The sequence below is a fragment of the Veronia pacifica genome (assembly GCF_001707825.1).
Classification (GTDB): Bacteria; Pseudomonadota; Gammaproteobacteria; order Enterobacterales; family Vibrionaceae; genus Veronia; species Veronia pacifica.
This window is the reverse complement of sequence record NZ_LYBM01000011.1, coordinates 56,636-112,866: the sequence shown is the minus strand read 5'-3', so window position 1 is coordinate 112,866 and position 56,231 is coordinate 56,636. Positions and strand designations below refer to the sequence as shown.

At 45.4% G+C, this 56,231-nt stretch carries 62 protein-coding genes and 2 pseudogenes (2 of these 64 running past the window's edge); 14 read left to right on the top strand and 50 right to left on the bottom strand.

Features of this window, described 5'->3' with window-relative positions; all coding sequences use genetic code 11:
* From A8L45_RS08370 to A8L45_RS08355, 4 genes are all read right to left on the bottom strand, one after another.
* A protein-coding gene (locus A8L45_RS08370) for an outer membrane beta-barrel protein (RefSeq protein WP_083228253.1) crosses the window boundary here: on the bottom strand, positions 1 to 580 show its 5' portion. 71 nt of this gene lie to the left of the window's left edge; only the first 580 of its 651 coding nucleotides appear in the window; the start codon lies at positions 578 to 580; its stop codon lies off the left edge, out of view.
* 397 nt (positions 581 to 977) lie between these two features.
* Positions 978 to 4,697, bottom strand: coding sequence for a hypothetical protein (locus A8L45_RS08365; protein WP_068901147.1), 3,720 nt, complete (start codon positions 4,695 to 4,697; stop codon positions 978 to 980).
* A gap of 857 nt (positions 4,698 to 5,554) precedes the next feature.
* Positions 5,555 to 5,986: a hypothetical protein gene (locus tag A8L45_RS08360; RefSeq protein ID WP_068901145.1), complete on the bottom strand. Its 432-nt coding sequence runs from the start codon at positions 5,984 to 5,986 to the stop codon at positions 5,555 to 5,557.
* On the bottom strand, positions 5,983 to 9,138 hold the full coding sequence (locus tag A8L45_RS08355; RefSeq protein WP_068901141.1) for a S8 family serine peptidase: 3,156 nt from the start codon (positions 9,136 to 9,138) through the stop codon (positions 5,983 to 5,985). Before A8L45_RS08355 ends, A8L45_RS08360 begins: the two co-directional genes overlap by 4 nt.
* Positions 9,139 to 9,729: 591 nt before the next feature.
* Here A8L45_RS08355 and A8L45_RS08350 point away from each other — a divergent pair.
* Complete coding sequence (locus A8L45_RS08350; protein ID WP_068901138.1) at positions 9,730 to 10,314, top strand: beta-class carbonic anhydrase; 585 nt, start codon at positions 9,730 to 9,732, stop codon at positions 10,312 to 10,314.
* Between the two features lie 91 nt (positions 10,315 to 10,405).
* On the opposite strand, the gene A8L45_RS08345 is transcribed toward A8L45_RS08350, so the two are convergent.
* Complete coding sequence (locus A8L45_RS08345) at positions 10,406 to 11,299, bottom strand: carboxylate/amino acid/amine transporter (RefSeq protein WP_068901135.1); 894 nt, start codon at positions 11,297 to 11,299, stop codon at positions 10,406 to 10,408.
* Between the two features lie 576 nt (positions 11,300 to 11,875).
* On the opposite strand from A8L45_RS08345, the gene A8L45_RS08340 reads away from it, so the two are divergent.
* Together A8L45_RS08340 and A8L45_RS08335 are read left to right on the top strand one after the other, a co-directional pair.
* Entirely contained in the window at positions 11,876 to 13,561 is a 1,686-nt protein-coding gene (locus tag A8L45_RS08340; protein ID WP_068901133.1) for an alpha/beta fold hydrolase, read from the top strand.
* Positions 13,562 to 13,982: 421 nt separating this feature from the next.
* Complete coding sequence (locus A8L45_RS08335) at positions 13,983 to 14,960, top strand: Gfo/Idh/MocA family protein (RefSeq protein WP_068901130.1); 978 nt, start codon at positions 13,983 to 13,985, stop codon at positions 14,958 to 14,960.
* Between the two features lie 65 nt (positions 14,961 to 15,025).
* Here A8L45_RS08335 and A8L45_RS08330 read toward each other — a convergent pair whose 3' ends face one another.
* The 39 genes and pseudogenes from A8L45_RS08330 to A8L45_RS08160 all read right to left on the bottom strand — a co-directional run bounded on the left by A8L45_RS08330 (position 15,026) and on the right by A8L45_RS08160 (position 43,901).
* Complete coding sequence (locus tag A8L45_RS08330) at positions 15,026 to 16,282, bottom strand: DNA/RNA non-specific endonuclease (protein ID WP_068901128.1); 1,257 nt, start codon at positions 16,280 to 16,282, stop codon at positions 15,026 to 15,028.
* A 294-nt stretch (positions 16,283 to 16,576) separates the two neighbouring features.
* The gene (locus tag A8L45_RS08325; RefSeq protein WP_139122334.1) at positions 16,577 to 17,227 is read right to left on the bottom strand and encodes a hypothetical protein; all 651 of its coding nucleotides are present in this window, start codon (positions 17,225 to 17,227) and stop codon (positions 16,577 to 16,579) included.
* Positions 17,228 to 17,339: 112 nt separating this feature from the next.
* A complete protein-coding gene (locus A8L45_RS08320) occupies positions 17,340 to 17,978 on the bottom strand; it encodes a hypothetical protein (protein WP_068901123.1) in 639 nt (212 codons plus the stop codon).
* A gap of 59 nt (positions 17,979 to 18,037) precedes the next feature.
* A complete protein-coding gene (locus tag A8L45_RS08315) occupies positions 18,038 to 18,355 on the bottom strand; it encodes a hypothetical protein (protein ID WP_068901121.1) in 318 nt (105 codons plus the stop codon).
* Positions 18,356 to 18,368: 13 nt separating this feature from the next.
* The gene (locus A8L45_RS08310; RefSeq protein ID WP_068901119.1) at positions 18,369 to 18,608 is read right to left on the bottom strand and encodes a hypothetical protein; all 240 of its coding nucleotides are present in this window, start codon (positions 18,606 to 18,608) and stop codon (positions 18,369 to 18,371) included.
* Between the two features lie 15 nt (positions 18,609 to 18,623).
* Complete coding sequence (locus A8L45_RS08305) at positions 18,624 to 18,890, bottom strand: hypothetical protein (RefSeq protein ID WP_068901117.1); 267 nt, start codon at positions 18,888 to 18,890, stop codon at positions 18,624 to 18,626.
* An 89-nt stretch (positions 18,891 to 18,979) separates the two neighbouring features.
* A complete protein-coding gene (locus A8L45_RS08300) occupies positions 18,980 to 19,225 on the bottom strand; it encodes a hypothetical protein (RefSeq protein WP_068901113.1) in 246 nt (81 codons plus the stop codon).
* A gap of 30 nt (positions 19,226 to 19,255) precedes the next feature.
* Positions 19,256 to 19,396: a hypothetical protein gene (locus A8L45_RS24520; RefSeq protein ID WP_175401945.1), complete on the bottom strand. Its 141-nt coding sequence runs from the start codon at positions 19,394 to 19,396 to the stop codon at positions 19,256 to 19,258.
* Positions 19,397 to 20,177: 781 nt separating this feature from the next.
* The gene (locus A8L45_RS08295) at positions 20,178 to 20,444 is read right to left on the bottom strand and encodes a hypothetical protein (RefSeq protein ID WP_068901111.1); all 267 of its coding nucleotides are present in this window, start codon (positions 20,442 to 20,444) and stop codon (positions 20,178 to 20,180) included.
* Positions 20,445 to 20,734: 290 nt separating this feature from the next.
* Positions 20,735 to 21,742, bottom strand: coding sequence for a Solitary outer membrane autotransporter beta-barrel domain (locus tag A8L45_RS08290; protein WP_068901109.1), 1,008 nt, complete (start codon positions 21,740 to 21,742; stop codon positions 20,735 to 20,737).
* 132 nt (positions 21,743 to 21,874) lie between these two features.
* Positions 21,875 to 23,278: an amidohydrolase gene (locus A8L45_RS08285; RefSeq protein ID WP_068901108.1), complete on the bottom strand. Its 1,404-nt coding sequence runs from the start codon at positions 23,276 to 23,278 to the stop codon at positions 21,875 to 21,877.
* 541 nt (positions 23,279 to 23,819) lie between these two features.
* Complete coding sequence (locus A8L45_RS08275) at positions 23,820 to 24,797, bottom strand: acyltransferase family protein (protein WP_068901105.1); 978 nt, start codon at positions 24,795 to 24,797, stop codon at positions 23,820 to 23,822.
* Between the two features lie 182 nt (positions 24,798 to 24,979).
* Complete coding sequence (locus A8L45_RS08270; protein WP_083228251.1) at positions 24,980 to 25,990, bottom strand: phage late control D family protein; 1,011 nt, start codon at positions 25,988 to 25,990, stop codon at positions 24,980 to 24,982.
* Entirely contained in the window at positions 25,981 to 26,184 is a 204-nt protein-coding gene (locus tag A8L45_RS08265) for a tail protein X (RefSeq protein WP_068901103.1), read from the bottom strand. The genes A8L45_RS08270 and A8L45_RS08265 overlap by 10 nt, the downstream gene beginning before the upstream one ends.
* Entirely contained in the window at positions 26,181 to 26,609 is a 429-nt protein-coding gene (locus tag A8L45_RS08260) for a phage tail protein (protein WP_068901101.1), read from the bottom strand. The genes A8L45_RS08265 and A8L45_RS08260 overlap by 4 nt, the downstream gene beginning before the upstream one ends.
* Entirely contained in the window at positions 26,606 to 29,035 is a 2,430-nt protein-coding gene (locus tag A8L45_RS08255) for a tape measure protein (protein WP_068901099.1), read from the bottom strand. The genes A8L45_RS08260 and A8L45_RS08255 overlap by 4 nt, the downstream gene beginning before the upstream one ends.
* Positions 29,028 to 29,129 carry a GpE family phage tail protein gene (locus tag A8L45_RS23775; protein ID WP_245680680.1) on the bottom strand — a complete coding sequence of 34 codons (102 nt, stop codon included), beginning with the start codon at positions 29,127 to 29,129 and terminating at the stop codon, positions 29,028 to 29,030. Before A8L45_RS23775 ends, A8L45_RS08255 begins: the two co-directional genes overlap by 8 nt.
* A 14-nt stretch (positions 29,130 to 29,143) precedes the next feature.
* Positions 29,144 to 29,407: a phage tail assembly protein gene (locus tag A8L45_RS08250; protein WP_175401943.1), complete on the bottom strand. Its 264-nt coding sequence runs from the start codon at positions 29,405 to 29,407 to the stop codon at positions 29,144 to 29,146.
* A gap of 12 nt (positions 29,408 to 29,419) precedes the next feature.
* Entirely contained in the window at positions 29,420 to 29,926 is a 507-nt protein-coding gene (locus tag A8L45_RS08245) for a phage major tail tube protein (protein ID WP_068901095.1), read from the bottom strand.
* Positions 29,926 to 31,086 carry a phage tail sheath subtilisin-like domain-containing protein gene (locus A8L45_RS08240; protein ID WP_068901093.1) on the bottom strand — a complete coding sequence of 387 codons (1,161 nt, stop codon included), beginning with the start codon at positions 31,084 to 31,086 and terminating at the stop codon, positions 29,926 to 29,928. The genes A8L45_RS08245 and A8L45_RS08240 overlap by 1 nt, the downstream gene beginning before the upstream one ends.
* Before the next feature lie 100 nt (positions 31,087 to 31,186).
* A complete protein-coding gene (locus A8L45_RS08235; protein ID WP_068901089.1) occupies positions 31,187 to 32,110 on the bottom strand; it encodes a hypothetical protein in 924 nt (307 codons plus the stop codon).
* 94 nt (positions 32,111 to 32,204) lie between these two features.
* Entirely contained in the window at positions 32,205 to 32,675 is a 471-nt protein-coding gene (locus A8L45_RS08230) for a hypothetical protein (RefSeq protein ID WP_068901087.1), read from the bottom strand.
* A gap of 3 nt (positions 32,676 to 32,678) precedes the next feature.
* Positions 32,679 to 33,497, bottom strand: a complete 819-nt coding sequence (locus tag A8L45_RS08225) for a hypothetical protein (protein ID WP_068901086.1) — start codon at positions 33,495 to 33,497, stop codon at positions 32,679 to 32,681.
* An 8-nt stretch (positions 33,498 to 33,505) separates the two neighbouring features.
* Positions 33,506 to 34,105 carry a phage tail-collar fiber domain-containing protein gene (locus A8L45_RS08220; RefSeq protein WP_068901084.1) on the bottom strand — a complete coding sequence of 200 codons (600 nt, stop codon included), beginning with the start codon at positions 34,103 to 34,105 and terminating at the stop codon, positions 33,506 to 33,508.
* Positions 34,102 to 34,797 carry a phage tail protein I gene (locus A8L45_RS08215; protein WP_068901082.1) on the bottom strand — a complete coding sequence of 232 codons (696 nt, stop codon included), beginning with the start codon at positions 34,795 to 34,797 and terminating at the stop codon, positions 34,102 to 34,104. Before A8L45_RS08215 ends, A8L45_RS08220 begins: the two co-directional genes overlap by 4 nt.
* Entirely contained in the window at positions 34,790 to 35,092 is a 303-nt protein-coding gene (locus A8L45_RS25005) for a hypothetical protein (RefSeq protein ID WP_489886349.1), read from the bottom strand. The genes A8L45_RS08215 and A8L45_RS25005 overlap by 8 nt, the downstream gene beginning before the upstream one ends.
* 33 nt (positions 35,093 to 35,125) lie before the next feature.
* Positions 35,126 to 35,215 (bottom strand): annotated as a pseudogene (locus tag A8L45_RS25815) (hypothetical protein); the annotation flags it as partial.
* Positions 35,212 to 35,547, bottom strand: coding sequence for a hypothetical protein (locus A8L45_RS25000; protein WP_489886348.1), 336 nt, complete (start codon positions 35,545 to 35,547; stop codon positions 35,212 to 35,214). The pseudogene A8L45_RS25815 and the gene A8L45_RS25000, both read right to left, overlap by 4 nt.
* Positions 35,548 to 35,624: 77 nt before the next feature.
* Entirely contained in the window at positions 35,625 to 35,954 is a 330-nt protein-coding gene (locus A8L45_RS08205; protein ID WP_068901080.1) for a GPW/gp25 family protein, read from the bottom strand.
* Positions 35,951 to 36,529, bottom strand: coding sequence for a phage baseplate assembly protein V (locus A8L45_RS08200; RefSeq protein ID WP_068901077.1), 579 nt, complete (start codon positions 36,527 to 36,529; stop codon positions 35,951 to 35,953). The genes A8L45_RS08205 and A8L45_RS08200 overlap by 4 nt, the downstream gene beginning before the upstream one ends.
* Positions 36,498 to 37,058: a phage protein Gp37 gene (locus tag A8L45_RS08195; protein WP_068901075.1), complete on the bottom strand. Its 561-nt coding sequence runs from the start codon at positions 37,056 to 37,058 to the stop codon at positions 36,498 to 36,500. Before A8L45_RS08195 ends, A8L45_RS08200 begins: the two co-directional genes overlap by 32 nt.
* A complete protein-coding gene (locus A8L45_RS08190) occupies positions 37,055 to 37,501 on the bottom strand; it encodes a phage virion morphogenesis protein (RefSeq protein ID WP_068901074.1) in 447 nt (148 codons plus the stop codon). Before A8L45_RS08190 ends, A8L45_RS08195 begins: the two co-directional genes overlap by 4 nt.
* Positions 37,501 to 37,941, bottom strand: a complete 441-nt coding sequence (locus A8L45_RS08185) for a gp436 family protein (protein ID WP_068901072.1) — start codon at positions 37,939 to 37,941, stop codon at positions 37,501 to 37,503. Before A8L45_RS08185 ends, A8L45_RS08190 begins: the two co-directional genes overlap by 1 nt.
* Positions 37,923 to 38,072, bottom strand: coding sequence for a hypothetical protein (locus A8L45_RS24995; protein ID WP_217492136.1), 150 nt, complete (start codon positions 38,070 to 38,072; stop codon positions 37,923 to 37,925). Before A8L45_RS24995 ends, A8L45_RS08185 begins: the two co-directional genes overlap by 19 nt.
* On the bottom strand, positions 38,072 to 38,410 hold the full coding sequence (locus tag A8L45_RS08180; RefSeq protein ID WP_068901071.1) for a hypothetical protein: 339 nt from the start codon (positions 38,408 to 38,410) through the stop codon (positions 38,072 to 38,074). The genes A8L45_RS24995 and A8L45_RS08180 overlap by 1 nt, the downstream gene beginning before the upstream one ends.
* A 54-nt stretch (positions 38,411 to 38,464) precedes the next feature.
* Complete coding sequence (locus A8L45_RS08175) at positions 38,465 to 39,385, bottom strand: Mu-like prophage major head subunit gpT family protein (RefSeq protein WP_068901069.1); 921 nt, start codon at positions 39,383 to 39,385, stop codon at positions 38,465 to 38,467.
* Entirely contained in the window at positions 39,385 to 40,371 is a 987-nt protein-coding gene (locus tag A8L45_RS08170; protein WP_068901067.1) for a phage protease, read from the bottom strand. Before A8L45_RS08170 ends, A8L45_RS08175 begins: the two co-directional genes overlap by 1 nt.
* Positions 40,372 to 40,432: 61 nt before the next feature.
* Positions 40,433 to 43,063, bottom strand: a complete 2,631-nt coding sequence (locus A8L45_RS08165; protein ID WP_068901065.1) for a UvrD-helicase domain-containing protein — start codon at positions 43,061 to 43,063, stop codon at positions 40,433 to 40,435.
* Positions 43,064 to 43,160: 97 nt separating this feature from the next.
* Positions 43,161 to 43,901: a hypothetical protein gene (locus tag A8L45_RS08160; RefSeq protein WP_068901063.1), complete on the bottom strand. Its 741-nt coding sequence runs from the start codon at positions 43,899 to 43,901 to the stop codon at positions 43,161 to 43,163.
* 303 nt (positions 43,902 to 44,204) lie between these two features.
* Between A8L45_RS08160 and A8L45_RS08155 the strand changes: the two genes are divergently transcribed.
* The 3 genes from A8L45_RS08155 to A8L45_RS08145 all read left to right on the top strand — a co-directional run bounded on the left by A8L45_RS08155 (position 44,205) and on the right by A8L45_RS08145 (position 46,900).
* A complete protein-coding gene (locus A8L45_RS08155) occupies positions 44,205 to 44,459 on the top strand; it encodes a GIY-YIG nuclease family protein (RefSeq protein WP_068901060.1) in 255 nt (84 codons plus the stop codon).
* An 894-nt stretch (positions 44,460 to 45,353) separates the two neighbouring features.
* Positions 45,354 to 45,854, top strand: coding sequence for a CC0125/CC1285 family lipoprotein (locus A8L45_RS08150; RefSeq protein ID WP_068901058.1), 501 nt, complete (start codon positions 45,354 to 45,356; stop codon positions 45,852 to 45,854).
* Between the two features lie 383 nt (positions 45,855 to 46,237).
* The gene (locus A8L45_RS08145; RefSeq protein WP_068901056.1) at positions 46,238 to 46,900 is read left to right on the top strand and encodes a hypothetical protein; all 663 of its coding nucleotides are present in this window, start codon (positions 46,238 to 46,240) and stop codon (positions 46,898 to 46,900) included.
* Between the two features lie 204 nt (positions 46,901 to 47,104).
* Here the strand turns inward: A8L45_RS08145 and A8L45_RS08140 are convergent, their stop codons facing one another.
* Positions 47,105 to 47,431: an Arc family DNA-binding protein gene (locus A8L45_RS08140; RefSeq protein WP_217492135.1), complete on the bottom strand. Its 327-nt coding sequence runs from the start codon at positions 47,429 to 47,431 to the stop codon at positions 47,105 to 47,107.
* 97 nt (positions 47,432 to 47,528) lie between these two features.
* Here A8L45_RS08140 and A8L45_RS24515 point away from each other — a divergent pair, with 97 nt between their 5' ends.
* The 5 genes from A8L45_RS24515 (at position 47,529) to A8L45_RS08120 (ending at position 50,290) form a co-directional block, all read left to right on the top strand.
* Positions 47,529 to 47,687: a hypothetical protein gene (locus tag A8L45_RS24515; protein ID WP_175401942.1), complete on the top strand. Its 159-nt coding sequence runs from the start codon at positions 47,529 to 47,531 to the stop codon at positions 47,685 to 47,687.
* A 70-nt stretch (positions 47,688 to 47,757) separates the two neighbouring features.
* Positions 47,758 to 47,967 (top strand): hypothetical protein, encoded by a 210-nt coding sequence (locus A8L45_RS08135; RefSeq protein WP_068901051.1) that lies wholly within the window; start codon positions 47,758 to 47,760, stop codon positions 47,965 to 47,967.
* Positions 47,964 to 48,710, top strand: a complete 747-nt coding sequence (locus tag A8L45_RS08130; RefSeq protein WP_068901049.1) for a phage antirepressor KilAC domain-containing protein — start codon at positions 47,964 to 47,966, stop codon at positions 48,708 to 48,710. Before A8L45_RS08135 ends, A8L45_RS08130 begins: the two co-directional genes overlap by 4 nt.
* 295 nt (positions 48,711 to 49,005) lie before the next feature.
* Positions 49,006 to 49,515, top strand: a complete 510-nt coding sequence (locus A8L45_RS24990) for a YHYH domain-containing protein (protein WP_068901047.1) — start codon at positions 49,006 to 49,008, stop codon at positions 49,513 to 49,515.
* 187 nt (positions 49,516 to 49,702) lie between these two features.
* Positions 49,703 to 50,290 carry a hypothetical protein gene (locus A8L45_RS08120; RefSeq protein WP_068901045.1) on the top strand — a complete coding sequence of 196 codons (588 nt, stop codon included), beginning with the start codon at positions 49,703 to 49,705 and terminating at the stop codon, positions 50,288 to 50,290.
* 46 nt (positions 50,291 to 50,336) lie between these two features.
* Here A8L45_RS08120 and A8L45_RS08115 read toward each other — a convergent pair whose 3' ends face one another.
* On the bottom strand, positions 50,337 to 51,071 hold the full coding sequence (locus A8L45_RS08115; protein WP_068901042.1) for a DNA/RNA non-specific endonuclease: 735 nt from the start codon (positions 51,069 to 51,071) through the stop codon (positions 50,337 to 50,339).
* Positions 51,072 to 51,252: 181 nt separating this feature from the next.
* Here A8L45_RS08115 and A8L45_RS08110 point away from each other — a divergent pair, with 181 nt between their 5' ends.
* From A8L45_RS08110 to A8L45_RS08100, 3 genes are all read left to right on the top strand, one after another.
* Entirely contained in the window at positions 51,253 to 52,965 is a 1,713-nt protein-coding gene (locus A8L45_RS08110) for a DUF2971 domain-containing protein (protein ID WP_175401941.1), read from the top strand.
* An 86-nt stretch (positions 52,966 to 53,051) separates the two neighbouring features.
* Positions 53,052 to 53,375: a hypothetical protein gene (locus A8L45_RS08105; RefSeq protein WP_068901038.1), complete on the top strand. Its 324-nt coding sequence runs from the start codon at positions 53,052 to 53,054 to the stop codon at positions 53,373 to 53,375.
* 235 nt (positions 53,376 to 53,610) lie between these two features.
* On the top strand, positions 53,611 to 53,847 hold the full coding sequence (locus tag A8L45_RS08100) for a hypothetical protein (protein ID WP_068901036.1): 237 nt from the start codon (positions 53,611 to 53,613) through the stop codon (positions 53,845 to 53,847).
* 44 nt (positions 53,848 to 53,891) lie between these two features.
* Here A8L45_RS08100 and A8L45_RS08095 read toward each other — a convergent pair whose 3' ends face one another.
* The 4 genes and pseudogenes from A8L45_RS08095 to A8L45_RS08085 all read right to left on the bottom strand — a co-directional run.
* Entirely contained in the window at positions 53,892 to 54,095 is a 204-nt protein-coding gene (locus A8L45_RS08095; protein WP_068901035.1) for a hypothetical protein, read from the bottom strand.
* Positions 54,088 to 55,107: a hypothetical protein gene (locus A8L45_RS08090; protein WP_245680679.1), complete on the bottom strand. Its 1,020-nt coding sequence runs from the start codon at positions 55,105 to 55,107 to the stop codon at positions 54,088 to 54,090. The genes A8L45_RS08095 and A8L45_RS08090 overlap by 8 nt, the downstream gene beginning before the upstream one ends.
* A gap of 24 nt (positions 55,108 to 55,131) precedes the next feature.
* Positions 55,132 to 55,470, bottom strand: a pseudogene (locus A8L45_RS25685) (phage head morphogenesis protein); the annotation flags it as partial.
* Between the two features lie 131 nt (positions 55,471 to 55,601).
* A protein-coding gene (locus tag A8L45_RS08085; protein ID WP_068901031.1) for a DUF935 domain-containing protein crosses the window boundary here: on the bottom strand, positions 55,602 to 56,231 show its 3' end. The gene runs 870 nt beyond the window's last position; the window shows 630 of its 1,500 coding nt (coding positions 871–1,500); its start codon lies beyond the right edge, outside the window; it ends in the stop codon at positions 55,602 to 55,604.

Here is a 56,231-nt window from a genome sequence, read left to right as displayed (position 1 = left end):
TCCGATCTTGAATAATATTCGCTTCTACACTGATATCGTCAGACACATTAAACGTATTATTCACACGTATTTCATACATACTTCTCTCATAATCTGCGTAGCGGATGGCTGGTTCAAATGTCCAGTTGCTAGTGGCTTGATATTTAACCCCCAGCTCTCCAGTCAGACCCTTGTGGTTTTTCTTCTGTGTTGGAAACTCGAAGCTATCGATGGAATAACCCATCAATCCATATACAGATGCATCCTCGTCCAGTGGAACAACGTAACCAGCACCGATAAGCCCATCCGTTACTTTGAGCTTATTCTTTTTGGAAAAATCAACACGTGCTTCAGTGAAAAGATTATTTGTTAAACCCGAGCTAGCACGAAGATAAACACCGACAATATTTTTGCTACGTGCATCTTCATCATTCGATGCTTTATTAGGCAGCGATTCATTGAACGTGCTGAACTGTGCGCCTCCAGAGATAAAATTATAATGGTCATTAATGTTTTGACTAGCAAAGGCTGAGTGAGCAGTGAGCGAAGTAAGGATGACGGTTGAGAGTACAAACATTTTCATAATTTTTCTTATTTCCATGATAATCGGTAACTAGGGGCTTGCCCCGTTAGGTGTATACCCAGCAATGTAAACATGCTCAGGTAAATACGACTTCAAATACACCAAATATTGATGCCCTCCATCAGCTTCTCAGACACTGGGTGACTAACGAGCTGACCACTTGAAATCGCGAACACTGTAACAAAGTCAGCTGCTATTTGTGCAGTGTTTCATTGTTAGTAAGTATTAAGAAACTTTGGTACCGGGACTGCTGATAATTTTAAATTATTGAAATAAATAAGATATTTGGGAGGTTTTATATTTCTAAGTGTTAATAGCATGGGTCGATAAGCATGAATACGGAGAAAGAGAAGACGCATAAAAAACGCCCACACGTCGTCGTTAACGTGAAGGCGTCCGATTACGCGGTCAGGTATTAATCTTCAATAATGACATCTTGGAGATCATACTCTCCCGGACTGACAAGCACTGAACCGTGATCCCAACCTATCCGCATTCTAAACACGGCCAAGGGCTGTATAGTACTTCCAGTCAGTTTAGAACCCGCTTTTCTCATTTTTGTCGAAATACTGCTGACCTGCTCGCTCTCTTCGATAGTGAATTGTGGAATGCCCCCTTCTTCTACCGATTCTACTGCCGTGCTGGTCTCAGGTAGGTATCCAACCCGGCTTGGTCTGAACTTCGACACCGCAGAATCTTTGATACCTCTACCTGATGTCGCGTACTTATACTCCATAGATGGTAAAGAAATGTTACTGTCCGCCTCAAGAACAATAGTGGGTTTGTTATCGAGTGTTTGGAAAGCAGTTTCAGCAGCCTCCGCCACATCAGAGAAGGCGTGACACATTGACACTGGATCTTCTTGCTCTGCCAACAATCCAACAACGAAACCACCTGCACAGCCTGTCACTGCTGACGCGATATCGCCTCCGAGCCAACCTTCAAAGTCATGTTTATCCTTGGTTGCAATTTCTACCAGCCAGCTGCCAGAAATAGGTGTACCTTTGAAAGCGAATTCTGGTTTGTGGCCAGGATTGGCCGGTTTTGATTTGGGCACAAAGTGATTGAGAATTTTCCAGAAATCGAGTTTTGCTTCGGCACCGATAGTGAATTTTTTAGCGTAAATGTTGAAGTCATCAACGTGCTTCCATTTATTGCTGTTCATTGATGGACGCTGAAAAGGAATTTTACCGCTATGCTTTCGAACCAGCCGTGGTGAAACATCCAAAATACTGCTTTTTGCAACATCATTGCCTACCAATTGTGGCATTTTGTTGACTGATACTTTGATCGAATCACGGAAGGCAACCGATACCCACATGGTTGGCACATTGCAGTCCGTATCCTCGTCAGTTTCGCAATAACGGTCCTTTTTATTCCATGGATTGCCTTTTTCTTTTGGCGAGGGCGCGGTAATAACCACTTCCAAATCAAACTCGTCACTGAGTTGCTTGAACTCCTCATTTGGAATATCGAGGCCCAGACGCATCAACCAAGACCATTTTCCGCCGCCCTGAATATGATCATTCATAAAGTCGTAATCTGGCCAGCCCTCGACAGCTGCAACAGTGCCATCCTCGAACTGTATGGTTTCAATATCGACCTCAGTGTGGGTAGGCAACGCAGCGAGCAAGGTCGCAAGATCACTTTCATGAGCAGATTCATCAAGCATTATCGCGTCACGGAATCGTGCGCCAGCATCACCTTCAGATTCACAGCGACTCGCTTCAACGCCAAAGGTTTTACAGCGCCAGTAGTTAAGCTCATGCCCCAACTCTTCAAAATAGAATTTGGGGAAGTCCTCACTGTCCAGAGTGAGCAGATCTTTGTTTATGGCAATGAATCCATGCTCATTGGTATACACAAAACCTGCAGGGCGACGACCAATCATGCTGGTGTCAACAAAATGCGGTAGACGCTTTTCATAGTACTCAGGATCAGCGAGGAACTTGTACAACTCCTCATTCACCTGGGACTGGGTGTAGTGCTTGTAGTCCTTACTGAACTTAACAATATCCGCATAGCCTTTGCCAAAGGCGTGGGTGAAAATGGCTGACAACTTGCTGTCGAATTCGCTGCCACCGCTGGCAAGCTCAATGTCAACGGCTGAGTCATTGTCAAATTTCAGGGAGTCACCAAGGAACTTAGCTGAATCTTTGTCCTTTGGTGACAGGTTCGTTTGAGCATTGATCTCTTCTTCACGCTGGCCGGTCCAAAAGTCATACTCGGCGGGCCGTATTTCTTCCCTCATATCGACAATGTTTTTATAGTTAACCTTGGTGATATTTTTCTCACCGGGATTATCTCGCCACATGCCCATCTGTCTGATACTTTCGATAGCCTCATCACCCAGATCATTAATAAGATCTGACACAATGTCTTCCAGTGCGGCATTGAACGACTCGTCTTCGTCAATATCGCGGAGAACATCGGTCAGAAACTTTTGCATACCGGGTTTGAATGATGTCTCGCCGGTAGCCAACTCCATCACACCCTCAACAGCTTCACCGACTGGGCCTACGACGCCCAATAGCATGCGGAAAAGATTTTTCTCTGACGGATTATTCGAGAAATCAACAATGTGTTTGATTTCTTTACCAATAAGCGGGAGGTCTTCCATTGACTGCAACAGAATGTTTTTCGGATCGGTATCCTCCATGAATTTCTTCACTGCCGCCAAGTATTCCTTGTGCGCCTGTTCCGCATCCTTGTCATAACTCTCTTTGAGTTGTTTTAGTTCGTCGAGTGTTTTGCTCTCTTCCTTCAACAAGGCTGCAAAATGGGTTTGATCACTTTGCGCCCATTCAGTGTGAAGTTTATGGAAATCAATCTCCCTGCCACGCGCAACCTTATCTTTTACGCCAGCAATTTTCGCTTCCCGCTCTTTCTTTAACGCTGTTTTCTCCGCAACCAGATCGTTATAGTTTTTCGTCAAAACACCGCACATAACAGCGGTGACAGGATTCGTCCAACTGAATGCAAAAGTCCAGTCTCGCTCTACTTTTATAGTGTGTGCATGGTAGGTGAGCCGATTAATACGGTCAGGGTAATGATTGTCAGAATCGACTTTCAGCACACCATGTCGCAGCATTTGGGTAAAGAGCCTGTCCATGTGCTGTTCTTTTGCATCAATGAAGCCCTGAAGGTTGCGCTTGGCGAGCGTGTTACTCGGCGCCAGCAGATCCCTGCACCAGCTGTCTCTGATGCTATAACCAGATAAACCAAAGCGGGCTCCCGACGGTATTTTGCAGCTCACCGGGTTTGCAAACTGCGTGATCCCCGGGTTGTCGTTAATATTGGTTCCCTCCTCAAACCAGCTGGTACCCATGTACACCCAGCTGACAAGCTCATTGGTATGAACGGTTCGAGTCGGCCTGAAGGTGGCGTGAACATCAACGGCGTACGTAGATGAAACATCCAATACAACACGTTTCCCCTGAGGCACGCTCTCTGGCAGCGAGATGTTTCCGGTATATGAACCATCCGCTGTTTTCAATGTAACTTGATCATAATTTGCCAACACATTGGCAAGTGCTTCGGCGTTGTACTCTAACGATCGTAGCGTCTCGTTATCGCTGATCTCTTTAAATGCACCATATTTTGGCTTCCATACGCACTCATTACCGTCGAGCGAGTAGCACTGCACATCACCCTTGAGGTCTTTTGAGTACCAGATAGGGTGCCCAAGCGTCGAGCCATTGAACCATTTAAATTCCTGATTACGGGCTATCCGACAAGGTCCATCTGGCTCGTCGTAACCTGTATTACCATAGTGTTCCTCGTAATTGATCACATTGGGCCGAGGAACAAAGGTCTCTTTCGAGCCGCACTGCAATACAATCAGCTCATTTTTATCAAGCTCTGAAGGAGGCCTATCCAGTGTGATATGGCCGTCGTAGGTCATCAAACCGATCTCGCCATACGGCTCCATCACGGCGTAGAGGAAACCTTCTCCACCTCTGAAATCCTGAGCCCGCTTGATGTTTAGACCAGAAAATTGATTTGATGTCTTTTGGTAGTTCTTTTCAACATATTCGCCTTGGTCATAGTTAAATTCATCAAAGTGGGATGACGAATACGCTGAATGGGATGCTAAAAGTAGCAATGGATAAAAAGATTTTCTTTTCAAGTTCATTCTTATTCCATGAAAGATTGAAAAATATATAAGTCGCCCAGTATTGAGCGAAATCTTTTTATCAACTAAATATTAAATATTTATTACAATTTATTGTACGATGTTTTAATTAAGAATAATAAATATAATTTCTGATTGATTATTCAATTAATTTTGAGGGAATAAAAATCATAATGTTCAAAGTTAAAGCAATAAAATATTATTTAATTATTTTTATTCATTGAGATGATAGAGAAAAAATTCTGCCAGTCTGTAGTTAAAATAATCTGACCCAAGTGAGAACTGTGTTTCATAGAGACCGCAATTCCCTATGCTCTCTGTCAAACTGTGCATACAAACCCGTCTCCAGCTCCTTGAACATTGAGCATTGAGCATTGAGCATTGAGCATTGAGCATTGAGCATTGAGCATTGAGCATGACTGAACATTAGCCTATACATACGATGGATATGTTTGTTAGTTCGTTTTATGTTTATAGTAATTGATAAAAAATATATGGCATCAGTCGTTATTCTCCTATCCCATCAGAATTTTTCATAGCCACAATACGACGCACTTTACATCTTAAATCGAAACGTCAAAGGACTAAACTGCTTTTATTTTATTCATCTGTCATTCAAGCTCTCATATTATAATATTAACAACAATTTCAACATACAATTAAATTTCCGATGTATAGAAAATATTAATTAACATTTAATATCGATATGATTAATGGCTTTCGCTCATAAATACGACAAAAATATCAATTAAGACCATATTGCCATGCATTTATCTATTTTACGCTACAGGGGAAATATAGATTTGGCTAAAAAATAAAGGGCAGGTCTTCTGACACTGCCCTATTCTGGGAAAGACTCAACGTGGTTGTTTTAGGTTATTCCGCACCTCAATATCGGCACTTAGCACACCCTTTTGCTGCTTCACCCATGCCAGTTTTTCAGTTAACTCTGTACCGGGAACGAATTTCAGCACCCAAAAGCCACCGCCTATCCGCACCTTTGTCATCGCAGGATCCTCAAAAGAAAGCTGCTGTTTCTCTGTAGACTCAATGATCAAAGAGCCAGTAACTTGCCCCTTAATATCTAAGGCTTTATTTGCCACTTGCCGCCCAGCGTAAAGACCCGCAGTCTGATTGGAGGAATAAAGTCGGCCTTGATTGCCGTTATCTGAATCGAGGATTTCGTATTGCATGCCCCCACTCTTCAGCGTCGCTTTTTCTGCTGCAACTGCACCTGTCGTTAAACCCAGTGCCAGCGTCATGAGTAAACCTTTTGTCCATGCTTTCATGATTGCGTCTCCTCATGTCCGTATATTCGCAGCTCAGCCTTGTTAAGCTTGCCTAATGTCTGATTGTTAGGCAGCTCAATAGGATCACCGATACCAAAAAAGGTCTTTTTGTAGTGCATCATCTGGCTATTAGTGTCTATGACACGAAGTTGCCATGTGCCGCCTGCTTTCTCATCCAGAAACGCCTGACTCAGGAACAACAGTGGACCCGGCTCAATGAACACTTCATCGGGTGTCATCATATGCATGTTTCGCGCAGTCGCGACAATAGAGCGGGTACCACTGGGCGAAATCAGCTCAATCGATAGGTCATTCATCCTGCTATGTTCAATGTCCACCTTGACCTGTACCCCTTCGACCGTCCAGTTTTGGGGAACCTCAAATGTCTTGGTAATACCCTGAAAGTTTTCGGGTATTGTGGTCTTAGACTGATCGCTCGCGGGGATAAACGTCGTTTGCTGCAACGGTGGCAACAATGCATAATCACGGGCGGCCATTTGAACCGCCTTTGTGGCGTTCACCATGCCGAAGCCATACCAATTGTGAAAGTGATTACCCGCTGCATTCGTTATCCAGCCCGGGTCAGCCACAAAGGTATCACCCGCCTGATTCAGCTTAACTGGCTGGAAGTTCACATCAATCTTGGTCGCTGTTTTCGCCATCACATAACGCACATCCCGCCACGACATCGCAGGATTGGCTTCCATCACCAAAGCTGCAACACCGGAGGCGACAGGTGCCGCCGATGAGGTGCCGTTAAATTCCGAGGTATAGCTGCACTGTGTGAGTTCCTGAAAGCGGTCATCCAGTCCACCAGTGAAATAGCGTCCCCAGTCTGCTTCTCTCTCTTTTGAATAGCCCTTCTCACAACCACTCACATCGGTAGTCACCATCGCTGGGCTACTCCAGCCATATTCACCACCCGGCGCAGAAAACATAACCGAAGAGCCTGTGGTTGAATAACTGGAGCGTGGTGCATTAGCATCGGCACTTAACGCTGATACCAAGGTGTTATAGAAACTGGCATTACTGGGATCTGAGTTTGACAGTTGGTGCGGCAATCTGGCTTCTTCCGGACTCGCATTAACCCTCTCATAAGTCCACCAGCCTCGTGACACACCGTTAAACCCATTTCCGGCAGACTTAATCATCAATGCGGGATTATCACTGTTGCGATAATGCTCCTCCATGATGGCTTCTTCTACTTTGAAATCAAAAGCGTTAGTGGGTAGCACGATAGGAATACCATAGCCATAGCTCTGGTTGATCACTCTGGCAGAGCGGGTTTTATCGCCACCATGGGTAGATTTCCATGCTTCAAGCGTTTGATGTTCAAGGTAGTTAAATCCAGTCAGTCCGGCTTCTGGCGCGACACCACGGCCACCCAGCTGATTAAAGCCTTCCGCCGCAATTAAACCTGCCACTGAGGTGCCATGGTCGCCACCATCTTCATCGTCTTTATATTCCGGACTCGGATCTGTGTCTTTGTTGACGAAATCATAAGACGCACCTGGCACCACATTGTTCCGAAGATCTTCGTGAGCAAGTTCTAAACCCGTATCCACAACAGCCACTTCTACACCATTTCCTGTCAGTCCCTGCTTGTGAAGCTGTCCAATATTGATATCAAACCCTTTGGTACCACTGGAATGTGAGAAACCCGTTTGTCCGGTATTGTGTAAATGCCATTGCTGAAAATACAGCGGATCAGAATCGTCACTGGCCTGATTTTTTTGTTGGGTCAGTACCTTCATAACTGCCGTTACTGATTCATTACCGAACGATGCGGTAACAACCATATCGATGGGCTCAGCATAGGGCTTGGCAACGAGAGTAAAACGACCGTTGTCGTCGATAGCGAGTGACTCAATGTCTTTGTCATTGTTGACCTCGGTCGTGAATACGACACCAGATGGCCCGGTGAACAGCAATTGGCCTTCGACCCTCTGTGAGTCACTGCTGTAGCTACTACTTTCAAGCGTCAATGTCTCTGTGGTTACCGAAATGACAACTTCAGTCTGCGTTGTAACCTTACCGTCTGAGACACCAATAACAAATCGCTGTTTACCTACCGAGAACGCTGTCGGCCGATAAGTAAAGTCACCGGTGTTCTCGTCGATGATCAGATTTCCATCGTCCGAGCTGGATAACAGTCGATAAGACAAGCTATCACCGTCGGCATCTGTCGCCAACACTCGTCCCGTTGCCGTTCCATCAGTGTCTACGGTCAGCTGCGGAGTCACTGAGACCTCCGGCGAGGAGTTAACAAGGTTGAGGATAATATCAGTAACATTGCTGGCAAAGCCGTCAGACACTTCCAGTCTAATGATCTGCTCTCCTGTCGCCTCACCGTCTGGTGTGTAAATTAGCTGCCCGGCTTTTATTTCTGCATAACCATTTTTAGGCTGTTCGGCAACTGACACCGTCAGTTCATCGCCATCAGGGTCAGACATAGACAAGGGAACAGTAACGTTCCGCTTGTACGAGGTATCCAGACGACTAAAAGGAACAGAGATCACTGGTGAACGATTATAAGTATCGATATAAATTGACAGTGTGTTGCTGTTGACACCGTCGGACACGGTAAGATCGATCTTTTGTTCGCCGACAGGGGCTTCCGGTGTATAAATCAGCCGATTATCTTCAGTAATTTCAGCGGTTCCAGATTCTGGCTGTGAAGTGATCTCGATGGTTAATGGGTCATTGTCAGGGTCGCTCACAGCCAAAGCGATTTCTTGCTCTTTTTTATAGTGCGTCTGGTATTTGATTGTGCTGACATCAAACTGCGGTTCTGCGTTTGTTAAGGTAAGCTCCACTGACAGATAACTCGTGGACTTTCCGTCAGTGACTGATATTTCCACCGCATCTTTTTCAGCGCCATCAGATGGCAGGTAGGTCAACACACCAGACTGCGAATCAATGGATGCCTGACCAAATCTTGGTTTGGTTACTATGGAGTACGTTAACGTATCACCTTCTTTATCTGTTGCTGCCACATCTATGGTGGAACCTTTACGATAGCTAACGGCGAGAGACAGCTCATCCGTCTTGAACACAGGAGCCGTGTTTTCAGCCGTCGTTTCAGGTGTTTCTTCACCACAGCCCACCAGCGCCAACGAGCTTAACAAGCTCGGAATCAGTATTTTTTTCATATATCGGCCTTACTCAGTAAAAGCACTCTGAGAACATCAAAGCCACTGCTTGAACGTGCCACACGACAGGTTTCTGGATGTATTCTTGTTATTGAGTAATTACGTTAATCATCAATAATGGCAATGAGCAAGCATCTTTTTTTTGTAATAAAACACTGAATCATTTTTTTATTAATATGGTGAATTTTTTGTGCAAAAAACACTCAGAACCACCCAAAGCATTAGGTGAAGGTTTACCCATATAGAATTGAACAATTCATTCATATTTTTTGTGCAATCAAATAATACTTGTGGCGGGCAAAGGTTAATTATGTTGTGGTCAAACCAGTAATCAGCGAGGCTCAAACTCAGAAAAACGCTATCAGTGGGTTAATGATTAACGCTTAAGTCATTCATCCCCAAGCAACGAAGGCTCAGATACCTATATGTCGCGTTTGACTTTGATGAGGCGACACACTCGCCAAACCGAATGTAAAAGCGATATGCGTATCACTTTTCGAGTTTATTTCAAACACGGAGACAGGTTCCACAATGCCCCCTGCACATTGGAAAAAATCCGGGTGCCTGACTTCGTCACATGGAGACAAGACAATGCCAAAGACTAAACAAGAAATAGAGTCAGCAAATAAGGAGTATGTTAAGTCGTTCGGTAATAAAGGAAGCTTGCCTATGCCCCCGGGACGCAAATTTGCAGTTCTTACCTGCATGGATGCGAGGCTTGATCCGGCGAAGTTTGCTGGATTAGTGGAAGGGGATGCCCATGTGATCCGCAATGCCGGAGGAAGAGCGAGTGATGATGCTATTCGCTCGTTGGTGATATCGCACAAGCTATTGGGCACGGCTGAGTGGTATGTCATTCACCATACCGATTGTGGTATGGAAACGTTTACCAGTGAGGTAATGGGCGACCTACTGTCTCAGAGTCTGGCAACGTCCTCAGTGGATGAAACAGGTTGGTTCAACAATGTTAAAGAAGGCGGTACCGAAGAAGGAAAATATATCAACTGGCTAACAATTGAAGATCTTGCCCACAGCGTTACTCAGGATGTCATGCGAATCAAAAGCAGCAGTATGGTACCCGGTGATATACCCGTTTACGGCTACATTTATGACACTAAATCAGGGGAATTGATTGAAGTGAGCGCTGCCAGCGAGGCTGGGAGAACAAATAAGTGAGTGTGATCCGGTCAAAAGGCTGAACAATCTGCTTTGTCATTTGTATCTCACCCAACCGGAGGCAGTATTCTCAGGTTGGTGAATAGTAAAGCTAAGCGGCAGTGCTTTCTGTTGCATTCTGGCGCGTATCGCTACGAGACTTCACCCACGTCTCATTGAACCATAATGACAAGAGAATGACCGAGCCGCCGACGGCCAGAATTGTGAGATCCGCATCGCGATTCCAAATGACCACATTTACGACGATTCCTGCGGGAACCAACACATTATTCATGATAGCCAGAGCACCAGCATTCACCATCGTTGCGCCTTTGTTCCACAGGAAATAGCCAACTGCTGACGCTATTGTCCCCAGATAAAGGAGAATACCCCACTGCAGATCTGTCGTCGGCAGTTTTTCCAAATTACCGAGCAATAAGAAAGCGGTTAATGCGACAGCGAACGCGCCAATGAAAAATAGCCCGAACACAGTATGCTGAGGGATAGATGTCTCTTCGGCTTCCATCACCACTTTGTAGAAGACTTGCCCTAAGGCAAAACAAATATTTGCGCCTTGAACCACCATAAAGCCAAGTAAGAAGTCCTCACTTGGTGAAGCATACTTGATAACAACCGCACCAAGAACGGCCAATGCAGCAGTGAGTAGGTACCAAGGAGAGAACTGTCGCTTCAAAGCGTCATAAGTGAGAGTGACATATATCGGGGTGAATACGGTAAATAACAGAACCTCAGGAACGGTGAGGTAAAGGAACGACTGGTAATAAAAACAATACATTAATCCCAGTTGTACTGCTCCGATTGCCATCAATTTAAACGCCAGCGAGGGCTTAACCCCTTTAAGACGCAAAAAGGGTAAAAATACAATCGCAGCCAACGCCACGCGTGCAAGTACCGAAAACCATGCATCAACCTGACCTGCCAAATACACCCCAATCAAACTGAATGAAAACGCCCACAGGCAAGTGACTCCTGTCAAATATGCCATAACAACTCCGTAAACTAAAAAAGACCGTCATAGTTTACATGATAATAAGTCTCAGTACGCTCAAAAGATATCAATTTTGTTTCCCTGCTTTTCCGATGTCAGGTTTTTGATCAGACTCAACATCGACATTAGCCTGCGTTACTGGTGAAACATTTAATCGAGCCAGCCAACGGGAAGAAAAAGAGGAGAAAAGGAAGAGAATAAGAGGATAAGGGAAGAAGAGAAGAAGATAGAGAACTTGTCCATTTTACATGCTTTAAACGCTGCCTATCGAGCTTTGCACACCATATATTTTGTAGCGACTCCCCTTCGATATTTCACATTTATTCACTTGATCATATGCTTGATAATAATGATAAGACCGTCTGAAAAAATCAAATTAAACGTTTTATTGTTCATGTTTTAGACAGCCATAAATATGTACTGACAACCAAAACATTAACCTTTCTTTTTGATGTGCCTTCGCTCGAAGTAAAACAAAATAATTATCAATATCATTATCTTACAAAAATAAAAACCTGTTAGACATATTGGGCCACGATGTTGTGGCCTTATAATAAAACCAAGGTTTACACGATGAACACAATGTTTAAAACAGCACTACCATTGGCTGTAGCTGGATTTGCTTCACAGGCACTAGCTTCCCCTCCCGGTTCAGATTTTGGGCGCTATATTGACTTTAACTGGGGTGATTGCCCTGAAGTTTTTCAGTCAGCAGACAACAAAAACCAATGTTCTCTGGCAGAAGTCCCCGCAAACTGGAATGATCCCGCAGGTCAAAAAATCGATGTATTAGTATCCAAACATCCTGCGAATTCAGGCAAGGCAAAAGGCCAACTTTGGCTATTACAAGGTGGCCCGGGTGGATCGGGTGCTGTTTTCCCGAGCCTTTACGACAGCCTACTCAAACAGTTTGCTGAAGATTATGATCTGTATGTGCTTGAGCATCGCGGTGTTGGTTGGTCAACCAGCATAATTTGTCCTCAGGTGCCTGCTGACTCATACAAAGAATTTACAACCATTTGTCACGATACGCTTTACGATGAATGGGGTGAGAACCTTTATAACTTCAATACCACCAATGCAGCAAAAGATCTCGACTACGTCATTGGTAAGAGTAAAGCCATAAATTGGTATCCAAGTTATGTTTACGGAGTTTCTTACGGTACGCTTTGGGCACAACGCTTTTCTCAGGTTGCACCAACCGGCGCTCAAGCTGTCATTTTAGATTCTGTCGTTCCGCCGACAGGGTTTGGCGTTGATTTATGGGATGAAAACTCCAACGGCATTTTTGACAAAGTGGCTGAATACTGCGATTCAGATCCTTTCTGTCAGAGCAAGCTGGGTAACAATACCGCACAGTTGGTCAAAGACACTGTTGCTGATTTCTACTCTGGCCAGCATTGTCCTGAGGTAAAACTGACCAAGGATCAACTGCAAGAGCTGGGTATGACGTTTATACAACGTTCGCAAGAAGAAATGCTGATGCCAATTTACCATCGTTTGGCTCGCTGTAATGCTGATGATGTGACAGCTCTGAATAACGTTCAAAAGTTTTTCTTCGGCGGCTATGATGGGTTTATGGCAAGCCGTTTTGAGGATGCGAAACCTAGCTTCTCAGACGCTGTTTTTAACGTCATTGCTTTCAACGAAATCAGTGGCGCACGTAAGTCAACGGCTGAAAAAATTGCTTACTGCGATACAGCTGTCACCTGTTCTTCAACAGAACGACACCTGAATACAGAAGCAGACTACAAAGTGTGGGGTGACAAATACGTTGACCCTTACATCTACAAAGATATGTTCCATTACATGCCGACACTGGCAATCAATGGTGATCTTGACCCACAAACGCCACACTTTCATGCGGAACGAATTAAAGGTGCATTTTCCAACATCAATCAGCGATATGTTGAATTCCCGTTCACAGCGCATGCAGCGGCTTTTGTCACTCCGGCAAAAACAACGACTGGCAACACTTGCGGTGTTGATGTGATGTTTAGCTTTGTAAATAGACTTTGGGATCAGCCAGATACCAGCTGTATTGATAAGCTTGTTGGAATGAATTTTGACCTGCCTGATTTCTATAGCCAAATCATTTTTGGTACGACAGGTGACTTCGATGAATACGATAGCCCGACTGTCGACCTGACCAGCTTCCAGGTAGAGGCACTATCAACAACTGACAATCTCAAGTTCGAAAAGCTAGTAAAACAAGTGTCGGCATCATTACATTTTGTTGGCAAACCTATGATGCACTAAGCGTGCAATATTGCTTTTATAAATTAGCCAATTAAATGTTATTGGGGGAGTAAACGCTCCCCCTGTTTTCTTCAGTTTCATTGATATCACTCACTTCAGTTCACCATTTCACACTATCAACAACAAGCCGTTAGATAGCTTTTAGTGTGTTTCACCGTCGCTCATCAGTTGCTTTAAGGTTAGAGGCCTTAGCAAGGTATCAAATTGATTGACGTGTTTAATCTCGCCCTACCCTCTTTACACGTTATTACACCAACACTCTATTGAGCCGTTGGTAAAAGAAGAGTATACCTATGTACTCAGGTACGGAAACCAGACAGGCTGTGAACAAGCAATTGGTTCAGCGAACAAAAAATCTTGTTATATTTTGATTTATAGTTCGTGGAGTTATTGATTTTTATATAAAAAGGAAGCCATAACAGTGAATACGCAGAATCTAAAATGGGGAATCATCGGCTGTGGCAATGTGACTGAGGTTAAAAGCGGCCCTGCTTACCAATTAGTAGAGAATTTTGATCTTCATGCTGTATCACGCCGAAATGTTGAGTTGGGAGAGGACTATGCGAAGAGACATGGCGTTAAAAAATTCTATTCTGATCCTGAATCACTGATTTTTGATGATGAGATTGATTGCGTCTACATTGCCACTCCACCGGATAGCCATAAAAAATTTGGGCTGTTGACAGCAAGCGCCGGAAAGCCATGCTGTATTGAAAAACCACTGGCACCAAGCTTTCAGGACTGTGTAGACATACATCAGGCATTTGTGGCGGCCGATGTACCTTTGTTTGTTGCCTACTATCGTCGTTCACTACCGAGATTTAAAAAAATTCAGTCTTTGTTAGCAGACCAAGCCATAGGAAAGATAAGACACGTCAGTTGGTCTTTAAGTAAACCGGCAGATAAAATCGATTTGGCAGACAGTTATAACTGGCGAACTGACCATAACGTTGCACCGGGCGGCTACTTCGATGATCTAGCCAGCCATGGACTCGATCTCATTAGTTATTTACTCGGTAATGTGAAAGAGGTACGAGGCGTCAGTACCAATCAGCAGCAACTCTACTCCGCGAAAGATGCTGTGTCCGCGTGTTGGCTTCATGAGAGTGGATTGACAGGCAGTGGCTACTGGAATTTCGGTAGTTACAAGGCGGAAGATAAAGTGACAATTCTCGGCGACAAGGGAGAGATTCACTTTGCCGTTTTTGACGAAGCACCGATTGTTCTTGAAACCCGCCAACAATGTAGAGAGTTTCACATTGCAAACCCTAAACACATTCAACTTAATCATGTTCAGGATATTCGTGACCACTTGTTTGACGGCCGTCGCCACCCCTCGATGGGTGAGAGTGCCGTGCACGTTAGCTGGATAATGGATGCTATTCTGGGAAGACTATAACAACATCCGCTGTCACCCTAAACAAGCCAAATGCCTCTGCCTGTTTAGGGTGATGTTTGAGGGTTTTACCGTTGAAGACCATCATAACTTGATAGAAAAACTACAGGCGAGCCAACGTTGACTCTCGACTGGGTATATTGCACCCAATCCACTCTCTCGCCCTTGGAAGAATAAAGCTTGATAACATCGCCTCGGTTTGCCAGTTTTATAACGGACAAGTTCCTGACTACATAGCTTTCGCCGGGTAACAAGTTGAGTGTTTTCTCAGGAAAATACTCCTTTCTTTCGCTATTATCCAACAGATACCAACCGCCAATATCAATCGTTTCTGCACCCAGATTGATGATGGAAACCCACTCTGCGCCAGCATCGGTACCCTTTGGGTTCACCATAGCAGCGGCGATATGTATGTCGATATCCTGATCACTTACCGTCTCCCTTTGATCTCCTGCACTGATAATGTCCTGCGGCTTGGCGACTTCAATACGTTCTGGTGTAGAACTAACGTTATTTTCAGCCTCCTCGGGATCGGAGAAACGCAATGGATTGGCCGTGTAAAGCTGACTAGGAAAAATGAGTCCCGTTCTTTGTTCAATCTCGGTCAGACTGACTTGATAAATCTCATTGTTGTATCCCGGACGTCTTGATGCGCTTTTATCAGCAAGTGCCTCTTTATCTTGGTACTGAATAAAAGCCCTGACATCCAACTCGTTATTCATATTGATAAAGCAGACGACTTTAAAAAATCCGGCCGGCACAAGAGCAAGACGGCGACCTGCAGGCCTGACTGTTCTGTCATTTTCACCATAAATACACCCAGAAAAAGATGTGATCCGGCCATCTTTATCTTGGTTAAGTGCTTTAACCCAGCTTTCAAGACTCAACCACTCATCTTGATTCAAATTCGCGTGTTGTAAAGCCGCATTGGTGAAGTAAAACGTTTCGTTAGATGCACGCTGGGCATCAGCAAAAGAGTCCCCCCAGGCAACGGTAGAACGTCTTGCCAAATGACCACGATCTAAAGGATTATTCGCGTAATATGCATTATCCAATTGGTTTTCAATGCCAACCCTACTGTCTATCCGCCAATTATCTATTCTCCGGGCTTTTTTGAATAGGTTTTGGTCGATATTCAATGCGACGAAGACTGCAGATCGCTTTTCAACAGCACGGTTCATAACTATCGAAAAATTTGGATAATCGACAACATACCCCTCTCTCAGGCTATCGTCATAAAGGATTTCTTGTTTCAGATTGGGTGAAAATTGAGGAAAAGGAATACTGACTCCATCAAGAAAATTTTCTTGGTATCCATTGGCCATTGCATCTCTCCTAGTGCATAAACCGTCATAGGTGAGTTGACCAAAGTGGTATAAAAGGTCAATCAATAAATCGTGATAATTGTAAAAAGTGCTGCTATTTGAAACACTCAACACTCGTACATAACAAACGTTTACGTCACCCACCCTGCAAAGAAATATGCCAAAGATTCGGCGTGTTTTGACTGCAGGGCGTTAACGTAAAATATTAATTTTGCATGAATTATAAAGTATTGAGTGAGCGCTAAGGTTGTACAAACGAGATATTCTTATCACTGACAACAGGAAAATATTGCCCTACGTTTTCTCTATATTTTGGTCGGCTGCTGAATCTTTGTCGGCTGCTGATACTGAGAGAGTCGCGGGAGGAGACGGCTCAGACATAATAGTGGTTGCACAGGTCAATAAGTAATCAAGAATATTCTCCGGTATATTAATGTCAATCTCTGGAACAGCTATTTCATGATTCAAACGAAGTCTAAAACGCTCCCAAAAACCTATGTTGTTTTTACTCCAACAACGAATCATCCACAATGACAAGGATATATAGAGATTTTCTGTCGAGCTGGCATAGTTGTTAGAAATGTATTCGGCAACAAGTGCGTTGTCTTGAATCGATGCATTTGCATTAGCAATGTGCGCGCACCACTGTCTTTCGTTTTCACCAAGATGCCCTGCCAGTTTTCCGTGGCTCAGAATGGCAGATAACATCGAGAGTAGAATAGACAAATCTCGGTCAGTTAGATAAACAAGCTTGGCAAAGTTCGGGTTAGATATACTTGGCTCTTTTACTATCGGTATATCAAAAGCCTCCATTACCTTTTCATAGTAAACAGCCTCGTTTATGGGATTACTTATTATTGACAAGTCCACCACCCGATGCCAGCTTTCATCCATGTACCTGTAGGGGCGATACCAAAAGTCCTCCCACTTTGTAAGTTGAGTCATGACAGCCTTCCACCCGTTTACAGCCACTCATCTCATGTTACAAACACCCTTTTTGGCGGTTAGGGAGTGTCGGTGACTGCGTCAAAGTATCATTAACACTGAAATTTTCGACTTAGTTTTGCTTACTATCTTCTAATAGACATAAAACAGCTAGCAAGGCATAGGTCAGTTTATCGACATAACCTTTGCTATTGACCTCCGGCAAACATAGATCACGGTTAAATCTCAATCTGTAGCGAGACCAAAAGCCTGACTCTTCACCATATCTGTTCATTATAACGAATGCAGATAAAACATGATGGATTTCGTTAAATTGCGTATATTCTGGTCTAAAAAGAGAATCAATATATTCATTGTGAATTCTGTCGCTGGATAATCCTATAGCATTATGTATTTGGCTACACCACATCACTTGTTGTGATGTTAGCATCGTGGACACGCAACCATTGGTCATGAGTCCACAAAGCAGTATATACAATTCAGTCTCCTCCTTCTCACTTAGTGCAATTAATATATTAGTAATGGAGTCATCGTCAGCAGATAATTCTTGTCTAGGCAAAATACCAAATTCATGCATTATTAGCTGTTGGTTTTTTTCATTAATCCAGCTTCCTTGTCCTTCGTATAAGCTAATAATATCCTGCCAACTTCCATGGACCCTTAGCCAAGGTTTGTTCCAGAATAAAGATCGTGTTGTATTTTTTCCAGTGTCGGATTCAATACTCATACTCTCATTAGTAAACAACGTCATATCATACCCCTAGATCAACTTATTAATTTAATATATTAATATTATATATACTTTAGTTTTCACATGTACTGACCGACTGCCCTACCTACTTTCGCTCCCGCTTTAAAAAGGCTGATAAAGCAATTAGACATAAAATCACAATTAAGTTTAAACATCATTGTAAAGTGATTTGAATCGACCCTCTTATCTGTTAAATATTGCATATTCTCCATAGTTTTTTGTGATAAATTTTCCATTCCGAATGGCTGAGGATTATAGTTGTTAGCCATCCAATAAAGTGGTACTTTTTCTTTCTCATTATTCTTATAAAAATTATATGGATTGAATCTATTTCGGTAGATATTATTTGGACGATTATCATCATTTAGGACAATCATAATCCCTCCATCATTAGGATTGTATAACAACATCTATCATTTTCTTTAAATTCCTAAATAGAACGATGCCTCTTTCACTAACCGCCTTCATATTAATATCTGTAAACACATTTATCTCATTGTTATTGGTACGATCCACTATATTCTTCGTATTATTTTTTAGCACGTTACCAGGTGGCTGCTCTCCTAATCTGTTGTACATGTTTGTAGTTGCTGCAGATACTGGGGCAGTATTAATAGGATTGATAGACATAATAAATATCCTTTACTAACCGTTTACAAAGGCAGCAGTAAATCTGTCTGAGTGCTTTTTAATAATCAAATTTTGATCAGTATTTTTTTTCATTTCATTGTCCATTTTCTGTGTCTCATCATTATCATCGGTTCGCTCTTTCGTTCTTGCATTCTGATTGCCCATTACTTGCTTTGACAAAGCTGCTGGACCGCCACCGCCACCTCCACCTCCACCGCCAAGTACAGTGTTTAAACCGGTCTTAATCAGATTTCCAACAGGACCTGCCGCATCAACAGCCATAATGTTTCTCCTTTTTCAATAAAAAAATGCTTACTAACAAGTTTACCTTGGTAGTCTTATTGTGTTTTTACACTAGATATTCTATCGAATTAAAAATCCACTTTATTTTTAGCGCGAGTAATAAGGTTACTCACAAAGTCAAGTGTTTGACTAATGAGTAACTTATCCATTATCTTTTCAAAATTTTCTTGCTGCTTCTTTCTTTCTTCTTCAAGCTTTTTCTCTTTAGCCTCTTCTATCTCGCATTCAATAAGTAAGTTGTAGCTACGGTTGGCACTTCCATAGACCCTCCGTAATACTGGGTTAGTAAAATCCGGTTCATCATTTGAACTCATATTATCACCTAGATTTTTTTTGGTATTTATTTAGATTACTTCCTTTTCATTACACACAGGTTCCAAAGAACCTTCGTTTATTATATCTTTTGCTTTTTTCAAGATAACTTCCATGACCTCATACTTAACATGGCAGAAATCTAAAATCTCATGACTATTTTCACTATCCATTATCATTCCTCCTATATTTGATATTAAATCATTCCATCAACAAATCACCAAATGATAATAATATCTATTAAAATTGATAGATAATTTTTATATCGCCAGAGTGAAGCTGTTCTTATTTATTAGAAAAAGCTAAATTTTATTTATTACCCTTCTATTAATCATACTGCTCTACGTTACAGATCGATGACTACTAAATCGATTTTGGATGGTATTGGATGGTATCGTAGAGGGGATAAATTTAATTTATAATTAGATAACCAGCCAACCTAATAACATTCTATATTTTTTATTTTATATTTTTGAAAATATTTTCTACTGACATTAAAAGAATACTGCTATTTCTTTCAAATTCCATCTTTAAACAGAAATTAGTTTCATTTAATTGTATAAACTATCGAAATAATCACTAATTTTATGCAATTAAAATGAATTAATTTCATTTTCGATAAATTAGATAAATTACGTTTATATATTGAAAGTAAATATAAGAATTTTATATTATTTTTATGAAAAATTATTTTACCAAAATTAAATAAATATAACTTTTATTAATCATTTTATTAATGGGAAAACGTGAAAAAATAAGTAATAACAGTTAATATGAGCTATATTTCATAATAGTAAATATGAAATATAGCTTAAAGAAGATAATTATTTTTAATGTTATTTATCTTTATTAGTAGGTTAAAGACTGGAGGTAGTGGCACAGTAGCTTTGAGATAAAGAGAACTGTTTAATACATTATATGATATTAATTTTACATCAAGGTATGTGACGATCGTTACTTTTTAGATAAGTCTTTCCCTCTTTCAGAGCGCACATGATCACGTGAGTAGTAAATCATTGGGTGATAACAAAAGACTTTTTCAGACTCCTCATCGTCTAGCGCAGAATGTTCACTTTCTTCCTCAAATACGTCGTGCTCTTCACCATCGTCAGTGACTTCGCAAGACTTTTCACCAAAATAGGGATTGCGATGTCTTCCATGGCGAATGCCTTCATTAGTTTCATAAGCTTCATTACCTTCATCTGCATAATCTTCAGTCATTGGTCTCTATATCCTCATTTATGAAGAATACTGTCATACTCGAATGCGTCATTATTTGCACTCTGGCTAGTTATCGCAATCACCAAGCTTAGAAACACATAAACTCTATTTCTACAATATCAGTGGCGACCTTCACAGTCACTTTTTTAGCAGTGGTCATCTATCGAGTGTATTGATAACTGACAGGTTTCACAAACCACTGCGAAGGCGTATCTAAATTTTTATACCAAGAAGCAATCACATACAAAAGTAACTACCCAGCTAAAAACGTAAATCAAAAACTGCGGTCTCTAAAACGGTGATTTCAAGCCTATATCGAATACCTCTAACTCTCTCCCTGATCCTAATCCCGCTCCGATAACCAGCGTCACTTGTTCAAGAAACGAATCATGAATACCCAAGCCAGTTGTAAATTCCATTGTCAGTTGCAGACGGTGAATATCTATGTGTTTACTCGACGTAAACCGAGAGTCTGGCAAGTGTGAAAACGAATAGGACAATTCAGCCAATACAGGGTTTGATGATATCGGGATATTGAGAGGGGTCGCAGCCGTCATCATCGTAGTAAACAGATTCCGGTCAAAGTCGATATTATGAACATCACTGTCAAAGTTGGTGGTATAGACATGACTATAGCCATAGCTGGCGGAAAAGAGTAAATCGTAACCTTCGTAACGCCATGCCTCTGCAAACGTTAATTTTGGGTTTATCGTAATGGCATCCAAACGCCAGTTGGACAGAAAACCATCGAATACTGGCCTAAACTGACCCGAAAACTTTCCTCGGTGATCGTAGCGATTTTCAATCGTCTGATATGAAGCACTTAAGCTGGGTATGAGCCAGGTACCCGGCGACATTTGATATCGATAATTAAAAGTCACACCGAGAGAGTGGCTGGTAAATGTGGAAATATTTTTCCTTATATCCTCGTCAAATAACCTTTCCTCGGTTTTCGCCTCCCCACGAGCCACATAAAGCTGAAAAAGCGCTGATTCTCCGCCCGTTTCAGGTACAACCCACCGCCATGTTACTGGGATCTTTAATCCGGAAAATCGAATATCACCATCCTCGTCACCCTGTATTTTGATATATGACGCAGACAAAATATCGTTGTTTGTCAACAGACTTATACCGTCTACGGCAGACTCAATGTTCTCTCTAACATGGTGGGCAACTTCGGCCCTCAATTTTTGAATTACCTTGTTAGAGAGATCAAATTCATCATCGTCAGCCTGAGCAGGCAAAAACCAAAAAGCCAAAATAGCCGTGACGCAATGTTTGGCAAACGACGTTTTCATCATCCATTCCTTATCATCATCAACCACACTGGAGTTCGAGGCATTCAGTTGTCATGCCGAGCTTAGCGACTACTCACCAAACAATAAAAAAGCAGGCCACTATACCTGCTTTTTTAATGTTGAACTGCAATATTAGCGAACGACCTCTCCACTATCTATTACGGTTTTTCTTACTTTTGCAGCAAAAGCCAGTGCTTCATCCCTGATGCTCGCTTCATCAACAGTCAGCATCTTTCTATCTTTCATTAAAATACGACCATCGACAATAGTATGCTTCACATTCGAAGCATAGGCCGAATACACCAACGCAGAGTACGGATTGTAAACAGGCGTCATATTGGGAGACTTAGTATCCACTATGATCACGTCAGCCAGTTTGCCTACTTCAAGCGATCCTATCTTGTCTTCCATATGCAGTGCACGGGCAGCACCCATCGTCGCCATTTCAATGACTTTTATTGGTGGCATTGCTCCGCGATCTTTGTTCACCAATTTATGGACTTTTGCAACTTGGTTGAATTCATCAATTGTGCTCAATGTATTACCCGACATAGGTCCGTCTGTACCGAGTCCAATACGTAAACCATTATCAAACATTTTCAGTGCAGGTGAGACACCCTTGGCCGACTTAATATTGGCACTCATATTATGCGCGATACCCACTCCTCGTTTCTTAAGCAGAGTAATATCCTCATCATTCACGTTGATCATGTGCGCCCCGACTAATCGGGGTGTCAGCGCACCAATTTCTTCCATATATCCAACTGGCGTTTTACCGTGGCTACGTTTGGCTATCACTTCATTTTCGCGATGGGATTCAGCAAGATGAATAAGTACAGGCACATCATATTTTTCAGAAAGCTGAGTGACTTTTTTTAGAGCATTTGTGGTGTTGGTATACGGTGCATGAGGAGCAAAGGCAGGAGTGATTCGAGGATGGCCTTTCCATTGCTTAATAAAATCGACCGCATATTGTATCCCCTCATCAGCATTCGCAGCGTCTGCCACAGGGAATTTAATCACAGTTTCACCCAAAACAGCTCTCATCCCTATTTTGTCAACCGTTTTAGCCACCTCATCCTCGAAGTAGTACATATCGCCGTATGTGGTAACGCCCCCCTTCACCATTTCAACATTACCCAATTGTGCACCGATTCTCACCATATCGCGCGATACCATCTTCTTTTCAAGAGGGAAGATATATCGGTGTAAGCGGTCTGGCACGTCGTCTGCCAGTGAGCGGAAAACAGTCATTGAAACGTGGGTGTGACTATTTATTAAGCCAGGCATGACGATGTCGCCATCTGCATCAATGGTTTTATCAGCCGAATATTGAGAAAGATTCGATCCGTCACTGACGGCCACAATGTGGTTACCATCAATAGCAACTAAGCCGTGTTGAAAGATGGTTTTTTCATCATTCATCGTCAAGACTGTCGCGTTTTTAATCAATAAATCGACGTTTTCGACCGCACAAACGGAAGAGGAACCAAAGAGAGTAGCAAGCGCAAGTGCGAAGATATTTTTTTTAAACATGTTTTGTTCTGAAAGGTAATTTTGCGGCGCATGATACAAATTTTGATTAATCAGAAAATCACAACATAAAATATTACGCTAACAATGGAACCAGCATCACCCAGGGTGTCTAGTAGTAGGCTTATTTTTTACCATTTTGTCTATTTAAACATACAGGCAAACGTTGCTGACTGGTTCATTGATGATCAGGCAGTATGCCTTATTTGATTCGCCCCATCAGCCAATAAGGCCGCTTAATAGCGGCCTTATTGGTATCTGTTTTAAGCTAAGTTAAACGATCAGTTCTGTATTTAATGCGTGTATCGACGGTATCAATCAGAGCACGTTCTTCATAAATCTCGTGCGTACTTTTGTCTTCATGGCGTTCTTTTGTCATCACTAAATGTTGGTTTGCCGCTGAACAGTGTTCAGCTTGGTGCTGTACTTCCGTTATTTTGCAATTAACCTCTGAAAGCCACACTTTGATTTCAATTGTCCGAATGGTTTTTATGGTGATAGCAAAGCACCACTCCCCCTATCTCAATTTCCTTCAGAACATCAACTACTCCCGCGCACGACTCAATTTTCTCATCAGTTTTAATGTTGGCAGCCTCTTGGCGTACCAATCAACTGACCAAGACATCGCAATGATCAAAAACATAAAAAGTGTCATTGCTAGCCAGATGGGCACTGAGGCCTTGATAAGCAAAATGACCATGAACATAAATGGATAGTGAAGTAAAAACAGAGGAAATGCGATATCGCTTAGAAAGGCAACCGGTTGTTTTAACCACGGTATATCGATCCTGAACCAGAATTCACGATTTATCACTGTGGCGAGATAGATGCCCAATCCGAATTCAAATACGCGACAGAGAGGAAACCAGTCTGCGGGTCTTCCCGGCATAAAACCAAATTGCCGATATGCCCAGCCCTTAATCTCGTCATACAGAGAATCTGTGAAGGGTAACACTCCCTCTTGCCCAACAAACCAGCGTGAAATCAGACTGATCGCAAGCAGAAAACACGGGGTAATGTGTGGCCAACGCTTAAATGCGGCGATCATTGGAAGAGCAAGCGCATACATAGAGATGATCAGACCGATAAACCAGCTGGGCGGGTTATAGGGCCCTCCCCAAAGTCCCAACCAAGAATAGAAGCCGGTGACGCTGCCGAAAAAATCAATGAAGAGGCCGTTGGGGAAAAGTGAAGGAATCCGTCCTTCGAGTAGAAGCTGGGCAAGCAAATAGCCAAGAATAGCCAGAGGAATAGAAAGCAGGTAGATAGGGTAAATTCTCTGAATTTTTCTCGCCATGTAGGTGAAAAACGGACTCTGTTTTCTCGCATCACTCAATCCGGCAAGAATGCCAGATAACACCAGAAAGACACTGACACCTACCCCTCCGAGACTGACATAGTAAATATTTTTTACACCGAAGAAGCCACCAATATCTGAATCAAGTAGCTGGCCAAAATGGGCAACAAAAACAAAGGTGATGGCAATGACTCTAGCGAGATCTAAAACAAATGAGCGTTTCATAAACCAGAGATTAAAAGTGACGGTGAGATACACTATAAGAAATGTATAATAGTCATTTAAAATCAATGCTTCAAATGTAACTCAACTCTAAAAATTGATTTTGTTGAATGCGTTTATGGTCCCTTCCAGATCAACATCTTATCAATCGTTTTGGTGGGGACTATTTGGCAAAAACGTGCTCTTTATCCGTCCAAAACGTCCATTTTCGGCCTCCCCGTAACACTCAGCACATAACCTTGTTCAGATAGGTTGTGCGTGGCAGTTTCCACCACCCAGTCACCATTTACTCCCTCCCGAATGCTTGAGAGGGTCAACGGCGTTTCTGCCAGAATATCTCCTCTGCCCAACAGCTCAATATCAAGCCGTGCTTTGCCTCGGGTAAATTGTCCCAACTGTGCCTTAGCTGCCAACTCGGCCTCGGCATAATCCTTGAAGAGTGTACGGAGGCTGTAAATAGGTTCCCCCTCTCCCACGGTAACCGTTTTCTCTTTCGCCACTGTCACATCCTGATACCTCGCCATCACCGACTGATAACCATCCCTCTCTGTCAGGCTGACCTCCCAGTTTGTTAAGTCAGGTTTGCTTAACGCAACAGGGGCCAAAGATTTTCCACTGGCCGTTTTCCCTTCCCCGCGTTTGACGAAAAGAAGATAGTCCCCGACGGGTTTGGCAATAGCACCGAGTTTCCGGCCAAGCCGGGTCAACAGCTGTAGGTCACTCTCATTGCTTTGGTGAACCACCTCATAATCAATGCGCTTGAAGTCCTCACCTAGTTTGGCTGAAAGACCATGCTCCCCGGCAACGGTACCAAGAATATGGCTGAGTAAAATTCTTGGGGCAGGTTTTCCATCCTGTTGCCATGTCCGGGTTTTCGGGACTTTCAGGGCCTTGTGCATGTCTGCAGCCTTGCCTCTCAGGATCATGGTGTTGGGTGGGCCGCTCAGGGATATTTCATCGACCACAAACTGCCCCATGTGAACCAGCCCGGTTTCCTTGTAACCCAAAGCGACGGTCAGTGTGGCTCCGGTTCGGGGCAACGCGATGGCATGCTGTTCGTCATCGAGGCGAATTTCCATCGTATCTGACTGGATACCCGCCTCGTCCCTCACTGTGAGCTGAAGTAGCCGTTCGGCGATCATCCCGGAGATATCGGCCCCGTCTGCCGTCACGCTGAATGTCGGTGTCAGTCCCACAGCTTCAAACCCTGTGTGGAATTGGGCGGAGCAATCTCTGGCAGGGTAATGATGAGGCCAGCAGGTAAGCGGGGGCCATGCGCTGACAAATACGGATTGGCTGTAAGGACGGCCTCCACTGCACCGGGGCGTTGGCCGTAATGTCGCCAGACAATCTCATCGAGCATCTCTCCCTCTGTTGTCCTGACTTTCATCCCTGTCCCCTGATCAGATGGCTCCAGTCATTTACCCGACTGTTCCGTCCCGCCTGATGTTTGCGAAGGGTCAGGGAAAAGCGAATTGCGGCAGGCGTGCCATCTTTGGCAAAGGTTCGCTGGTTTTCCCTTACGACATCAATCACCCAGCGGCCCAGCACTTTGCCGGTCCCTTCTACCAATAACAGCGGCTCACCCCGTCCCGCCTCTCGCCTGAGGGTCTCAAGCTGGCCAAGACCGCCCCGGTAGTACGGGTAGATAATGCCGTCGATATCGAGCTTATCCTCGCCGGGTCCAATAAATTGCAGCGCCGGTCGTTCAACCAGTCTCGCCTGCTCTCCCCACCGGTATCGGGTTTCCCGTGATTTACCCTCATAGGCGGCGGTATCCAGACTGAAGCGGTAACGCCCTAACATCAGCATCATGGTGTTACGCTCTCCTGATAATCAAACAAGGCGCCCCGTTGTCTCGCACTGGCAGCCTGCTCTTTCATCTTTATCTCTTCCCTGACAATGCGCCGTGCCAGTTGTTCGCCATCCTCTCCCGGCTGCTGGACAACTGTAATGGTGTTGTGCTGCTCGAACTGGGAAACCTGTTGGGGTGCTTCCCTTGCCATCAAAGGCCTAGCCGGTTTTGGCGATGGCTTAGCCGGGGGCATAGAGACTGTCAGTTCTGATGGTGAACCTGTCATTGATGGCGGTGTTGATAGTACCGGTGCCGTCGGGACTGACGGTGATTCAACCGTTATTGACGGCAAAGATGTCGGTTCTGACGGGGCGGACGTTGATGGTGGTACTGTTGGCGATTGGGGCGAGTGATCCTTCTCATCATCGTTGGTACCAAATGCCCAGTCCAATGCTGACGTCACGGCACCTCTCGTGCCTTCCCATGCGCCGTCCATTACACCCCCGACTGCATCCGCCGCGCCGGTGATGGTGCTCAGGTTATCGGCGATCCAACTGATGGCGTCCTGCAGTGCAGCCAATGGGATTAAGGCGGCAGTAAACGCATCACTGAGCCATTGTCCGGCCAGCTGTGCCGCTTGTGCCACGGCATCAAACAAGCCCAGTAACGGTGTGATAATAGGGGCCAATTGACTGACTACATTGGTCACCCACTTCCATGCATCACACAACGCTATGACCGCTGCCTCCATCGGAATCACAGCAAGGAGCCAGTCAGTGACTCGTCCGGAAAGGTCGGTAACAAAGGTGGCCAGTTGTTGAACGAGGTCAATCAGGAAACCAAAAGGTGAGAGTAAAAGCTTGATGGCACCGGCTAGGTAGCTGCCGAACTGACGACCCGCTTCTGACACCCTGCCCAGCTCTGCTGCGGTAGCCTGTGACGGTGCGAACAAGGACGACAATGCACTGACAACCCAACCAATGGCATCACTGAGCGCTGAAAACATCGGCGCCAATGGCAAAAACATCGCTTTAATGGGTGCCGCCGCTTCCCTAAACCCTGCTACCACACCAAGGCCAAAGGCTTTAATTTCCTGCCAAAAGGCCATAACCAGCCCAACGGCAGCAGTGACAGCGGTAATGATCAGCCCGATAGGACTTGCCGCAAATACCACCCGAAGCACTGAGCCTGCCCGCATCAGAAGATTAAGCTTGGAAAGTAAAAAGCCGAAACCATTTTTGGCCAGCCTTACCAACTGGAATACTGCGCCACCCAGTGTCTTCACCACCATCAGCACTGACACCAAAAACTTGCCCGCCATCAGTCCCGTTAGTGTCATTAAAAGTGGTTTCCAGCCACCCAATGCCTCAGCCACGCGACTGGCTGCCCAGACGACATCACGCCCAACATCAACGGCCGCTGTACCGAACCGCCACAACGCTTTCAGTCCAGTGATGAGTGATTCAGATAGCTTGCGGGCATAGGCCTGAAGCTGGCCGCTGTCGGCCATGGCATTGATGGTCGCCAAAATATGACTGAGCTTACTTTTCATGAAATCAAAGACACCGGCCTCCATCACCATATTGGCAAACCGTGTCCATTGGTCGGAGAGGTTGGAGATCATGCCAGACCATGTTTTTGACAGACGGTCCATCGCGCCAGAGTATTTCTGGTCGAAGATCTCCGACAAGGCCCGTTGAATTCCCTTACGGTCATTTTTGTCTACTTGCCGGGTCTCCTGCTCCCCCGCTTTATTGGTGTACTCATAGGTAATAGTGTTTCCCTTGGTACTGGCTTTGATCCCAAATTCTTTCAGCCGTTCGTTTTCCCCGGTAACAGCATCAGCGACGGCCTCCACGGCCTGCATCAAGTCTTTGCCCATTGCGGATGAGGTATTGCCAAGTGTCATCAACAAACCCTGAGTCGGGTCCATGCCATAGGCGCGAAGCTTCACAAAAGCCTCATTCACCTCTGCCAGTTCATAGGGTGTTTTGGTCGCAAACTCACTGACCCACTGCATGGCCTGACGGGCCTTTTCGCTGCTGCCTTCAGTGGTTTCAAGGATGGTCTGGAAGCGTTCGAACTGAGCGGCGGTATCGACAAACTGGGTCTTGAATCCCCACCCTGCCAGTCCTGCGACCACACCCAGCTTTATACCCAATGAAGCCGCTTCACTGCTGGCATTACCAAGGTGTGAGGCAAGGCCTGCCACCTGACGATTGAGCCGGGTCAGGGAATCCGTCACCAGCTTGTGTTTGACCAGCACCCTGTTGGCCGCTTCGGTGCGTTTTCGAAGTGTCTCCTGACGTCGGGAAAATGTATCAGCCGCACTGCCCGCGCTTTTACAGGCACCGGACAGTTTTTCGGTATTTTTTCGAATCCGCCGCATGGGCTCGGAGATCTTATCGACCGCCCTTAACACCACTGCGACAGCCAGTTCAGCCATGTCTGTCTCCTGCCCGTTTGTGGGCCTCCTGATGCCAGCGACTTATATCCGCAAGGTCAAGGTCCCAAAGCTCTGACGGTGGCCAGTGAAACACTGCAGCCAGATCGGCTAGGACACTGTAGAGGTGTTCGCCTGGACTGAGTCCGTCAAAAAACCGGCCACTACCTCGCTGATAGCCTGAAAGTCACTCGCATCCAGCTCTTCAATAGCATGCGGGGAAAGCTCCGCCAGATGGGCAATCAATCCCATCGATTTGGCGATCTCTCCTCCCTTCGCGGTTTCCATATGTTTGAGGTCACGGGCTTTAGGTCGCCTGAGGCTAACCTGCGACAGCAACTCCCCCTCGACTTCAATGGGATAATTCAGGGTCACAATTTCCATGGCCTAGAGTCCTATGTGTTTGCGGGTATCAGCTAACTGGTCAACACCATTAATTTTGCGCACCATGTTGGCGACATCAATTTCGTGAAGGTCTTCACCGTTGACGGTCAGGCGGTAATACCGCAGGGACATCGCCACTTTCAGCGGAGTGTTATCGCCACTTTTCCAACTGCCAAAATCCATTTCAGTGACAATGCCACGAAGGGTTACCACCACCGCAAATTCACTGCCATCGGCTTCATCAATCACAGCGCCGCGCACGGTCAGGGGAATGGCATGCCCTGCCTTGAGGCCAAAACTGGTCAGTACATTCTTGTCGAACTTGGAGACAGAAAAATCGGTTTCCAGTTTCTCCATCCCCATGTCGATATCCACCGGCATGTTCATCCCGCCGCCCCGGTATTCCTCGGTCTTTATCTTGAGTTTGGGCAGATTGAGCTCATCAATGACACCGGCGTAACCTTTGCCATTTACATAGAGGTTCATCTCCCTCAGCGTATCTTTGAACATCAGACGATCTCCTCCAGATAGTCATTGACCAGACTCGACCGGAAGGTGATGTGTTCGGCCGGATAAAGGGGCGTGAAATCAAAGTCAAAGAAGACTTTGCCCTGCGCGATGTTGGATGGTGTGTTGAGATCGGGGTCAGCCCAGCACTCACCGCCGAGTATGGCCCCGAGGGCCTTGAGGTCGCGCAAATAGGCATTGACCCCTTCGGTCACGTCTTCGAGGTAGGTGGCTGTGATGTTCTGGTCCACCGCCCACATATGCGCCCGCAGTAAACTCTCATTGATCATGTCTGCGGTGCGCCTGACAGATAGGAAGGCCCACTTGGGATCACTCGAGCAGGTTCGGTTACCCCATAGGCGAAACCCATCTTTTCGGATCACCGTGGCCACATCACTCTCATTGAGATAGTTAGCACGTGCATTGGTGTCGCCAAGGGTAAAATCGACAGGCCTGTCGGTACCGGTGATGCCATAAATCTCGAGGTTCGAAGGCGACCACCAAAAACCCCGGTCATTGTCGGAGCGGGCGATCAACCCAGCCACTCTTGCACTGATTGGCTCGACAGTCTCCTTGGCCGAGACGGTGTCGAAGACTTTGGCCTTGGGGTCGACCACATAGACCCGGCCACTGCCGAAGTTTTGTCGATAGGCAATGGCATCCGCATCTTGGGTGCTTGGACCATCAGCAATGATCACCGCACGCAACCTGTCAGCAATGCCCATCATCTCGGCGACCACGGCCTGCTCGCTGGTAAAGCCGGGAGCAATCAGGATTTTAGGCGCAACACCAAGGACAGATTCAGCCGCCAATAAGGCCTGAACACCTTCATAGTTGCCAGTGTCGGTATTGACGCCGCCAATCACGTTGGCCAGCTGCTGGTTGGCATCTTTGTCGTGTTCAACGCGAATGACCACAACCATGGCCCCTGCCTGATCGAAAATGCCATCGATAGCCGAGGGCAAACTGCCTGTGTTACCAAGGGGCGCAGCTTCTGTGCGTTTACCGGCGATCAGTACCGGCATGTTGAGGGGAAATTTATCAGCATCGGCATTCGGTGCAGTACCGACAAGGCCAATGACGGCACTTTTGACAGTGCGGATAGGACGTGGCCCGCCGTTAAGCTCGACCACCTCCACCCCGTGGAGGAACTGTCCGGGCATGTGAGGTCCTCAGGTTGGGAACAAATGATCCCAGAGGATGCACCGGACAGAAGTTATTGGTTAGGTGAAATGGTTCACTTGGACAACGAATCAAGGCACTCTAGGCGGAATGTTTGACATCATCACAATCAGAAATGACAAGCACTAACCTTGCAATCGATTTTTCATTTAAATCAAACCACTCAAAGTCGAGTTTTGCTCCGTTCTTCATAGCATTTTTTGCCCCAGAGCTACTGCATATCTCATTGATGAACTTGTCTTTTGCATTCCATGGCAAGTTGACTTCATCTGCCACTTTCAGCTGGTATGTATATTCATATTTCAAAGAGTCAAAAGTTGCATAAACCCCAATACCTTTTGGCCGAATTAAACCTTTCCATATTGAATCTTCGACTGTTTTTCTCTCAATAGATAGAAGTTGATTAATGTAGGCAGAACGAACAAACCATTGCTGCAACTCCTCATCGAATTCGTCAGCGAGGGAACTGACTAGTCTTTTTGAGTGCTTATTCAGCTTTGATATTTTCTTTGTCCTTTCAGAATCCCGATTTTCTGGGTAGCCGGGAAACACTATTTCAAAACACTTTCGAGCTCTATCATTGGTATTTTCTAGAAATTCTTTCTTAGGAACAAAGTATCTCGAAACACCTGAAACATAGATACTCTCACAGTCCTCAGATTTATATACTTCGAGTACATTTTTCATTTCTTCTTCATTGAAGGCTTCTTTCAGAGCTTCAATGTTTTTTAACTTATACTTCTCCGCATATATATAAGTGCGGAAATACTCCTTCAATGTTGGCAATTGATAGCTATATGTTCCGGCCGGTTCATCTTTTTCAAAAATGTTTGTGATGACGAACTTTGCGCTGAGTCGTGAAAGCTCGTCTAAAGATTTTTCCGTATGATATGCATTGAAGAATTCGGTATACGGATCTATCTCAGACTTTGAAAAGGCAGTGCCAGAAGTTGAAAAGATGATGGCGAGAAAAAATAGATTTAAGCACCGACGTAGATTTATCATTCTGATTTCCCTCATTTTGAAAGGAAATGGTATTCAAAATCGACGTCAGTGCCCATGGGGCAGTGATTTTTATGCGGTCAGGTTAGTGTTTGTACTAATTCCCCCCCAACACCTCAGCCACTGCCGTTGCCCGTGATTCAATGTCCTCGACTACTGATTCGAGGCCCTTCACCTGAAAAGGCAGTTTTACCTCTCCACTCTCGACTTTGGTCAGGAACGAAGTTGCAAGAGCATTGAAGGGGCCAGCAGCTTCCCTGACTTCAGCCAACGTGCTGGCTGCATTGAGTTTGACCACTAACTGACAGAAACCAAACAGCAGCAACTGGACGCCATCTGCTGTGGTACCAAGAAGAGTATCTGAATCGCCAACTTCACCGGAGATCCTGCTTCGGACCTCATCACGCTGAATAATCTGCTGCACGTTCGGTGAAACTTCTATCTCCGGCTCCCCAAATTCATCGATAAACTCTGGTGAGTAAAACGAGGCAATGAAATCGTTCAGTGTGCTTTCGTCATAACTGCCGTAGAGCGATGAACCAGTCTTTTTCTCAGTCGCAATTAACATCAGTTAGCCTCCCATAGATAAGCCGTGTGGTGATGGATGGAGAAACGTCCAGATTGTTGGCATAGCGATATAGGCTTCGATCGTCTCTGTGCTTTTAAACCCAACTGAAAGGCTATTACCAAACCCACCTGTTGTGGCAGAAACGCCCACGACACCATTGATAAGAAACCACCCTTGCGGTGCACTCTGGCTCATCTCTCGCGTGACCGTCAGGCCTTTGGGTCCATGGGTCATATACCCACTATGGTCTCCAATTCCCATGACACTCCCTTTCACCAGTTTGACCCACATACGGACCCCATAGTGTCCTGAGTAAACGCTGCGTGCTTTGGGAAGAAAAACCTGTCGGCTTTCCTCATTGTCGCCCGGCGTCCCGGTGATCTTTAAAATATGTCCGTTTGTGATAGCGCCCCAACCGTTGGCGAGGCCACCTCCCCACTTGGGGAAACGTGGTCCTTTCGTATACCTTCTAAAGAAATATGGCGTTTCTCTTGTCGCTTTATCTGGATCAGTCGTTGCGTTGCTGGGTCTTTCTGGCACATATGGCGCTTCAAAGGCTGACGTGTAAGGATGAACCGCTTCGATGGTCACGCCCCTACTGGAAAAACCCTTCGGTACACCATTCTCGATATCCTTCATGAATGAGTTGCTCACAAGGTTAACGGGCAGAGGATGCTCGCTTCTGGCCTTTGAGATGTAGCCATCTATTTTACTTCGCGCACTTCCCAGCTCGCGCTTGATATCGTCGATTTGACTATCCACCGATTCGGTCAGCCGATTAGTGGCTTTCACCAGATCCGCAATGTCTTTCTCAAGGGACATACTGCCTCCTATCCTAGTTTGTCTGTCAGGTAGCGGCGCATGCCATCAATCTGCACGGTCGCGGTCTGGGCCTGCAGCATGGTTCGCCACAGGGCATCGTGTTCAAGGTCGTCTTTCAATGTCAGGTACCGGCGCAGGTGGTCAACATGGGTCGCTGCCATCTTGGCCAGCTCAGGAGCCACCAAGAGGTTCAAGTCTGCGCCTTGGTCGATGATATTGATTGAGTCAGCGGGTACACCGGTCAGCACCACATCAAAGGCCATTAAGAGGTCTACATCCGGGGATTTATAGGCCAGTGCTTTGCCGGGCTCTGAATAGACCGCGAATAAGGTACCGTCTTCGAGGAAAAAGCCGACTTCCCGCACCCAAAAGGCTTTGGCACTGTCATCGATAACGCTCAGATGAATTTGGGTGGGGGTGACTTTCTGGCCGGAGGCAATGGGAAAGCGGCTGCGCTCACGGTGCAGGTCCCGCCGGTTCTGGTCGGGACGATACGCCCCCTCCCCCAATGCCACATGGGTCAGGCGCGCGGCAAAGCCATCATGGTCGGCATTGAATACCGCCTGAAGGCCTGCTTCGGTAATCGTTGGTCGTAATATCGTGCTCACTCGGCCACTCCGGGAGATTCCACCATATAATATCTTGCAACAGCCAGACGGCGGTTGTTCAGGTGAAATCCTGCACTTAGCGTGGAAATAGTTTTTGGTACCTGCACCGGTTTTGTCTGCTGACTGAAGCGGCCAGACTGGAGCCAGCCACCGGATGAAGCCCCGGCTGCAAGGCCACTGTCGAGTCTTGCCCCAACCAGAAAATCAAAGTGGGACCTCAGGGGTTTGGTGTTCTCAACCGCCCGGGTAATGACGGCATAAAGTTCAGGATTCAGGAAAACCCGGTTGCTGATATAAGGATTGGCATTGGCCCACGCGATAAAGACAAAGGTGTGCGGTTCGCTCGAGTGAATGCGGGCCAGTGCGACGTCATCGGTGTGTTCGAACCACTCCAGCATGTCCACTGTGACGCCAAGGTTTGCCAGTGCCCGTTTCACCGCCCCGACTGTGCCCTTGCTGCGGTGGAGTCTTGCAGCATCCCGGATAACCTGTCGTTGCTGGGCTTCAGGCCAGTTTGGGTCCCAGTCATCAACAGACAAGGACCACGCCAGCCATGGCAACAACTCCAACGGACAATCATCAGGCCGCCACAGTTTGGCTAGGTCAGCGGGGATATCCGCAAGCCTTGCGGTACTGCCTTCAATCGCCCGCTCTTCGGGTGTGGCATTGGGTGGCAGCAGGGAGTCAACCATCGCTGACCGCCAAGGTAATGTCAGTACACCATGCCGCCTCATGGCTGGCCGTGTTGATGTCCGCCGCCGGAGAACTTAACAACACATTCATCACTCCCGGTTGGTGCAGGGAAGCAATGAGACCAGAGCGTGTCACCGCACGGCCAAGTTGATGACTTTCCGCGACATACTGTTGAACCGCTTTTTGCGCCGCGTCGTTCACCACCTTGCGGTCAGGGTCTGCAAAACAGATGAGGGTCGCCACGACCTTGTAGGCAATGACGTTGGCCCCTTTCACGGTCACCTTGTCAGTCAGCGGCCGGACATCCTCATCACTGAGGGCCGCTCTTACCTCAGACAGCAGGCTGGCATTGGCTTCCCCGCGTCCTTGGTGGCTTAACACTGTGACCTCAACTTCACCCGGTCTGGGGCTAATTACTGATACATCCTTGACCTCTGAAGAGGCCGATAAGGCATGATAGTGATAGCGCCTCTGGGACCGGCTGTACTCAGCCCTTCGAGGGACAGCGGCAGGCGCATCCGAAGGCTCTCATCACTTTCACCGTCACGGCGGACCACATTGAACAGAGCCGCCAACTGGTCGAGGTCGCCTCGTGAAGAGAAGGCCAACATCACCGAACGGGCCGCTTCATTGACCCGTTGCCTCAACAGCAGCTCACGATAGGCCGCCACTTCGAGAATTTTATACGCCGGATCGGATTCGACCGTTGATGAGAAAGATGGCAGCCGCTTCCGAAGGTCGGCCAGCATCTCGCCAAGAATGGTTTCGTAGTCGAGGGATTCCACCACATCCGGTGCAGTGAGTTTGGACAGGTTTATCGCCGAGGTCATACGCTCACTCCCGACAAGGTCACTGACTGGCCAAGGTATTCGCCAACAAGGGCAAGCGTCACATGGCCGGGGGTGAGGTTTGAGGTGAAGACCTGGAGCAAATGAAACCGAGGCTCCCAGCGTTCAATCGCCTCAGCCGTGGCCACATAAATCTCGCCCAGTGTCTCGTCATTCATAGGGGCATCAACCAGCTCGAACAGCCGCGAACCATAGTCCCGACGCATCACCCGGGTTCCGAGTGGCGTGGTCAGGATATCGGCCACACTCTGGCGAACATGGTCAATGCCGTTGAGAGTTTTGCCTGAGATACGATCCATGCCGTTCATTGCTGCGGGTCCGGGATAGAGGTACTGGCACCGGTTTCCGGTGATTTGTGGTTGTGGCCATTAAAGATAGCTCTGTCAGCGTCCATGGCCCTTTTGTGGTCGGTGATATCTCCGGTGGCCTTGATACTGCCGGTCACAGTGACATCGCCAATGATATTCACCCCACCCTTACTGATCAGCGTGGTGGTCCCTTCTCCGGGAAGGACAACCGTCAGCCCGTGGTGCTTGCGATCATAACTGAAGTCGGCACCGTCAGCGAACAGCACACGGCGCACATCAGCATGGTGGTCTGTGGCCGGGAATGCATCCTGATATAAAGCGGGCAACACCACACCCAGTTCAGGCTCACCGCATGGGCTCAACAACATCACCTGCTCACCCACTTCCGGGGCCCAATAGTCGGTATCCGTCCCGGCCCTGTGGGTCAGCCATGGGACCCAGCCTGTGGTCAGCAAACCGGCTGCCACCTTGACCTTGCCAAGGGGATAGTCAGTATCAACTATCACGCCGGTCATGATGAGATTACTGAGGCGGCGCTCCAGCTCAGCAAGACGCTGTAGTATCACTTCCATCATCACTCACCTCCAGATAATGGTCCCTGTCACCAAAGTGGTTAGGGTCATTGCAGACATACAGGCGGGACGGTAACACCCCGCCCTGCCAGATATCGTCGCCGACCGTGATAACCTGCTCCCATGAAATGGCCCACATGGCCACACCCTGCTTATCGACCTTGCCGGAAAAGAGGTTTTCAGCCTTGGGGGTGCTTGCCCCGCTTAATTTCCCCATTCCCCAGTGGTGACCGGGAACAAGAGCCAGCAAGGCTTCGACAATGGCCAGCGCGGATTCATCTTTGGGCAGTTTTCGCCTGTCACTGGTCATCACAAAGGCGGCCAGTTTGACGGTCAGCTGCCGCTCGCCCGTTTGGACAGGCGCCGCTTTGGACACAGCCATAATGGCAACCCGTACCGCAGGCAGCTTGGTAGCAATACGCCTAAGCTCATCAAGGTTAAACCGCCCCGGATGGGCATCGACAGCCGAGAGCTCTGGCAGTGCTTCTTTGATATTGGTAATGATGGCGTGTCGCAGGGCCAGCAGTCTCATGCCGCTGCCCCAATCAGTTCATCCGCCCATGCTTCCAGTGCCGCCTCGAGCTGCTCCATGTTGTCAGCATTGACGCCAAGGTATTCACGCTGGGGAAGATTACGCTTGTCATCGCCATATTGGTGGCTGGACGCATAGACAAGGTTACTGCCCACTTCTCCCCCGCCATCATCCACGACCGAGACAACTGAATCGACCAGATGGCCCTCGTTCTCGAGCAGTTTATGGTTAGCATGACGGGTATCGGCATAGCTGTCTGACCAGTTCGGCCAGAGGTCATAGTCGGGACTGATTTTGGTGTGTTCGAGGCGTTCGCGGGTCTGGCTTTCAACAAGGTTGGCCAGTGCGCCCATCAGGTCCTCAGTATTAACGCGGCTCAGCCTTGCTAATACGCGGTTCAACCGGTCAACACCTTTGAGTTCAATCGCTGCACCGACCGCCATCAGAAACTCCTCAATCCATCACGGGAAAACAGCCTTGGGTTTGAGGTAACAATGACGTCCTCCGCATGCGTAATGTCTTCGGTAGTCTCTTGCACCGGCAGCAGTTCAATCCGCCCTTTGGCGACACCTTCCAGCCATTGAATCGCATCCTCAAAACGCTGACGTTTTTCATCCGTCGCCCCGCCGCCATCTTCGGACAGCCAATACAGGGCAATGTCGATCGTCAAACGGGTCAGCACCTGCGGCGTATCATTTAGCGGCAAGGGATAACGGCTGCCAAGGTAGGAATCAATCAGTCCGCTGGCATCGGTGAGGCTTCTCACCACGGCAGGCTCATCCAGTTCACCCTCATGATGAGCCAATGTGAAGAGCACGTCCTCACCATAACGGGTCAGGATGTCATTGACGGTGGCATATCCGGTCACAATGTCACCCGGCATACACCGTTGACCACCTTCCCTATTTTGACGGCGCCACCTTCGAGGACCATCACGCAGACCGTGTGCTCACGGACATCACTGCCCGACACATCGAAGGCCATCAGCCACAGCAGAAACAAACAGACTTTCATCAGTTAAGCCTCATCTGGTAAATGTCCCATGCCCGGTCACGCTGGTCAGCGGTGATGTCATGGCCGAGTTGTTTTTCTATCGATTTGACGGTCGGCTTCTTGTCACCGTCCAGCATGCCCATCACCTCAACGATATCCTCAAGCCACTCTTCCGGCTCATCAATCACATCGTCAGGCAGGTCCTCGTTAATAAGCAGGCCCGCTTCGGTTTCCAGAAGTGCCAGCTGCTGGCTGTCAAAGTCAGAGGGGTCGAGTGTCAGGCCTTCATAGGGGATGTACACCCCCGCCCGTCTCATACCGGGACGTTGTCTTGCCCGGATAAAGAATGCATCTGCCATTGTGCCTCCTTGAAAAAGGCCCCCATGGCGGGGGCAAAGGTCTTCAGGTAGGAATTACAGGAAGTCAGGTATCACCAGCTGGAACTTGCCGCGCATCTCGTTCGAGACCGTGTTGCCGTCATCGGCGAACAGTTCACGCTGGAGTAGCTGGACTGCGGTTTTCTCAAGGGAAACCGGAATGACCAGCATGTTGGGTTTAATACCGAGGGGTCTGCCGCCGTCCGCCTTGAACTGGCGCATGGCACTGTAGGCTTTCCAGAGGTTGTCGAGGTTCAGCTCTGCCTTGACGGCATAGGCCATCTGCCAGAAACCAAACCCGACGTTGCAGCGAAGGTCCACCCCGTAGCGGTACATTTTGCGCATGAAGACTTCTTCATCGTCTTCTTTGGTCATCGCCACGAACTTGGGTTTTTTCCGCTCCTGATAAATGATGGGTTTGATGGCGCGGGTGGTGTCCAACAGGTACCACGCCTCGCCGTCATAGGCCTCATCGGTCATGATATTGGCGATACTCTCATCCTTTCCCTGCCCGTCCACTTTGTCGTTCACCGGGTGGTCAGGGTCAAAGAAATACTGGCCGTCATAACAGTGGGTGGCAAAGCCTTCGCGCAGCAGCGGGAAGACCATCTCGTCCGGGAACGCAGCCGTCGCCCGACCCATTTCCTGCATCATAGGGCTGTAGATACCAAGGTTGTCATCCTCAATGTCGGTGCGTTTGACGCCGACGGTCGATTCAAAATCCTTGTTAAAGATTTGGTAGCCATGGGCTTCCATGTCCTTGATAACCCTGTCACCGACCCACTCACGGAATCCCGGCCATTGACCGAGCCAGCCATAGGTGTTCGAGGCGGTGGAGGACTGAATGACGGTCGCCACTTTTTTGTATTGCGGTGTGGCCATACCAAGGCCGCCCTGAAAGGACGACTTGAAGCCGGTAAACAGGCTCTTAATCAGTTGGGGAGTAATAATCGCCATCAGTCAGTCTCCTTTGCAGCGGTAAAGTCAGTCTCTTCGATGCCAAGGAGTCGGCAGGCTGTGCGTTCTTCCTCGCTGAGGGTGTCGCGGTTAATGGCCTTGTCATCAAGGCCGCTGTCCTCACCAATTTTTGGCGAGTTCTCGACATAGGTTTCAAAGCGTTCAAGACCGCCTTCCATCTGGCAGCAGATACGGTGATAGTCGACGGTGGCTGGAGTGATGGCTCCTGCCTTGAGGGCCTTGTTCAGTGCCTGTTCAATTTGCTGGTTTAGCGCAAACTCTTCCGACGCCTTGAGTTTGTCCTCGGCAGACTGGGCGCGGTTTAAGGCTGCGTCATGGTCCTCACGGGGGACAAACTTCTCGAGTGAAGGATTGCTCGCCTGATTCATCGCGGTGGCCTTGTCATTAACCAGTCGCTCAATGGCCGACACGGCCTGCGCATCGGTTGCCTCAGGGGGCAAACCCAGCGCACTACAGATAGCCAGTGGTAAAGGCATGGTGTCCTCTCTGTCAGTGGTATTGCGCCGGTTCAGCGCGGTCAGGTGAAGGTTCGGCTGGTTTGTCAGGCCTGCCGAATAAAGCTTGAGAATGCGTTTTGATTGGGTGTCGAAGGTAAAGACAGGCGAAAGATAGCGATAGGCCCGGTTACTTACCAGTTGCTCGCCCTCTTTGGTCCATTCAATCAGTCCCCAGATTGAACCGCCTTCGCGGGCTTGTAAGGCCTTTATCCAGCCCACAGCGGGCGCAGGCTCTCCAGCCTTGCCTTTAATTTCGGTGGCATGCTCGATATCGATGGGCAAGTCTGCCCCGTTATGGGCAAAAGCCGACACAATGGCATCAGGATTGTCATTGACCCATGCACGGCCATCCCGGCCAGTGATATCAGCACCCGCAGGAATAAATTCCGCCCATTGTGGTGCGCCGTCCGTGGCAGGCTCAGCAATGGCAGTAAGGTCAGTGTTTAATGCGAAGGTTTCAGTATTCATGCCCGCACAGTAGCGCGGGCAATGATGGGTTGATCAGGTGAAATGGTGCACTTTGGATGGTTTAAATTACGCTACTAGGAACTTTTTGCGGTGACACATCTGGGGACAAAAGATAACTGATACAATTTTTTGTTGAGTCATCGGTAGAGAAAAACCAATGTAATTGGTACCTAGCTCTTGTAATTCCTACGTAGCCTAGCCTCAGGGCTTCATCATGGAGCATTTGTCGATACGAACCGTCCATTTCATCGGAAACTTCGTACAACCCTTCACGTACCGGGTGGCTAATAGGCCTTTTTATATCCCCTAACACAAACACACAATCTGCCTCTAACCCCTTACTTTGGTGGATAGTAAGGACCTTAACGTTTTCCTTTTTTAAAAGTTTATTCCAGTTCGACCCTTCATGATGATTTATATCATTTCCCCCCCTATAAAGGACTAATATCGGATTTTCAGCAGTAGCCTGAAAACGCTCTATCTCACTGATAAGTAATGTATATGCTCTGTCATAGTCAATACTGTATTGATACTTAGAAACTTTCACAGGGCGATAATATTTCGCTCCTGTTTTTAGCCCTGATGGAGCCGAAGCTTTCGCAAAATACTTTTTACCTGTTTTAATTTTTATCTTATCCACAACTCGCTGACTAGATTGCAAAATACTATCCACACTCCTGTAGTTATCTTCAAGTAGTACAGTTGCTAAATCATTATCAATGGTAAAGTACTTCTCAAAATCTATAATAAATGAAGCGGAACTTCCTCTCCATCCATAAATAGATTGATAATCATCCCCAACACAAGTAATAGAACTATTAGGATAGCCACAATTATCATAGTGACATTCAGCTGTGAGTTGTCGCTTTATATTTCTAATGAACTTAATTATATTAGGAGATATATCCTGAAATTCATCGATGAGAAGGTGATTTAATTTGTGAATAGAGTGGGAATTTATACCTCTAGAAAATAAATCATTCTCATTTGCTAAATCATAAAAAATTTCATCAAAGGTTGTAAAATCTTGATCCATTAATTCTTTTAACAATTCTCTATGATAACGCCAAGCAACCCATACAAACCGCTTATCATTCTTATTTGGTCTCTTTCTGTCAGGGTATATCTCAGTTAATTCATCTTCAGACATATGGCCTAGAGGAGTACCAATTGAGTAGCAAAAATCAATCAGGCCATTTATTTGACTTATGAAGTTATTTCTATCATCTTGTTTAAGTGGAATGTCACCCTCACACAAATAAAAAAATGAGGGGAATTCATCAGAACTATTTTTATATTTCACCTCAGTTTGTTCATTCAGTAAAATTAACTCATTCAGTTCGTTAATATTTGTAACTATGAGATAATTTGCACTTGCCTTTCTTGCAATAAATTTAACTCTAGAACCATAGGCAGACTTCATAAATAATTTTTTATCTGACAAGCACCTATAATCTCCAAAATCCGCTGCAAATGCTCCTAAGAACACTTTACATTTTAGATTATCTAAAGAAAGATGGTAGTTTAATCTACCATTACCTATAGGTATAGAACCTGCATTATTATATTTTCTAAGTAAAACACTAATATTTTTATTTTTTCTCAGCCACAAGTTAAGACATTCTTCAGTGACTTCTTCCTCTAACTTAAGGATATCATATTCACCATAATTATAATCTTTATACTTGCTACAATTCTGAATTAATGATGCAATATAAAGTAAATTAACTTCATCCTTGAATTCTTTATCTTGGCTGTATAGGTATTTAAATGTTTTGACTTTAAAAGAAGTAAGCTTTTCATTCGGACTGTTATAGTTTGATACCGTAGTATGGACATTATCAATATCATCACCATTTTCATCTTTTATTTTGCAATCTGATAATAAGTCTTTCCCATCACTATTTTTATTTATATCATATGCTATAGAATGAAAAGTTCTGATAATAGATTTTGCTTTAGCATAATCTATTGTAATCTCGAACTGTGAGCATCTTTCTAAGAATTTATCAATGAAATCCCATCGAGACTCTCTAGTAAAGGTTAATACAGTTATATTTTCTAACGGTACTGATAGGTATTTATGTAGAAAAATCATCCTGAGTATTAGAGAGGTCGACTTTCCAGACCCCGCACCAGCAAGAACCCGTAGGGATCGGTTATTACAAAAGATCATTTCTTCTTGCTGAGAGCTATATCTGACCAAGTTCTGTTCCATACTCGGCTTGGCTTGCTCACTTCTATTTATCTCATTTACTTTTTCTTTGAATTCTTCAATCGTTTCTTGAATCGATAACGAATCTTCTAATAAATGAGGGTGTACAACAGGAAGTCCTTGAGTGTTTCGCTTCATTTTTGCCACGATTCGTTCGAGGTCTAAACCATACTTCCTTCCTGCTAATAATAAATCTTCCATCGATTCATTGAGATGAGAGAGTTCTGTATCTTGCTTAAAAATAACATCATTTTTTTGATTAATGTCTATTTTGTATATTTTTTCTCTCAAAGTTAAAGATCTATTTAGCTCTGAGTATCTATAATTTTCTTTGTCTAAAGCCTTTGAGAATTCAGACTTAGTTATCTTGTAAAAAGAATTCAAATTATCAAATCTATCTTTTGTCACTAGGCCCAAGAAAGATAAAACCTCATCAAACCAAGATAGTTTTTTGTCGGTAGGAAGCTTTTCACCCAAATTCTATACCTCTTCGTATATTTTTCTCAATTACAAAAAAGAGAGCAACTCATTACCTAAATAAAATTTCCATAAGATATTAACATGGTATTTTAAACTACAATTGATATTGCGAGATTGATTCAGGCTTCATTGTCTGTGAGTTTCCATTAACCCTATCTGGAGCATTGCCTTGATGCTCATTTTCAGTATTGGCATTATCACTCTGCATCTCTCTGCGATTAGTTTCCCCTAATGCCGACATAAACTGATATGCGTCTCTTGGACTACTTGAATCCGAGGCTATTCTTATGGCCAGCCCAATACAAACACCTGTTAGAGCTGAAGAAATCCAACAGAGGATAATGTATGGGAGCATCGCTAGCACTTTGTCACTGTTGAGCGTTTCCCGAAAGATTGATAGTGTTGCGTAGGCAAAAGCACATGCGAAAACAAGTGAAAGTAATAGATAGAGAAGGTTCAAAAGCGCGTTTTGTACCACTGCCACACGAGGTGACTTACCTCTCCATTTTTCCTTTAGCTCAAAAGAGCCGTTCTCTGTATTCAAAAACTTGATGCCCCGCCTGTAGAACCGAAGTAAATCACTCGATCTATGATGGCTGAGCATGAATTCTATATGAGTAAAGGGTATGTGGGCCTTGTATTGGACCTCCATTAACTGCTCAATAACAAACTCCCGTCCTAAGTAATTAGGTTCCTTAAAGGCATTGTGTATCAGCTCGATACTCTTGTTCCTATGAACTTTCTGCGTATCTTTTATCCAAAATACCAGCTTAATCATGACGATAATCACACCGATTAATGACATAACGCTAGCAAAGTTAAATTCTTCAAACATATCTACTAAAAACCTAATAACTCCATAAAAGGGCTGACTCTGGGCATACACCATCACACAGACCAAAAAGCTAGTAATTGATAATTTAATCAATTATTTACATGTTATAAATTTGACTTTTTACTTTACCAAAAAAAATTTTTGTGTATAGATAAATGTACCATTATGAAAGGCTTGCAGTCATATAGTCACATAGCGAGGCTTATAAAGAGGAGTTTTTTCACGTCACAGAAGGTCAAATTATCACAATTTAAGGTTTATGCCTTTTCCACATCATAAATTTCATTAGTTTAAGGGAAATAAATGACGAAAAAGCGTGATACGGTTACTTATGAACTGAAGAAAGGTAACAAAGTTGTTTACGTCGGTACAACTAACAATCCAGATCGTAGAGCAAAAGAGCACAAGTCCGATGGCAAGGATTTCTCCAAGATGGAAATCACGTCCAGAAAGATGACAGAGGATGGCGCAATGAAGAAGGAAGCTGACCGCTTAAAAACTTACAGAAAAAACCACAAAAATAAAAACCCCCAGTACAACAAAGATAATGATGGGTAACCAATTCCCATAAATTGCATCAACCACTAGTGGCATCGGTGCTGTAGCCACTAGATAAAGATATTATCACTTTAAATCAGAGATTAACCCGAATCTTTAAACTCAAAACCCGAAGAATTGCGAGTGACAGCACAAAATTAAGCCTTATTAACCTTGTGTGCTTTGGTATGTTAATTGAGCCTTATGAAAGAAAGTAAATCTTTTCTTTCTACATACTCTTATTACAAAGGAGGTATCTTTATGGAAGATGAAGTTTGTTCAGTATGCGATGGCACTAAGGTTGGGAGGGCTAATTGGCAAGAACTTAATGATGATCAACCTGTAGATTACCAGCCAATTGAGTGTACACATTGTGACGGGACTGGTATCGAGCCAGAGTATTAATAGTTAAAAAATTACCGAATTCTAGTTTCAAAGAGAGGCTGCGAACATAAGGGTTTAATGCCTCTCGACCATCACCATAAGCACACGCAATTGACTTTTCTTGCTTATCTACCCATTTACTCTTGTAAAGAAATTTATCCAAACCCTGTATGGAGTACTTGCTTTTAGCCTTTTCCCCCCAAACCTTTCACAAAATCGCCACCTATAAAAGAGAATAGAAATCAATTCGTTGCACTACGCAAATGCCGTCTCAAACTCGGCACACTTTTAGAGCAAAAGCCCCTAGATCGGATTTTAGCCCCATGCCCAGTTTGGTATGCTCCGCCGAGTAAATTTATATTCCCCTTTTGAAATTTTTCACAAGCTTAATTCTCGTCACTTGTTTGTGAGTCAAAAACACTAGAGGCTCACAAAGAATAAGATATTAAATATCTAATTTATAATGGAAAGTCGTCGAGTCTATATTGACACATTGGGGCTTTTTAGACTTTTGTGTAAACAGGACAAACAATGAAAAAATTATCAGTATTAATTTTGGTATTAGCCTGTCTACAAGGATGTGCAACTACTTACCAAAGTAATGGCTTTACTGGCGGCTACTCTGAAACGCAGATAGACGAAAACGTATTTAAAGTTACCTTCAAAGGTAACGCATATACAAGTAAAGAGAGAGCTTCAGATTTTACTCTGTTGCGAAGCGCAGAACTGACATTACAAAATGGTTTCACATATTTTGCTGTTATTGATGCCAATAGTTACTCATCAAATAGTACATATACAACCCCAACAACATCGAATACATCCGCAAGCTTCTATGGTTCAGGCAGTTATACATACGGCAATGCGACAACTACAACTTATGGTGGTCAAACCTATAATATTTCAAAGCCAAACTCATCAAACACAATAGTTTGCTTTAAAGAGAAACCTGAAAACCTATTTAGCTATAATGCTAAGTTTACATACAAAAGCATTTCGCAAAAATATGGTATTTTCCCTACTGCAAGCTAGGCATCTCAAACGGCGTTCAATCGAAGTAATAAGAGGTTTGTCTATGCCCCATGGTCACCGCACCCGCGGGGGCCATGTTATTTTAGCCTTTCGCAAACAATCCCTTCACACCCTCGCAACCTATAAAAGAGAATAGAAATCACTTCGCTGTACGCATCAAATTACCTTACAAAATTGATGGCTTTTCGAGCGAACGCACTTGGGTAGGATTCTAGCTTCAGAACCAATTTGATATGCTCTACCAAGATAAAATTTATATTCCTTATTTTGGTTATTTTCTGTAAGACTGGTTAAATCGATTGTCTGTAAGACGAATGGTTAGGTCTGAAAATATTTAAAATAGTTTTTAACCCTTTATTATTCATTAGCTTATTAGGATATTTATGGATCTTGAATTTAAAAAAATTTTAGAGGAAAAGATAGATATAGTCATTAGAGAAACAATAATTGAACTAGATAGCAATATTCAAACAATGCATGCCAACCATGCTTCGGTTGGCTGGCTTCGTTCAGGAAATACCATAAGTAGAACAATACACTATATATGTCATGGAAATGAAAAAATTTATGAATCAATTATATCATTTGTAAAAAATACACCTATTGAATACTATCCAAATCTTAGCGAACATATAATAGAAATTGTCAAAAAAAAGCATGAAAGATATAATTCAGGTTGTAAAAACGTCTTATTAAATAGTTTTGAAATCTCAACTCTTTCTTCAAATCATGATGAATTCATATTAAAACTAAAAGGTAAAATGCATATTCACTTCAACAAATTTGTAAATGAGTTAAAAACCATAGAATTTTCTTTAAAAAAATCTTGTAATCAGGAAGAAATTAAATCAAAAAATAAATATTTTAAATTTAAAAAAATTTTAGAATTAATTATGTATTTACCATTGGTTATAATAATATTCTTATGGTGTTTAGATCCAGAAGGCCCATTTGAGCCATATGTGGTTCTTTTAACATTTTTAATTCCATTAACACCTAAATTTTATTCTTTTTACAAGTTAATAAGTGGTAAAATTAAAAGGTGATATTTTATACATCATAATAGTTCATGTCTAAAAGTTGAAGATCACCACACAGACGGTATGAGGCCATAAAAATTATCACTCTTTATTCATCGTCACAACAACACGCCCAGAACTTTGATGTCACTCTCGGCCAGTTCTAAACATTACGCTATTTCAAAGCTCACTCAGTTTTGCTAAATGAAAGTCTGAGGCAAAACTTTGTTCTTAACCCTTCATCAGCTCCGCCATTTTCTTGAGGAGGTTGTCTTCCATTTCGACTAGGCGTGTATTCAGCGATTCTTCATTACGAGCGAGAACGTCAGCCGTGTTTTGAAGTGCTGCCTCTAATTTGGAATGCATTTCAATGATGTTGTTATATCTATAAGGTTCGCCTTTTTCTTTCAAAAATTCATCAATTTTTACAGTGGCGCTTAGCCTTTCGAGAATTTCAGTATTTAAGCTGTTATGTGCCTGTTCTGCTGACTCTTTAATCTTTCCGTGCAGCTCTTCACCGATTCGAATCTTGAACTGCATGGTCTTATCTTCGGTCATAAATTCACCAAACCCTATTGACATGGAACCACCACGGTTCTATGTTGTTGTGGAACCTCTATGGTTCTATCTGAAACTTAGCAAAAAGGATAGATACATGACAGAGGAAAAGACCCAAATCAAGATCCGACTTGATGCATCCAATCACACTTGGCTAAAAAGACAGGCCAAGACAAATCATCGCTCCATAACAGCAGAGGTTAACTTTTTAGTTAGCCAAGTCAGGAGAAAAAGACTCATCAATAATGCTCTTTAACGAAAGAACCCCATGAGCAGCCACTCATGAGGTCCTATGTCAACACCCTATCCAAAGTAGGAGAATCGACATGAACACCGTAGCAAAGAACACTCAAGAGATTCAAGACGATATTAACCGTATGTTGGCACAGGCCAACGCCCTCATCGATACTCTCTGTGTGGACGATCAATACCGCACCATTGACATTACTACCCTGTCAAACGCCCTCTGGCTTCTCAGTGATCGCATCACAGACATTAACAACGCTTGCCAGCACCTTTTCAAGGAGGCCGCATGAACGTTATTCCTTTCCAGTTTCAAAATGCCGAAATTCGAGTAATTGACGATGATGGTAATCCTTGGTTTATAGCCAAAGACATTGCCGATATTTTAGGGTATTCCAACACATCAAAGGCCGTAAGTACCCATTGTAAAAAGATAAAAACCTGCCCTACCGAAATGGGAGGTCAGGTCAGATACGTGCAAATCATCCCAGAACGCGATGTCTACCGCCTCATCATGCGGTCCAAGTTACCCGAGGCCGAGAAGTTCGAAGAATGGGTGGTCGATGATGTCCTACCCTCGATTCGAAAGACAGGCAGCTACTCGCCAGCGGGCCAGATGAAACTCTCACGGATGGACCTGATTAACCTCGCCATGGAAGCCGAAGAGGAAAATATCCGGTTAAAAGCCAAAGTGGAGGCCGACCACCCAAAGGTTGAAGCGTTCCACCGGATAGCCTGCACCCAAGGCTCCATGTGCATCACCAATGCGGCCAAGGATTTGCAGATGCGTCCCAAAGACCTCTTCAATTGGTTATCTGAAAGGAAATGGATTTACCGACGAACGGAGAACCGAAACTGGATGGCCTATCAGGATAAGATTCAGCGGGGGCTGCTAGAGCATAAGGTGACGACAGTGAACAACGGCGAGTTTGAAAGAACAGTGGACCAAGTCCGGGTCACCTCGAAAGGACTGGCCATTTTGGCCGAACAACTCTCCCCAATGATGCCTACTAATTTGGCTCTGCTTCCTAGATAAATGTTAAGGCCCGAAAGGCCTTTATGGAGCAAAATATCTGAAAGTGGGGTATCAGCACCCCACTCTCTCGTCATCTGGGTTACAACACCCTTAAAATGCATACTTAGGCACACCTCGCAACTATACCCCCGACAAAATGACTCACCCTGATACAATCATATTTGCCAAATAAATAGCTGAAATATAACTGTAATACAGGTTATATCAGTACGTTTTCGGCAGATTTATCAATTTAATCACTCTAAATAAAAGAGCCTACAGAATGAGTAGGCATTCAACAGAGAAATGGATTTTCATGAACTTTTATATAAAAACAATCTTACTGGCAGCAGCTTTTTCCTCGAACGTATTCGCCCATTCAGGGGGTACAGATGAAAATGGATGCCATGCAGGCAGTAAGCCTTATCATTGCCATAACCCAAAAAACGGCTCAACGTCAGGTTCCGGCTCAAGCTCGGCGCAAATGCAGGCTTGGGATTTGAATATCGGATATCAGCACGACCTAAAAGATAGTGTGTATATTCCTTACGTCGGTCTGTCAGTTGGAGAAGCAGGCAGTCACCATGACAGCGTTAACCTTGGTTTAGACTTGGGAGTATCGACAGATGCTGGATGGCGTGTTGCGGTCGTGACAACATCGGAGAGCCTTCAGTTAGGTTATAAATACTTTCATATTTCAGCTAATAGAGATTATTTAGGTTTTGGTTTCCGGCTACCTCTTGTTAAGAAAAGCTCTGAAGAAAAGTCTTCCGCTTATGTAAGTGCGTCATTCCTATTTGGCAGTGAAGGTGTTCATTATCATTGATTTGAAGAGGGGACGATATGTCCCCTCTAATCAACATCCCACTCTCCAACATCTCCGCTTCAAAAGAAACTAATACATTGATTAATAGTATATTTTAGAGTTACACCCCAGAAAGACTCACCTCTTCAATGCCTTTTTATTGATAACCTTTGACGCAAATTATTTTTGATTCTTTAGGAACTATTTCATGGATTACCTAGCGCAGTTTCGTCAGTCAGTTGAGAAATCTACCCAGATGGGTATTGAACCAAGAGTCGTCAACTCATCTGAGCACCATGTATCTTTCGATGAAAAGTTCGACAGACTTATGCACGAGGTTAGTACCTTCTTAGTAAATTTGCACGGAGACGGGTACCGTGGTGCAAGCTGCATGAATTTTGCCAGCCAGGTTTTTATGTTCCTACAACAAAATAAAATCCCTTGTGAACTTACTTATGGAGAAGTTAAGTTTCGCTCTGAAAGTTTATATAGTGCAACGCAGGAAAACCTCGAAGCCGAGTGGAAAGAAATCTCTCAAGAGAAAAATATTGGAATACATGTTTGGGTCACGATTGGTGAAGACTACGTGGTGGACCCAACGACAGTATCAAGAGTAAGCAGGCACTATGGTATGCCTTGGCCACATTTCGCCGTATTACATGGCCACCAGAAAGAGCTTGTTCGTGACGAAGAGATAGAGCACATACCAATGCTGGTTGGAAAAAACTACCTAGAAAAAATAACGAGCAATGAGATTGAACTTGACTATTTATGCTCTGCTCAAAGAAAGGATTGACCAGTTGTTTAGAACACTCAATTAGGGGACATTCCGTCCCCTCCTTCTAACACCCCACTCTCTTCACCATCTCCGCATCCACTTCCACTGACGGCAACACATACCCTACTCTGCCACTGAGTTCGCTTATCGACACCTGCTTCGCACAGTAGTTGTCACTTCGCCCACTGTCCTGCTCCATAATGAATGCCACACCTTCCCCTTTGGCGTTGTAAACCAGCTTATAAAACCCAGATGGTATCTTGTGTGATTCATCAGCCTTGGGCAGTGCTGGCATCTTTTTTTCAAACAGTGACCCGGTCACAACATAGAAAGGTGACTCATAGGTGGCCCCTTTACGGATTGCTGCCTCGAGTTCTTCCCATGGTCCCTGATTCAGGGCTGACTTTTGCGGGGTGATGTTGCTGATATAGTTGGTCTCATACCAATACGGGTTATTAGCGAACGCGGCCAGCGGAGCCATGTGTCCCTTGTCGACGCCAAGTGCCTTCCACGAACCGCTGTAATCTTTCTCTTCCATCACGATATCGCTTGGGATGGCTTCATTATGGTCCCAATTCCTTCCTGGGCTCACGCCAAAGTTCTGCGGCGTCACTTCATAGGCCACCCAGTTAGCGAACTTGGTCTCAGGGCTCATCGACATGCCATAGATATGGGTGAACACCTGATGGTTACCTTCAGGGTTTTCAGGGCAGCCAATCGGGCAATGGACAGAGAAAGTGTTGGCTGAGGCCAGTGAGGGAAGCATCAGGCTGGCGGCAGCGAGTAAAAGGCGGTTCATGGGGAGTCCTTGTAAGAATTGTCCGTGATTTTAGACTTATCATACCGTGCTTAATGATTATCCCTTCCGCAATTAATTGAATTTATGTCGAAATTATAGGCAGTCAGTTTTGGATAATTAGTCCATGAGGGTCTCGCGAAGTAATATACATACAGATGATAATGTTTTAGAAAGCTGGAAAATGACAGAGAAGAACAACAAAGCTGTTTACGCTGAATCAATTGAAGAACTGAAAAAGAGAGCTTTGGATGGAGATTCTGAAGCGCAGTATGAAATTGGGATACGTTACTACCACGGTAAATCAGTTAAGTGTGATCCTAAATTATCATTTTTGTGGATCAAAACTGCTGCTATTGGTGGCAATGTGGACGCTCAGAATAGCCTCTCCGTCATGTACAAAAAAGGTGATGCCTGTAAGCCGGATATTAGTAAGGCTTTTAAGTGGGCAAAGAGAGCGGCCAAAAACAGGCACCCAGAAGCCCAGTTTAATCTATCCATCGCTTTTAAAAAGGGGCAAGGTTGCAAACCTCATTTAAAGAGGTCATTCAGGTGGCTAAAGAGAGCAGCCCATCAAAATGAAACCGCAGCTCAATATAACCTTGCTTTTGCATATCTTGATGGGGAGGGATGTAATCCCGATGAAGAAAAAGCATACTCATGGATGAAAACATCAGCAGATAATGGTAGAAGTGACGCACAATATAACCTTGCCATAATGCTTGGAGAAGGAATAGGTTGTGAGCCAGATTATGAAAAATCTTTCATTTATGCAAAGAAAGCTGTGAAGCAGTCAAATAATCCTGATGGTTACTATTTGCTTGGATTATTATATCACTCAGGTGCTGGTTGTAAGAAGTCTTTGGATAAAGCCCAAAAGTATTTCAAAAAAGCTACAAATGCGGGAGTCGAAAAGGCGTATCAATTCCTGAATCATCCGTCTTTTGAGAGAATATTTAGAGGCACTAAGTGTAAGAACCTTAAATCAGCATTTGATGACTTACAGGCTTTGATACAAGAAATAATGGATAGCTGTCGCTACTGTAATTATGTAGATGGCCCAATTTATCATTTCACTCGCTGGCCAGCGATCAACTCCATACTTCCTAAAGAGTCTAATGGCTCAGAAACGAACATAATTAGGCTTTATCATGAAGACTATATGAATGATCCGAATGAAGGAAAAAGCCTGCTTGATACTTTCAGAAGAAGCACTATCAGCACTCATCAAAAACCATATGAACTGCTTCGTGATGTTTATGATGATGACATCAATATAGAACGCGAACTCAGTAAGCACGATGCTACTTATATGGCCTCTTTCACAATGTCGAGCGACAGACTTGATTTATGGCGAGCCTACGGTGCAGATGGTGACGGCTATAGCCTGAGAGTGAACATTAAGTCTGATGAAAATTTTGCGTGGTCTTTAATAAATTCTGCCTCTGGAAAAGATGAAAGGACGTACTCTTTATACAAAGTACAGTATTCAGAAAAAGCCAAAAAAAAGGCCGTGAAGAAAATTGCTATTGCCTTAAACAAACTCCGACGCCACATTCCAACAGATAACGAAGAGCTTAAAAGAGAGTGTCATATAGCCATCTACTACATGCTTAATGAGGTGATGTACCTCTATAAAGATGAGCAATATTCCAGCGAAAACGAAGTTAGGCTGTTCACCCGTAAAGAGCTTCATGAAGCGCAACTGGACGAGAGTGATATCGGTAAACTCTTCACAACGACTGGTCCTATTCTCTTCACCGGACCAGATTCAGAAATTGTCATCGGCCCTAAGGTCAAAGACAAACGTGCCGTCGAGTTAAGCCTCAAAAAGCGCCTTCTCGAAAACGGCCATCACCACACCAAAGTCCGTCACTCTGAGATCGACTACCGATAACCAACTTGGGGGCACATCGCCCCCTTGCTCTCCCCTCTTCCTCTCTGCTACATTAATACTGTTTATTTATACAGTATATTTTCACTATGCCAGCTATCCGATTCAAAAGTACCTGTCGAACTGTCAACGTCTGGTGCCCGTCTCATCATCTCGACCGCACCTCACGGGTTGACTATATCCCCGCCCTGCTAAGAGACGGCAGCTTGGTCTATTACATGTTTGGCGGGTTTATCGAACGCAGACACCTGCGCTACGAGCAGCGTGTCAAGATGGTCAATATCCTTGGGTTCTCAGCCAACGACAATGAAAAAGGACCATGGGAGGCAATCACCGACCAGAAGCTATTGGGTATCTTCAAGGAGCGGCGGTATTACTTGGTGCTGGATAGAGGGAAGGTGGTTGGGGTGTGAATATAGTAGGCATCTACTGTTATTTACTTTGTGAACTTATGCTGCATTTTAAAGATTATATTCATTGATATATCGTCTGTGGCTCGCTAAGCGTTTTCGCAAGAGTTATCGTGTTCTCGCAAAATGTTACAAACTCAAAATAATGACGGTAATTGATATGAAAAGATTCGCCCTGACTTGCATCTTCATTCTATTTTCATCTGGTTGTTCTGCTACAAAAAAGGAGTCGGTATGGATGAATGAATCAAATGTCCGAGCCTCGCAAGAAGAAATACTCGCCGCAAAAACCACTTGTGATTTTGATGAAAAACAAGCCTATATTCAATCACATGCATCAGGTATGAAAGATAAAAAGTACAAGAATAACAAGGAATTTGAAGCCGAACTCGATAAGTCATTTGGCATGATGAAAAATTTGTTTTCTTGTATGAGCAAGCAAGGTCTTACCAAACGAAAAGTTCCTGTCGAATAATGCCTTCTATCGGGCAGGTATAATTCCTGCTCCTTCAAAAATAGCTAACGCTCAATCGACACCACATTGTCGTCACCACCATTTAGCTCCATGACCACCTCAAAGGGTGCGGCAGCGATGAAGCCCTCCCAAAGCCAGCCAAATTTCTCGTCTGAAATATAGGGTTGAAGCTCGAGCAAAAGATGAGCATAGCTTCGGTGGTCACCTTTATGATTCTGTGCCTTATCCAGCGCTTCTTCTTCAGTCATGTCGTTTCCTCTCTTGTCCTCTGATAGCTTTTTCAATCAGTTCATCAAAATATCTCGCGGCATCGGGGTCAAACTTTGCAAAGGCATCTCTATCAAACAGCCAAGCGCAAAAGTGTTCAGCATGATATTCATAGTAATCTCGCCGAGAAATACCCGACTGTGAATACCGTGACAGAAACCGCTTCGCCACCTTCTCAGCCCTCTCTGCACCCGCCCAATAGTGCACCTGATGCCCCAGTTCATGCACCCACGTGGCCACTAGTTCCGCTTCGGGTGACGCCTTGGCAGCAATTGTCCAAAGACCCGGCGCGTCACCTTTCTCTCGGGTATCCGCCGCCAATTTCACCGCTGCTTTCAGCTCCTCAGCCACTTGCTTGGCCTTCTTGTCGCTGAACTTCACCTTGCTGTTGCCCTTCACCACCACATGGTTGAACACAGATGCAGTAAATCCACCGGTGCGGGATGGATTGGTGATGGTGTAGTTATTGTGGCCATAGCGACGCTGCTCTTCATCAAGATAATCCAGCACCTGTTCACGTATCCGACTCGCGGCACGGTTTCGCTGCCCCATCTCGGCCTGTTTGATGATGAGTGTTTTGATGTCCTTCGCCTGCGTAAACTCGGCCACCTTGGCCAGTCTCTTCTCGGCCCCCGGTATTTGCTCCAATATACGCCCAATTGCCTCGCCGGTAATGTTTTTCAGTGTGGACAGGGCACTGGGAACGACAGATTTTATCGAAGGCGCGGGCTTGTCAGGAGTACCAACCGCCTTGGCAAAGGCTTTGTCCTTTTCCTTGGCCTGTTTTTCCACCCCCGCCAGCCTCGCTTTACCCGGGTTATAGTCCCAGCCGGGGTCGAGTCCCTCAGTGACCATCATGGTTTCGCCGGTGCGCTTGTTCGTCCATTCGGTTTGGGTGACCTCCGGCGCCTCTGATGGCCCGCCCCGTCTTTCCACCTCTTCCCGGGTCAGTTGCCTCACCCGACAGCGACAGCCAAAACCGTTTGGCGGCATGTGGGTGTCCCAGAACGGATGGTCAACGGGTAGGATGAGACCTTCCCAGAGGGTGTGTTGATGGCGGTGCTCTTTGGAGGGGCCGAGGCCATAACGCAGGTAAGGCAACACCGCCTTATTACGCATAATACGGGCCCACTGGCCAGTCCCCCGGGAGGTACGCAGGTTGGTGTCGTAGATGAGTTTCAGCCGCCTCGGGGTACCCAGCTCGACCACCGAACCATCCGGCATCAGTGCCCTGCCAAGCCATCCTCGTTTTGCCAGCATCGGCTCCAGCTCGGCCTTGAACCTTGCCAGCGTTTTCCCCTGCGCCAGCGCCTTATCTACACCATGGCGAATATCTATCAGGAGGTCCTGCGTCATCGCCTTGGCGACCATAAACGCCTTGGTGTGCTCTTCACGCCAGACCTCGTCATAATGCCATGCAAGGCGGTACCCTTTGGCCCGTAAATAAGCCAGCGCATCCTTCGGTACCGGCGGCGTGGCAGGAACTATCATTCCTCGCCTTCCCGGCCCTCCCCGTGGGCCATCAGGCCTGCTTTGGCGAGGCTGTCAGTGAGGGCTTTCGGGTCGACTTTCTCCAGCAGAGTGGGCAGCAGAGCCAACAGGTCGTCATAACTTTGCGCGGCCTTCACCGCGTCGAGGATAGGGTCGGTAATGCTACGGCTCTCTTCCCAGTCATCCAGCATCATCTCAGCAATGGTGTCGATATCATCCAGCGTGGTGCGGTTTAGGGCCCGTTGCTGGACAGGGTTTTCCTCCTCTGAGGGCTCCGGCTGTACCGGCACACCCAGCAGGTCTGCATCACTGGCAGGCTCCGACAGTCCAAGCTTGGCCCTCACTTCCTGCGCCGAGACCTTCAGCCCCAGCGGGACCAACTTCTCAAGGTTCGCCGCCAGCGCATTGATGTCTTCCTTCTCCGGGATGGCGATGACTACCTTGGGATAGGTTTTCTGGGGGCCGAAATTGAGGTCGATAAAGGGGCGGATGAGGTCGCGGTTCAAGGTGTTCGACAACTGCCGGGCATCGGCTTCAATCAGGTCCTGCCTGACCTCGTTCTGGGCCTCTTCGTTGCCCAGTTTGCCCGGTGTGCCCTCGGTGGTCGCAGTTTGACCCAACACGGC

Excerpts from the sequence above, each read along its gene's own strand:
- A8L45_RS08300 (WP_068901113.1), bottom strand. The coding sequence starts at position 19,225 with ATGAGTTCAAATGATGAACCGGATTTTACTAACCCAGTATTACGGAGG.
- A8L45_RS08190 (WP_068901074.1), bottom strand. The coding sequence starts at position 37,501 with ATGGCGGTCGGTGCAGCGATTGAACTCAAAGGTGTTGACCGGTTGAAC.
- A8L45_RS08325 (WP_139122334.1), bottom strand. The coding sequence starts at position 17,227 with ATGACTCAACTTACAAAGTGGGAGGACTTTTGGTATCGCCCCTACAGG.
- A8L45_RS08320 (WP_068901123.1), bottom strand. The coding sequence starts at position 17,978 with ATGACGTTGTTTACTAATGAGAGTATGAGTATTGAATCCGACACTGGA.
- A8L45_RS08110 (WP_175401941.1), top strand. The coding sequence starts at position 51,253 with ATGACAGAGAAGAACAACAAAGCTGTTTACGCTGAATCAATTGAAGAA.
- A8L45_RS08265 (WP_068901103.1), bottom strand. The coding sequence starts at position 26,184 with ATGAAAGTCAGGACAACAGAGGGAGAGATGCTCGATGAGATTGTCTGG.
- A8L45_RS08345 (WP_068901135.1), bottom strand. The coding sequence starts at position 11,299 with ATGGCATATTTGACAGGAGTCACTTGCCTGTGGGCGTTTTCATTCAGT.
- A8L45_RS08260 (WP_068901101.1), bottom strand. The coding sequence starts at position 26,609 with ATGATGCTGATGTTAGGGCGTTACCGCTTCAGTCTGGATACCGCCGCC.
- A8L45_RS08135 (WP_068901051.1), top strand. The coding sequence starts at position 47,758 with ATGAACACCGTAGCAAAGAACACTCAAGAGATTCAAGACGATATTAAC.
- A8L45_RS08225 (WP_068901086.1), bottom strand. The coding sequence starts at position 33,497 with ATGTCCCTTGAGAAAGACATTGCGGATCTGGTGAAAGCCACTAATCGG.
- A8L45_RS08330 (WP_068901128.1), bottom strand. The coding sequence starts at position 16,282 with ATGGCCAATGGATACCAAGAAAATTTTCTTGATGGAGTCAGTATTCCT.
- A8L45_RS08340 (WP_068901133.1), top strand. The coding sequence starts at position 11,876 with ATGAACACAATGTTTAAAACAGCACTACCATTGGCTGTAGCTGGATTT.
- A8L45_RS08115 (WP_068901042.1), bottom strand. The coding sequence starts at position 51,071 with ATGAACCGCCTTTTACTCGCTGCCGCCAGCCTGATGCTTCCCTCACTG.
- A8L45_RS08310 (WP_068901119.1), bottom strand. The coding sequence starts at position 18,608 with ATGTCTATCAATCCTATTAATACTGCCCCAGTATCTGCAGCAACTACA.
- A8L45_RS08095 (WP_068901035.1), bottom strand. The coding sequence starts at position 54,095 with ATGACTGAAGAAGAAGCGCTGGATAAGGCACAGAATCATAAAGGTGAC.
- A8L45_RS08275 (WP_068901105.1), bottom strand. The coding sequence starts at position 24,797 with ATGAAACGCTCATTTGTTTTAGATCTCGCTAGAGTCATTGCCATCACC.
- A8L45_RS08155 (WP_068901060.1), top strand. The coding sequence starts at position 44,205 with ATGACGAAAAAGCGTGATACGGTTACTTATGAACTGAAGAAAGGTAAC.
- A8L45_RS08255 (WP_068901099.1), bottom strand. The coding sequence starts at position 29,035 with ATGGCTGAACTGGCTGTCGCAGTGGTGTTAAGGGCGGTCGATAAGATC.
- A8L45_RS08295 (WP_068901111.1), bottom strand. The coding sequence starts at position 20,444 with ATGACTGAAGATTATGCAGATGAAGGTAATGAAGCTTATGAAACTAAT.
- A8L45_RS08290 (WP_068901109.1), bottom strand. The coding sequence starts at position 21,742 with ATGAAAACGTCGTTTGCCAAACATTGCGTCACGGCTATTTTGGCTTTT.
- A8L45_RS08285 (WP_068901108.1), bottom strand. The coding sequence starts at position 23,278 with ATGTTTAAAAAAAATATCTTCGCACTTGCGCTTGCTACTCTCTTTGGT.
- A8L45_RS08215 (WP_068901082.1), bottom strand. The coding sequence starts at position 34,797 with ATGGTTGACTCCCTGCTGCCACCCAATGCCACACCCGAAGAGCGGGCG.
- A8L45_RS08205 (WP_068901080.1), bottom strand. The coding sequence starts at position 35,954 with ATGAACGGCATGGATCGTATCTCAGGCAAAACTCTCAACGGCATTGAC.
- A8L45_RS08315 (WP_068901121.1), bottom strand. The coding sequence starts at position 18,355 with ATGATTGTCCTAAATGATGATAATCGTCCAAATAATATCTACCGAAAT.
- A8L45_RS08245 (WP_068901095.1), bottom strand. The coding sequence starts at position 29,926 with ATGTTCAAAGATACGCTGAGGGAGATGAACCTCTATGTAAATGGCAAA.
- A8L45_RS24515 (WP_175401942.1), top strand. The coding sequence starts at position 47,529 with ATGACAGAGGAAAAGACCCAAATCAAGATCCGACTTGATGCATCCAAT.
- A8L45_RS24995 (WP_217492136.1), bottom strand. The coding sequence starts at position 38,072 with ATGAAAGTCTGTTTGTTTCTGCTGTGGCTGATGGCCTTCGATGTGTCG.
- A8L45_RS08350 (WP_068901138.1), top strand. The coding sequence starts at position 9,730 with ATGCCAAAGACTAAACAAGAAATAGAGTCAGCAAATAAGGAGTATGTT.
- A8L45_RS08355 (WP_068901141.1), bottom strand. The coding sequence starts at position 9,138 with ATGAAAAAAATACTGATTCCGAGCTTGTTAAGCTCGTTGGCGCTGGTG.
- A8L45_RS08160 (WP_068901063.1), bottom strand. The coding sequence starts at position 43,901 with ATGTTTGAAGAATTTAACTTTGCTAGCGTTATGTCATTAATCGGTGTG.
- A8L45_RS08100 (WP_068901036.1), top strand. The coding sequence starts at position 53,611 with ATGAATGAATCAAATGTCCGAGCCTCGCAAGAAGAAATACTCGCCGCA.
- A8L45_RS08365 (WP_068901147.1), bottom strand. The coding sequence starts at position 4,697 with ATGAACTTGAAAAGAAAATCTTTTTATCCATTGCTACTTTTAGCATCC.
- A8L45_RS08185 (WP_068901072.1), bottom strand. The coding sequence starts at position 37,941 with ATGCCGGGTGACATTGTGACCGGATATGCCACCGTCAATGACATCCTG.
- A8L45_RS08170 (WP_068901067.1), bottom strand. The coding sequence starts at position 40,371 with ATGAATACTGAAACCTTCGCATTAAACACTGACCTTACTGCCATTGCT.
- A8L45_RS08105 (WP_068901038.1), top strand. The coding sequence starts at position 53,052 with ATGCCAGCTATCCGATTCAAAAGTACCTGTCGAACTGTCAACGTCTGG.
- A8L45_RS08175 (WP_068901069.1), bottom strand. The coding sequence starts at position 39,385 with ATGGCGATTATTACTCCCCAACTGATTAAGAGCCTGTTTACCGGCTTC.
- A8L45_RS08360 (WP_068901145.1), bottom strand. The coding sequence starts at position 5,986 with ATGAAAGCATGGACAAAAGGTTTACTCATGACGCTGGCACTGGGTTTA.
- A8L45_RS08145 (WP_068901056.1), top strand. The coding sequence starts at position 46,238 with ATGGATCTTGAATTTAAAAAAATTTTAGAGGAAAAGATAGATATAGTC.
- A8L45_RS08130 (WP_068901049.1), top strand. The coding sequence starts at position 47,964 with ATGAACGTTATTCCTTTCCAGTTTCAAAATGCCGAAATTCGAGTAATT.
- A8L45_RS08195 (WP_068901075.1), bottom strand. The coding sequence starts at position 37,058 with ATGAGACTGCTGGCCCTGCGACACGCCATCATTACCAATATCAAAGAA.
- A8L45_RS08140 (WP_217492135.1), bottom strand. The coding sequence starts at position 47,431 with ATGACCGAAGATAAGACCATGCAGTTCAAGATTCGAATCGGTGAAGAG.
- A8L45_RS24520 (WP_175401945.1), bottom strand. The coding sequence starts at position 19,396 with ATGGATAGTGAAAATAGTCATGAGATTTTAGATTTCTGCCATGTTAAG.
- A8L45_RS08235 (WP_068901089.1), bottom strand. The coding sequence starts at position 32,110 with ATGATAAATCTACGTCGGTGCTTAAATCTATTTTTTCTCGCCATCATC.
- A8L45_RS25000 (WP_489886348.1), bottom strand. The coding sequence starts at position 35,547 with ATGCTGGCCGACCTTCGGAAGCGGCTGCCATCTTTCTCATCAACGGTC.
- A8L45_RS08090 (WP_245680679.1), bottom strand. The coding sequence starts at position 55,107 with ATGCCGCCAAACGGTTTTGGCTGTCGCTGTCGGGTGAGGCAACTGACC.
- A8L45_RS08230 (WP_068901087.1), bottom strand. The coding sequence starts at position 32,675 with ATGTTAATTGCGACTGAGAAAAAGACTGGTTCATCGCTCTACGGCAGT.
- A8L45_RS08200 (WP_068901077.1), bottom strand. The coding sequence starts at position 36,529 with ATGATGGAAGTGATACTACAGCGTCTTGCTGAGCTGGAGCGCCGCCTC.
- A8L45_RS08305 (WP_068901117.1), bottom strand. The coding sequence starts at position 18,890 with ATGGCTGTTGATGCGGCAGGTCCTGTTGGAAATCTGATTAAGACCGGT.
- A8L45_RS08240 (WP_068901093.1), bottom strand. The coding sequence starts at position 31,086 with ATGCCCGGACAGTTCCTCCACGGGGTGGAGGTGGTCGAGCTTAACGGC.
- A8L45_RS08150 (WP_068901058.1), top strand. The coding sequence starts at position 45,354 with ATGAAAAAATTATCAGTATTAATTTTGGTATTAGCCTGTCTACAAGGA.
- A8L45_RS08120 (WP_068901045.1), top strand. The coding sequence starts at position 49,703 with ATGGATTACCTAGCGCAGTTTCGTCAGTCAGTTGAGAAATCTACCCAG.
- A8L45_RS08180 (WP_068901071.1), bottom strand. The coding sequence starts at position 38,410 with ATGGCAGATGCATTCTTTATCCGGGCAAGACAACGTCCCGGTATGAGA.
- A8L45_RS24990 (WP_068901047.1), top strand. The coding sequence starts at position 49,006 with ATGAACTTTTATATAAAAACAATCTTACTGGCAGCAGCTTTTTCCTCG.